The organism is Bacillus sp. B.PNR1 (assembly GCF_030386235.1).
Classification (GTDB): domain Bacteria; phylum Bacillota; class Bacilli; order Bacillales; family Bacillaceae; genus Bacillus; species Bacillus stercoris.
The window spans coordinates 344,854-402,524 of the sequence record NZ_JANYMN010000003.1 but is presented as its reverse complement, the minus strand read 5'-3'; the positions used below and the strand labels follow the sequence as shown (position 1 = coordinate 402,524).

Annotated in this window: 57 protein-coding genes, 2 pseudogenes and 1 other annotated feature (2 of these 60 only partly in view); of the genes and pseudogenes, 44 read left to right on the top strand and 15 right to left on the bottom strand. The window is 45.7% G+C overall.

Features of this window, described 5'->3' with window-relative positions:
- From NZD81_RS18695 to NZD81_RS18685, 3 genes are all read left to right on the top strand, one after another.
- A protein-coding gene (locus tag NZD81_RS18695; protein WP_282373931.1) for an amino acid permease crosses the window boundary here: on the top strand, positions 1-151 show its final stretch. It extends 1,238 nt beyond the left edge of the window; only the last 151 of its 1,389 coding nucleotides appear in the window; its start codon lies off the left edge, out of view; it ends in the stop codon at positions 149-151.
- Positions 152-262: 111 nt separating this feature from the next.
- On the top strand, positions 263-511 hold the full coding sequence (gene csgA, locus NZD81_RS18690) for a sigma-G-dependent sporulation-specific acid-soluble spore protein CsgA (RefSeq protein WP_069148869.1): 249 nt from the start codon (positions 263-265) through the stop codon (positions 509-511).
- An 18-nt stretch (positions 512-529) separates the two neighbouring features.
- Positions 530-721: a DUF5370 family protein gene (locus tag NZD81_RS18685; RefSeq protein ID WP_003234886.1), complete on the top strand. Its 192-nt coding sequence runs from the start codon at positions 530-532 to the stop codon at positions 719-721.
- 26 nt (positions 722-747) lie between these two features.
- Here the strand turns inward: NZD81_RS18685 and blaOXA are convergent, their stop codons facing one another.
- Complete coding sequence (gene blaOXA / locus NZD81_RS18680) at positions 748-1,551, bottom strand: class D beta-lactamase (RefSeq protein ID WP_069839745.1); 804 nt, start codon at positions 1,549-1,551, stop codon at positions 748-750.
- 172 nt (positions 1,552-1,723) lie between these two features.
- Between blaOXA and cypC the strand changes: the two genes are divergently transcribed.
- The gene (gene cypC, locus NZD81_RS18675; RefSeq protein WP_282373932.1) at positions 1,724-2,977 is read left to right on the top strand and encodes a CYP152 family fatty-acid peroxygenase CypC; all 1,254 of its coding nucleotides are present in this window, start codon (positions 1,724-1,726) and stop codon (positions 2,975-2,977) included.
- Between the two features lie 39 nt (positions 2,978-3,016).
- Here the strand turns inward: cypC and NZD81_RS18670 are convergent, their stop codons facing one another.
- The gene (locus NZD81_RS18670) at positions 3,017-3,277 is read right to left on the bottom strand and encodes a hypothetical protein (RefSeq protein WP_003234883.1); all 261 of its coding nucleotides are present in this window, start codon (positions 3,275-3,277) and stop codon (positions 3,017-3,019) included.
- Positions 3,278-3,543: 266 nt separating this feature from the next.
- On the opposite strand from NZD81_RS18670, the gene NZD81_RS18665 reads away from it, so the two are divergent.
- Together NZD81_RS18665 and NZD81_RS18660 are read left to right on the top strand one after the other, a co-directional pair.
- Entirely contained in the window at positions 3,544-5,163 is a 1,620-nt protein-coding gene (locus tag NZD81_RS18665; protein ID WP_040084326.1) for a glutamate/serine transporter AimA, read from the top strand.
- A 206-nt stretch (positions 5,164-5,369) separates the two neighbouring features.
- Positions 5,370-6,995, top strand: coding sequence for a Na/Pi cotransporter family protein (locus NZD81_RS18660; protein WP_172640167.1), 1,626 nt, complete (start codon positions 5,370-5,372; stop codon positions 6,993-6,995).
- A 28-nt stretch (positions 6,996-7,023) separates the two neighbouring features.
- Here NZD81_RS18660 and NZD81_RS18655 read toward each other — a convergent pair whose 3' ends face one another.
- Together NZD81_RS18655 and glpT are read right to left on the bottom strand one after the other, a co-directional pair.
- Complete coding sequence (locus NZD81_RS18655; protein WP_289861039.1) at positions 7,024-7,914, bottom strand: glycerophosphodiester phosphodiesterase; 891 nt, start codon at positions 7,912-7,914, stop codon at positions 7,024-7,026.
- Between the two features lie 98 nt (positions 7,915-8,012).
- Complete coding sequence (glpT, locus tag NZD81_RS18650) at positions 8,013-9,347, bottom strand: glycerol-3-phosphate transporter (RefSeq protein ID WP_040084398.1); 1,335 nt, start codon at positions 9,345-9,347, stop codon at positions 8,013-8,015.
- A gap of 292 nt (positions 9,348-9,639) precedes the next feature.
- Here glpT and NZD81_RS18645 point away from each other — a divergent pair, with 292 nt between their 5' ends.
- The 3 genes from NZD81_RS18645 (at position 9,640) to NZD81_RS18635 (ending at position 12,143) form a co-directional block, all read left to right on the top strand.
- Complete coding sequence (locus NZD81_RS18645; protein WP_014662601.1) at positions 9,640-9,888, top strand: YbeF family protein; 249 nt, start codon at positions 9,640-9,642, stop codon at positions 9,886-9,888.
- A 90-nt stretch (positions 9,889-9,978) separates the two neighbouring features.
- On the top strand, positions 9,979-10,896 hold the full coding sequence (locus tag NZD81_RS18640; RefSeq protein WP_282373933.1) for a bifunctional helix-turn-helix transcriptional regulator/GNAT family N-acetyltransferase: 918 nt from the start codon (positions 9,979-9,981) through the stop codon (positions 10,894-10,896).
- Complete coding sequence (locus NZD81_RS18635; protein WP_282374325.1) at positions 10,893-12,143, top strand: MFS transporter; 1,251 nt, start codon at positions 10,893-10,895, stop codon at positions 12,141-12,143. Before NZD81_RS18640 ends, NZD81_RS18635 begins: the two co-directional genes overlap by 4 nt.
- Positions 12,144-12,933: 790 nt before the next feature.
- On the opposite strand, the gene NZD81_RS18630 is transcribed toward NZD81_RS18635, so the two are convergent.
- A complete protein-coding gene (locus NZD81_RS18630; protein ID WP_014662605.1) occupies positions 12,934-13,854 on the bottom strand; it encodes a DMT family transporter in 921 nt (306 codons plus the stop codon).
- Positions 13,851-14,678 (bottom strand): AraC family ligand binding domain-containing protein, encoded by an 828-nt coding sequence (locus NZD81_RS18625; protein ID WP_014662606.1) that lies wholly within the window; start codon positions 14,676-14,678, stop codon positions 13,851-13,853. Before NZD81_RS18625 ends, NZD81_RS18630 begins: the two co-directional genes overlap by 4 nt.
- A gap of 190 nt (positions 14,679-14,868) precedes the next feature.
- Here NZD81_RS18625 and purT point away from each other — a divergent pair, with 190 nt between their 5' ends.
- From purT to trhO, 11 genes are all read left to right on the top strand, one after another.
- Positions 14,869-16,038 carry a phosphoribosylglycinamide formyltransferase 2 gene (purT, locus tag NZD81_RS18620; RefSeq protein ID WP_282374326.1) on the top strand — a complete coding sequence of 390 codons (1,170 nt, stop codon included), beginning with the start codon at positions 14,869-14,871 and terminating at the stop codon, positions 16,036-16,038.
- Between the two features lie 144 nt (positions 16,039-16,182).
- Complete coding sequence (mpr, locus tag NZD81_RS18615) at positions 16,183-17,124, top strand: extracellular metalloprotease Mpr (RefSeq protein ID WP_136654915.1); 942 nt, start codon at positions 16,183-16,185, stop codon at positions 17,122-17,124.
- Entirely contained in the window at positions 17,087-17,485 is a 399-nt protein-coding gene (locus tag NZD81_RS18610; protein WP_136654914.1) for a YbfJ family protein, read from the top strand. Before mpr ends, NZD81_RS18610 begins: the two co-directional genes overlap by 38 nt.
- A gap of 171 nt (positions 17,486-17,656) precedes the next feature.
- Positions 17,657-18,541, top strand: a complete 885-nt coding sequence (gene cesB / locus NZD81_RS18605) for an enantioselective carboxylesterase CesB (protein ID WP_289861038.1) — start codon at positions 17,657-17,659, stop codon at positions 18,539-18,541.
- 198 nt (positions 18,542-18,739) lie between these two features.
- Entirely contained in the window at positions 18,740-19,273 is a 534-nt protein-coding gene (pssA, locus tag NZD81_RS18600) for a CDP-diacylglycerol--serine O-phosphatidyltransferase (RefSeq protein ID WP_040084308.1), read from the top strand.
- Entirely contained in the window at positions 19,264-19,752 is a 489-nt protein-coding gene (locus NZD81_RS18595; protein ID WP_289861037.1) for a DedA family protein, read from the top strand. The genes pssA and NZD81_RS18595 overlap by 10 nt, the downstream gene beginning before the upstream one ends.
- Positions 19,745-20,536, top strand: coding sequence for a phosphatidylserine decarboxylase (locus NZD81_RS18590; protein ID WP_040084306.1), 792 nt, complete (start codon positions 19,745-19,747; stop codon positions 20,534-20,536). Before NZD81_RS18595 ends, NZD81_RS18590 begins: the two co-directional genes overlap by 8 nt.
- A gap of 54 nt (positions 20,537-20,590) precedes the next feature.
- Positions 20,591-20,869: a hypothetical protein gene (locus tag NZD81_RS18585; RefSeq protein WP_151256665.1), complete on the top strand. Its 279-nt coding sequence runs from the start codon at positions 20,591-20,593 to the stop codon at positions 20,867-20,869.
- A gap of 105 nt (positions 20,870-20,974) precedes the next feature.
- Positions 20,975-22,315: an erythromycin esterase family protein gene (locus NZD81_RS18580; protein ID WP_289861036.1), complete on the top strand. Its 1,341-nt coding sequence runs from the start codon at positions 20,975-20,977 to the stop codon at positions 22,313-22,315.
- Between the two features lie 108 nt (positions 22,316-22,423).
- On the top strand, positions 22,424-23,302 hold the full coding sequence (locus tag NZD81_RS18575; RefSeq protein ID WP_136654912.1) for a helix-turn-helix transcriptional regulator: 879 nt from the start codon (positions 22,424-22,426) through the stop codon (positions 23,300-23,302).
- A 208-nt stretch (positions 23,303-23,510) separates the two neighbouring features.
- The gene (gene trhO, locus NZD81_RS18570) at positions 23,511-24,479 is read left to right on the top strand and encodes an oxygen-dependent tRNA uridine(34) hydroxylase TrhO (protein WP_040084299.1); all 969 of its coding nucleotides are present in this window, start codon (positions 23,511-23,513) and stop codon (positions 24,477-24,479) included.
- Between the two features lie 34 nt (positions 24,480-24,513).
- On the opposite strand, the gene gltP is transcribed toward trhO, so the two are convergent.
- The 3 genes from gltP to nagB form a co-directional block, all read right to left on the bottom strand.
- Positions 24,514-25,758: a glutamate-aspartate/proton symporter GltP gene (gene gltP / locus NZD81_RS18565; protein ID WP_014662618.1), complete on the bottom strand. Its 1,245-nt coding sequence runs from the start codon at positions 25,756-25,758 to the stop codon at positions 24,514-24,516.
- A gap of 136 nt (positions 25,759-25,894) precedes the next feature.
- The gene (gene ptsG / locus NZD81_RS18560) at positions 25,895-27,790 is read right to left on the bottom strand and encodes a glucose-specific PTS transporter subunit IIBC (RefSeq protein WP_289861035.1); all 1,896 of its coding nucleotides are present in this window, start codon (positions 27,788-27,790) and stop codon (positions 25,895-25,897) included.
- Positions 27,791-27,810: 20 nt separating this feature from the next.
- A complete protein-coding gene (gene nagB / locus NZD81_RS18555; RefSeq protein ID WP_040084296.1) occupies positions 27,811-28,560 on the bottom strand; it encodes a glucosamine-6-phosphate deaminase in 750 nt (249 codons plus the stop codon).
- Positions 28,561-28,778: 218 nt separating this feature from the next.
- On the opposite strand from nagB, the gene gamR reads away from it, so the two are divergent.
- The 3 genes from gamR (at position 28,779) to NZD81_RS18540 (ending at position 31,075) form a co-directional block, all read left to right on the top strand.
- The gene (gamR, locus tag NZD81_RS18550; RefSeq protein ID WP_003234841.1) at positions 28,779-29,486 is read left to right on the top strand and encodes a transcriptional regulator GamR; all 708 of its coding nucleotides are present in this window, start codon (positions 28,779-28,781) and stop codon (positions 29,484-29,486) included.
- A gap of 33 nt (positions 29,487-29,519) precedes the next feature.
- The gene (locus NZD81_RS18545; RefSeq protein WP_014662622.1) at positions 29,520-29,795 is read left to right on the top strand and encodes a DUF1648 domain-containing protein; all 276 of its coding nucleotides are present in this window, start codon (positions 29,520-29,522) and stop codon (positions 29,793-29,795) included.
- A gap of 209 nt (positions 29,796-30,004) precedes the next feature.
- On the top strand, positions 30,005-31,075 hold the full coding sequence (locus tag NZD81_RS18540) for a branched-chain amino acid aminotransferase (RefSeq protein ID WP_069839762.1): 1,071 nt from the start codon (positions 30,005-30,007) through the stop codon (positions 31,073-31,075).
- Between the two features lie 35 nt (positions 31,076-31,110).
- On the opposite strand, the gene mmuP is transcribed toward NZD81_RS18540, so the two are convergent.
- The 4 genes from mmuP to NZD81_RS18520 form a co-directional block, all read right to left on the bottom strand.
- Positions 31,111-32,523: an S-methylmethionine permease gene (mmuP, locus tag NZD81_RS18535; RefSeq protein WP_172640156.1), complete on the bottom strand. Its 1,413-nt coding sequence runs from the start codon at positions 32,521-32,523 to the stop codon at positions 31,111-31,113.
- A 120-nt stretch (positions 32,524-32,643) separates the two neighbouring features.
- Positions 32,644-33,591: a homocysteine S-methyltransferase gene (gene mmuM / locus NZD81_RS18530; RefSeq protein ID WP_040084291.1), complete on the bottom strand. Its 948-nt coding sequence runs from the start codon at positions 33,589-33,591 to the stop codon at positions 32,644-32,646.
- Between the two features lie 126 nt (positions 33,592-33,717).
- Positions 33,718-35,154, bottom strand: coding sequence for an alanine/glycine:cation symporter family protein (locus NZD81_RS18525; RefSeq protein ID WP_136654908.1), 1,437 nt, complete (start codon positions 35,152-35,154; stop codon positions 33,718-33,720).
- A 21-nt stretch (positions 35,155-35,175) separates the two neighbouring features.
- Positions 35,176-36,159, bottom strand: a complete 984-nt coding sequence (locus NZD81_RS18520) for a glutaminase (RefSeq protein WP_014662628.1) — start codon at positions 36,157-36,159, stop codon at positions 35,176-35,178.
- 301 nt (positions 36,160-36,460) lie between these two features.
- Here NZD81_RS18520 and glnK point away from each other — a divergent pair, with 301 nt between their 5' ends.
- From glnK to NZD81_RS18445, 15 genes are all read left to right on the top strand, one after another.
- Entirely contained in the window at positions 36,461-37,693 is a 1,233-nt protein-coding gene (glnK, locus tag NZD81_RS18515) for a two-component system sensor histidine kinase GlnK (RefSeq protein ID WP_081483657.1), read from the top strand.
- A 10-nt stretch (positions 37,694-37,703) separates the two neighbouring features.
- On the top strand, positions 37,704-38,648 hold the full coding sequence (gene glnL, locus NZD81_RS18510; protein WP_014662630.1) for a glutamine utilization two-component system response regulator GlnL: 945 nt from the start codon (positions 37,704-37,706) through the stop codon (positions 38,646-38,648).
- Between the two features lie 224 nt (positions 38,649-38,872).
- The gene (gene kdgD / locus NZD81_RS18505) at positions 38,873-39,799 is read left to right on the top strand and encodes a 5-dehydro-4-deoxyglucarate dehydratase (protein ID WP_041521239.1); all 927 of its coding nucleotides are present in this window, start codon (positions 38,873-38,875) and stop codon (positions 39,797-39,799) included.
- Positions 39,800-39,828: 29 nt separating this feature from the next.
- On the top strand, positions 39,829-41,295 hold the full coding sequence (gene gucD, locus NZD81_RS18500) for an alpha-ketoglutaric semialdehyde dehydrogenase GucD (protein WP_014662632.1): 1,467 nt from the start codon (positions 39,829-39,831) through the stop codon (positions 41,293-41,295).
- A gap of 84 nt (positions 41,296-41,379) precedes the next feature.
- Positions 41,380-42,747 (top strand): glucarate transporter GudP, encoded by a 1,368-nt coding sequence (gudP, locus tag NZD81_RS18495; RefSeq protein ID WP_014662633.1) that lies wholly within the window; start codon positions 41,380-41,382, stop codon positions 42,745-42,747.
- Positions 42,748-42,783: 36 nt separating this feature from the next.
- Entirely contained in the window at positions 42,784-44,151 is a 1,368-nt protein-coding gene (gene gudD, locus NZD81_RS18490; RefSeq protein ID WP_040084285.1) for a glucarate dehydratase, read from the top strand.
- Positions 44,152-44,220: 69 nt separating this feature from the next.
- Positions 44,221-44,922, top strand: coding sequence for a FadR/GntR family transcriptional regulator (locus tag NZD81_RS18485; RefSeq protein WP_014662635.1), 702 nt, complete (start codon positions 44,221-44,223; stop codon positions 44,920-44,922).
- A 91-nt stretch (positions 44,923-45,013) separates the two neighbouring features.
- Positions 45,014-46,546, top strand: coding sequence for a galactarate dehydratase (garD, locus tag NZD81_RS18480; protein ID WP_014662636.1), 1,533 nt, complete (start codon positions 45,014-45,016; stop codon positions 46,544-46,546).
- Positions 46,547-46,825: 279 nt separating this feature from the next.
- Positions 46,826-47,746: a macrolide 2'-phosphotransferase MphK gene (gene mphK, locus NZD81_RS18475; RefSeq protein ID WP_282373938.1), complete on the top strand. Its 921-nt coding sequence runs from the start codon at positions 46,826-46,828 to the stop codon at positions 47,744-47,746.
- Positions 47,747-47,802: 56 nt separating this feature from the next.
- Positions 47,803-48,050: a binding site (T-box leader), on the top strand.
- Positions 48,051-48,147: 97 nt separating this feature from the next.
- Positions 48,148-48,309: an anti-TRAP regulator gene (gene rtpA / locus NZD81_RS18470; RefSeq protein WP_003234807.1), complete on the top strand. Its 162-nt coding sequence runs from the start codon at positions 48,148-48,150 to the stop codon at positions 48,307-48,309.
- A 20-nt stretch (positions 48,310-48,329) separates the two neighbouring features.
- The gene (locus tag NZD81_RS18465; RefSeq protein WP_289861034.1) at positions 48,330-49,268 is read left to right on the top strand and encodes a DMT family transporter; all 939 of its coding nucleotides are present in this window, start codon (positions 48,330-48,332) and stop codon (positions 49,266-49,268) included.
- A 96-nt stretch (positions 49,269-49,364) separates the two neighbouring features.
- A complete protein-coding gene (ycbL, locus tag NZD81_RS18460) occupies positions 49,365-50,045 on the top strand; it encodes a two-component system response regulator YcbL (RefSeq protein WP_080478300.1) in 681 nt (226 codons plus the stop codon).
- A gap of 1 nt (position 50,046) precedes the next feature.
- Complete coding sequence (locus NZD81_RS18455) at positions 50,047-50,982, top strand: HAMP domain-containing histidine kinase (RefSeq protein ID WP_071580959.1); 936 nt, start codon at positions 50,047-50,049, stop codon at positions 50,980-50,982.
- Between the two features lie 91 nt (positions 50,983-51,073).
- Positions 51,074-51,997: an ABC transporter ATP-binding protein gene (locus NZD81_RS18450; RefSeq protein WP_206869447.1), complete on the top strand. Its 924-nt coding sequence runs from the start codon at positions 51,074-51,076 to the stop codon at positions 51,995-51,997.
- 18 nt (positions 51,998-52,015) lie between these two features.
- Complete coding sequence (locus NZD81_RS18445) at positions 52,016-52,702, top strand: ABC transporter permease (RefSeq protein WP_080488027.1); 687 nt, start codon at positions 52,016-52,018, stop codon at positions 52,700-52,702.
- Here the strand turns inward: NZD81_RS18445 and NZD81_RS18440 are convergent.
- Together NZD81_RS18440 and NZD81_RS18435 are read right to left on the bottom strand one after the other, a co-directional pair.
- Positions 52,669-52,798: pseudogene (locus NZD81_RS18440) on the bottom strand (hypothetical protein); the annotation flags it as partial. The gene NZD81_RS18445 and the pseudogene NZD81_RS18440 sit on opposite strands and share 34 nt — an antisense overlap.
- Complete coding sequence (locus NZD81_RS18435; RefSeq protein WP_014662645.1) at positions 52,758-53,144, bottom strand: YndM family protein; 387 nt, start codon at positions 53,142-53,144, stop codon at positions 52,758-52,760. The gene NZD81_RS18435 and the pseudogene NZD81_RS18440, both read right to left, overlap by 41 nt.
- 366 nt (positions 53,145-53,510) lie before the next feature.
- On the opposite strand from NZD81_RS18435, the gene cwlJ reads away from it, so the two are divergent.
- The 6 genes and pseudogenes from cwlJ to tatC form a co-directional block, all read left to right on the top strand.
- Complete coding sequence (gene cwlJ, locus NZD81_RS18430) at positions 53,511-53,939, top strand: cell wall hydrolase CwlJ (RefSeq protein ID WP_014662646.1); 429 nt, start codon at positions 53,511-53,513, stop codon at positions 53,937-53,939.
- A 91-nt stretch (positions 53,940-54,030) separates the two neighbouring features.
- Positions 54,031-54,721, top strand: a pseudogene (locus NZD81_RS18425) (VWA domain-containing protein).
- 79 nt (positions 54,722-54,800) lie between these two features.
- On the top strand, positions 54,801-54,977 hold the full coding sequence (locus NZD81_RS18420) for a hypothetical protein (protein WP_014662649.1): 177 nt from the start codon (positions 54,801-54,803) through the stop codon (positions 54,975-54,977).
- A gap of 18 nt (positions 54,978-54,995) precedes the next feature.
- A complete protein-coding gene (phoD, locus tag NZD81_RS18415) occupies positions 54,996-56,747 on the top strand; it encodes an alkaline phosphatase PhoD (protein ID WP_014662650.1) in 1,752 nt (583 codons plus the stop codon).
- Positions 56,748-56,759: 12 nt separating this feature from the next.
- Positions 56,760-56,972, top strand: a complete 213-nt coding sequence (gene tatAD, locus NZD81_RS18410; RefSeq protein WP_003223835.1) for a sec-independent protein translocase protein TatAD — start codon at positions 56,760-56,762, stop codon at positions 56,970-56,972.
- A gap of 62 nt (positions 56,973-57,034) precedes the next feature.
- A protein-coding gene (gene tatC, locus NZD81_RS18405; protein ID WP_014662651.1) for a twin-arginine translocase subunit TatC crosses the window boundary here: on the top strand, positions 57,035-57,671 show its 5' portion. The gene runs 89 nt beyond the window's last position; only the first 637 of its 726 coding nucleotides appear in the window; its start codon is at positions 57,035-57,037; its stop codon lies off the right edge, out of view.

The window sequence follows — 57,671 nt, the reverse complement described above, 5'->3', positions numbered from 1 at the left end:
TCTGGTCGGCATGTGGTTTAACGATGATACTCGTATCTCTCTGATTGTAGGCGTGATTTTCTTAGCGCTTGTGGTCATTAGTTATTATGTGTTTGGGATAGGCAAACGCACACAAGCCAATTTGACCAAAAGCCAACAAGTAGCTGAATAACGATAAAAAAGAGACATTTACGGATGTCTCTTTTTTTATTTTTCGCGTATGGATTTTCCCTGTTTTAGCAAGCTATAGGGTAAAGATAGCAGAAGGAAAGGTGTTCATAAAATGGATGTTACACTCGGTTATTTGCGTGAATCACTTTCGAATCATCTTGAAAATGAAGTCTGCCAGCGGATTTGCAAGAAAATGCTGGCGAAGCGGTATGCGAATGAAGAGGAATTTGTAAAAGACTTAGATGATAATGAAATGTCTTTTTTGAACCGTGTATTAGAAAAGGAAATTAAGTATGCGCAGAATGAACAGGATCAAAAGCGGGCTAAGGAATTAAATGAGGTGTATGAATTACTGCTTTGAGAAAGGCGGGAAAAAGGAATGGGAGCAATTGAACGAAGCGGATATACTTTTCAGCCGGAGTTTAGCGTTGTCCGTCAAAACGGAGCCATCCATGTGTACCATCAAGGAGAATTTGTGGAAGAAATCGAATTTGAATTTAATGGAGAATATCCTGATCATGATTTGATTGAAGAGCTTGTGAATCATTATTGTTTTGAGCATGAGATTTAGAGCCCTGCTATGCAGGGCTCTTTCATTTATGATGTGATCAAGCCATACTTTTTCAGGATATTCACGGTGATGTTTTTGGCTTTTGTGCCGGAATCATCGACATTGGTGACAAAGACATAAGAGCCATGCTCAGTTTTGATGAATCCAACAAACCAGCCTAATCCCATATCGGTCAGGCGGGTTCCGGTTTTCCCGTAAAGCGTGTAATGATCGCCTTCCTCTTGAATCATCATGCGCTTGACGGTTTTCATCACCGGTTTGTCAAATGGAAGCTCCTCTTTAAATAACTTCTTCAAAAAGGCTTCCTGTTCCAGCGGCGAAATTGTCAGAGAGCTTTGCAGCCAAAACTGATCGATTCCCCCGCTGATATCCTCGTTGCCGTAAGATAGTGTATGAAGCCATGTTTTCATTCTTTCCTCGCCGATATCCCGTGCTAATGCTTGATAATACCAGATTGCGGATTCGCGCATGGCCGAGCCAAGCGTATGGTCGCGGTTCCATGATTCGAATTCACGCTTGACCCCGTCCCATCGTTTAACATCGTATTCATCGCGTACAGCTTTGACCTGCAAACCGATTAAGGCATTTACGACCTTAAAGGTGGACTGCGGAGTTTGTCGTTGATTTGCCCGTTCTCTGTTGTAGACAAATGTCTGATCCTTTTGCAAATCGTGGAGAATGAAGGTTCCATCCGTATCCTTGAATTCATCATCGACATTCATTCTGCTGACATTCAAGTGTTTTTCATGAGCAGATGATGCTGCGTGCACGGAAAAACCACCGATCCCTGCAATACTCAGCACAAGCACAACATATATCCATTTCTTCATTTTGTTCTCCCCTTTGTTTTGATTAACTACCTTTTCTCTCTTTCGTTTGTTCTTCCTTTAAAAAATAATCAAAAAGCGCTTAAATTTGGATTTGCAAACAAATACTGTTACTGGGTTTATATTCGGAAGATAACGTGAAAATAGAGGGTAAAAAGGAAGGCAGGGTAAGCGGATGAATGAGCAGATTCCACATGACAAAAGTCTCGATAACAGCCTGACACTGCTGAAGGAAGGGTATTTATTTATTAAAAACAGAACAGAGCGCTACAATTCAGATTTGTTTCAGGCCCGTTTGTTGGGAAAAAACTTTATTTGCATGACTGGCGCTGAGGCGGCGAAGGTGTTTTATGATACGGATCGATTCCAGCGGCAGAACGCTTTGCCGAAGCGGGTGCAGAAATCGCTGTTTGGTGTCAATGCGATTCAGGGAATGGATGGCAGCGCGCATATCCATCGGAAGATGCTTTTTCTGTCATTGATGACACCGCCGCATCAAAAACGTTTGGCTGAGTTGATGACAGAGGAGTGGAAAGCAGCAGTCACAAGATGGGAGAAGGCAGATCAGGTTGTGTTATTTGAAGAAGCCAAAGAAATCCTGTGCCGGGTAGCCTGCTATTGGGCAGGTGTTCCGTTGAAGGAAACGGAAGTCAAAGAGAGAGCGGATGACTTCATTGACATGGTCGATGCGTTCGGTGCTGTGGGACCGCGGCATTGGAAGGGAAGAAGAGCAAGGCCGCGTGCGGAAGAGTGGGTTGAAGTCATGATTGAAGATGTGCGTGCCGGCTTGCTCAAAACACCTGCCGGAACAGCGCTGCATGAAATGGCGTTTCACAAACAAGAAGATGGAAGCGAGTTGGATTCCCGGATGGCATCCATTGAGCTGATTAATGTACTGCGGCCTATTGTGGCCATTTCTTACTTTCTTGTGTTTTCAGCCTTGGCGCTTCATGAGCATCCGAAGTATAAGGAATGGCTGCGGGCTGGAAGCAGCCGGGAAAGAGAAATGTTTGTGCAGGAGGTCCGCAGATATTATCCGTTCGGCCCGTTTTTAGGTGCGCTTGTCAAAAAGGACTTTGTATGGAATAACTGTGAGTTTAAGAAGGGAACATCGGTATTACTTGATGTATATGGAACGAATCACGATCCTCGTCTATGGGATCATCCCGATGAATTCCGGCCGGAACGATTTGCGGAGAGGGAGGAAAATCCGTTTGATTTGATTCCTCAAGGCGGGGGGCACGCCGAGAAAGGCCATCGCTGTCCAGGGGAAGGCATTACAATTGAAGTCATGAAAGCGAGCCTGGATTTTCTCGTCAATCAGATTGAATACGACGTTCCGGAACAATCACTGCACTACAGTCTCGCCAGAATGCCGTCATTGCCTGAAAGCGGCTTTATCATGAGCGGAATCAGGCAGAAAAGGTAAATCAAAAGCTCTCTTCCTTATCGAAGAGAGCTTTTTTGATTACTTCTTTTTTTCATCGTAGTATTGGACGGGATACATGGAGCCTTCTGATACCATTTTGTTGTCCTCGATATCTTGCGGGTCCGGGTGGCCGGCTTTATCGACTGGGAACGTTTCCATGTCTGGCTGTTTTGTTATTTTCATCTTCATGCTGTGAATGAATTCTCTTGCTTTTTGGCGATTTGACGGGTCTTTTAATAGATAAGAAGTGATGCCGACAGTTGAAACAGCGAGACCTGAAAGTAACAGTTTTTGTTTCATGGTGATACTCCTTTCTATTTTAAGAGTAGTGTTTCCTGTATCATTCCCGTTTTGGTTATAGCTAAACCTATTAAGTTTTTATCATTCGCATTTTCAGTAAATTCCATTTTTGAAAAACTAGTGACTTCATTCCTGTATTGGAAGGTAATATACATTGATTTATTATTATTTTAGTCAAAATTCGATAAATATTGACAAGGTCAAGTAATCAGAATAATAATATAACTAGCAAGAGAATGCCATCATACATGAAAGGTGTTTACGATATGAATCAATTGCATCGAAGAATGGGAACGTTTTCCCTCATGATGGTCGGGCTCGGGTCGATGATTGGCTCAGGCTGGCTGTTCGGGGCGTGGCGTGCGGCCCAAATAGCAGGACCAGCTGCTATTATTTCATGGATTATTGGAATGGTCGTCATTTTATTTATTGCTCTTTCTTATAGTGAATTAGGATCTATGTTCCCTGAAGCCGGGGGAATGGTAAAATATACGCAATATTCACACGGTTCGTTTATCGGTTTTATCGCAGGCTGGGCCAACTGGATTGCGATTGTGTCAGTTATTCCGGTTGAAGCTGTTGCCTCTGTTCAATATATGAGCTCTTGGCCTTGGGAATGGGCAAAATGGACAAGCGGTTTGGTGAAGAATGGAACACTGACTGGGGAGGGACTGGCATTTGCCTCTGTATTGCTTCTCATTTATTTCCTGCTGAACTACTGGACAGTCAATCTATTTTCTAAAGCGAATTCATTCATTACAATTTTTAAAATTATTATTCCGGGCCTGACGATTGGAGCTTTGCTGTTTGTCGGATTCCACGGAGAAAACTTTACTGACGGTCAAAGCGTTGCGCCGAATGGCTGGGCGAGTGTGCTGACAGCGGTGGCCACTTCCGGTATCGTTTTTGCGTTTAATGGTTTCCAAAGCCCGATTAATATGGCGGGGGAAGCAAAAAATCCGGGAAAATCAATTCCGATTGCAGTTGTCGGCTCTCTTTTCGTAGCAACAGTCATTTATGTCCTGCTGCAGATCGCCTTTATCGGAGCGGTGAATCCTTCTGATATTGCTCACGGCTGGAGCCACCTGAACTTTAATTCTCCTTTTGCTGATTTGGCGATCGCGCTAAATATTAACTGGCTTGTGATCGTGTTATATGCGGATGCATTTGTATCACCTTCTGGAACTGGGATTACGTATACGGCGACAACGTCCCGAATGATTTACGGAATGGAAAAAAACAAATATATGCCGAGTATATTCGGGAAGCTTCACCCGATTTACGGTGTGCCGAGACAAGCCATGTTCTTTAACTTGATTGTTTCGTTCATCTTTTTATTCCTGTTCAGAGGGTGGGGCGTGTTAGCGGAAATTATTTCTGTTGCTACGTTAATTTCTTATATCACCGGCCCGGTTACAGTGATGACATTGAGACGGACGGGGAAAGACCTGTACAGGCCTCTTCGTTTAAAAGGCTTAAACGTGATTGCGCCGCTTGGATTTATCTTTGCGTCGCTGGTGCTGTATTGGGCCCGCTGGCCGTTAACAGGACAGGTGCTGTTTATTATCCTGATCGGTCTGCCGATTTACTTCTATTATCAGGCGAAGGCGAAATGGAAAGGTTTTGGCCGAAACTTTAAAGCAGGCGTCTGGATGGTGTTTTATCTGCTGGCCATGATGGTCATTTCTTATTTGGGCAGTGATAAATTCGGCGGCCTGAATGTCATTCATTATGGCTGGGATATGGTTCTGATTGCGATGGTATCACTTGTATTCTATGTGTGGGCGCTGAAGAGCGGCTACCAGACAGAATACTTAAAGGATGCGAAAGAGATAAATTCTCAGCTGCTTAATGGACAGTCAGAAGCTGCTGCAGGAAAAGAATAAATGAAAAACCTTGCGCGGAGGGCGCAAGGTTTTTTTGTTGATTTGGTCCATATCGAAATGTTACACCATTGTAAATTCAATTTGGGTTTTAAAGGCCCATTGTTAAGTTAGTGTAAATTTGTTAGAAGATTCATTTACATTCATATGAACTTGAAACATAATCATAGGGAGTTTTGCTGATATATGTCGAGACAGAGGTGAAAGCGTTGACGATTGATATCCAAACATTACTGTTCGAATTCTTTGGGGGTCTCGGTATTTTCCTAATTGGAATTAAGTTCATGGGAGAGGGACTTCAGAAATCGGCTGGGGATAGATTGAGAAATATATTAGACCGTTTTACAAGCAATCCGCTGATGGGCGTATTGGCGGGCATCATTGTGACGGTTTTGATTCAAAGCAGCTCGGGAACGACGGTAATTACCGTCGGGCTTGTCAGTGCGGGCTTTATGACGCTTCGTCAGGCCATTGGCGTTATTATGGGAGCCAATATTGGAACAACGGTTACCGCGTTTATTATCGGGATTGACATAGGGGCTTATGCATTGCCGATTATTGCTGTCGGCGGATTTTTACTGTTTTTCTTTAAGCATAAACATGTGCAAAATGCCGGCCAGATTGTGTTTGGGTTTGGGGCTCTGTTTTATGGGCTGGAGTTAATGAGCGGCGGCATGAAACCGCTCCGTTCACTTGAGGCATTTCATGATTTAACTGTCAGTATGAGCTCTAATCCGTTACTAGGTGCTGTCATTGGGACTTTGTTTACGGTTCTTGTGCAAAGCTCCAGCGCCACGATCGGCATCTTGCAAGGTTTATTCTCAGATGGGCTGATTGATATTAACGGTGCGCTGCCAGTGTTATTCGGTGATAATATCGGGACGACGATCACCGCGGTTCTTGCATCTTTAGGTGCATCTGTTGCGGCGAGACGTGCTGCTGCTACTCATGTGCTGTTTAACCTAATCGGGACAGCAATTTTCCTGATTTTTCTTAAGCCGTTTACAGCATTGATTTTGTCACTTCAGGCTTCGATGGGGCTTGATCCGAAAATGACAATTGCATTCGCACATGGAATCTTTAATACGACCAATACGATTATACAGCTTCCTTTTGTCGGGATATTGGCTTTGATCGTAACAAAACTGATTCCGGGCAAGGATTCAATGGTCGAATACAAGTCGCATCTTGATCCGATTTTTATTGAACAATCACCATCTATTGCTCTCGGACAGGCAAAAGAAGAAGTGATCCAAATGGGGAATTTTGCGGTGCAGGGGCTGGAAGTCACAAAGCAGTTTTTGGTAGCAAAACAGCCAAAATATGCGGCCAATGCTTATCAGATAGAGGATGCGGTTAACAATCTCGACCGGAAAATTACCGATTATTTGATCGAACTTTCTTCAAGTTCTCTCTCAGAGCACGAGTCTGAGGAGCATCATATGTTGATGGATACGGTCAGAGACATTGAAAGAATCGGAGATCACTTCGAAAATGTGATTGAATTGATAGAATACCAGCAGGCGCATCGTGTGGTTATAACTGAATCTGCCATGACGGATTTAACTGAAATGATGGATTTGACGATTTCTACTGTGAAGGCGTCCATTGAAGCTTTGCACCACAATGATGCAAAGATAGCTGAACAAGTCATTGAAAAAGAAGATGACATTGACAAAATGGAACGGAAGCTTCGCAAAAAGCATATTATCCGTTTGAATGAAGGGCTGTGTACTGGACAAGCGGGCATCGTCTTTGTTGATATGATCAGCAACCTAGAGCGTATCGGCGATCATGCGGTCAATATTGCTGAAGCTGTTATTGGTGAAAATTGATAAGGAAAAAGCATAGAATCCTAGGATTCTATGCTTTTTTGTAGTCTTTTTTCACCTTCTGGAAGACATCAGCGTAATTTGTGAACACCCCTGTCACGCCCCAATCAAGCAGGCGGCGCATATCTGCTTCTGTATTGACTGTGTAAGGGTGCAGCAGGAGGCCGTGGCTGCGGATCATACGGACGTTTTCTTGATTCAAAGCTTTATAATCCGGGCCTGCACCAACAGCGTATGATTTGATTTCTTCCAGTTCAGCATCTGTCATTGTCGCCATTTGTTTGGCTTCCAGCAATTGAACGGTCGGCAGTTTTGGCTGTAATTGATGGACTTTTAACAGGCTTTCTTTGCTGAACGATTGAATGATCACCTGGCCGGGCTTAGAATGTTTGCCTAGTAATTTATGTTTCTGTAAGGAAGCGATCAGTTTTTCTTCCATACCAGGGTAGGTGTCAGGCGATTTTGTTTCAATGTAGTAGTTCGCGTGCTTTCCGAAACGGTCTAATACTTCTTCTAATGTAGGAACTTTAAGGCCGGCGTACTGCGGCTTCGCTTTTTCCGGATAAGCTTCATTAAACCAAGAACCGGCGTCCAGCTTCTTAATGTCTGCGAGCGTATGGTCTTTCACCCAGCCCGTTCCGTTTGTGGTACGGTCCAGTTTTTCGTCGTGCATGACAATCAATTTCCCGTCTTTTGTCATTTGCAGATCCAATTCAATATAATCTGCTTTCATTTTTTGAGCGGTTTCGTAAGACAGAATCGTGTGCTCAGGCACATATCCAGAAGCCCCTCTATGCGCAACAGTCAGGATACGGTCAGGCGACAGCAGGTTTCCTTTTGACGCTGCCGACACTGGTGTTACCATAAATGAGAGTAAGCCTAGCGACAGAACAACCAAGGCAAGTATTCTATTTTTTCTCATGATTTCTCCTCCTTATTGATAAAGACTACCTGTCTTTCATATTAAAAAACGGATGTAAACGGCGTGTTGGAAAATGATTAATCTTTTATGTGGCTTTTTTAAACGTGCTCTGCCCGTTTGCCTGTATTCCATGTCAAAGCTAAGAAGACGATAGCAAGAATGCAGGAAGAGATCAGCATGATAAAGCCGCCGTTCCAATCAAACCGGTCAACGACAAAGCCCATAATGGCGTTTGCGAAAGCAGATCCGCCGATGTATCCGAAAAATCCGGTCAAACCGGCTGCAGTTCCGGCTGCTTTTTTCGGTGCTAGGTCAATCGCTTGCAGGCCGATCAGCATAACAGGTCCGTAGATTAAGAAGCCAATGCTGATCAAGGCGATATTGTCTACGAGCGGGTTGCCGGCCGGATTCAGCCAGTACACCAATACGGCAATGAAAACACCCGCCATAAACAAAACGCCTGCCGGTGCCCGGCGGCTTTTGAAGAATCGGTCACTGATCCAGCCGCACAAAATGGTTCCCGGTATGCCGGCATATTCGTAAAGAAAATAGGACCAGCGCGAGTCTTCAGGAGAAAAGCCTTTGGCTTCTGTTAAGTAAGTAGGCGCCCAGTCAACCACGCCGTATCGCACGAAATAGACAAATACATTGGCAAACGCGATATACCAAAGAAATTTGTTATTCAGCACATATTGAAAAAGGATTTCTTTTGTTGTTAATTCCTTTTCCTGATTTTTAAAAGCGTGTTTTGGATAGTCATTCCGATACTCTTCAATTGGCGGGAGTCCGCAAGATTGAGGCGTATCACGAACCAATAAAACAATTAAAAATGAAATGATAATGGCAATGATGGCAGGGAAGAAAAACACGCTTTTCCAAGTGACGAACATCGCGATGCCAAGAGTGACAAGCGGAGCAAGAATACCGCCGCCTATGTTATGTGCGACATTCCAGATCGACATTTTTGTGCCGCGTTCACTTATAGAAAACCAATGGGCCATTGTCCTGCCGCATGGCGGCCAGCCCATTCCTTGAAACCATCCGTTGATAAACATAAAAATAAACATGATGGTGACGCTCGAAGTCACCCACGGCATTGAAACGAATAGAATATTGACGATTGCTGATAAAAATAGGCCTGTTGCGAGAAAATATCGCGGATTACAGCGGTCAGACACCATTCCCATGATGAATTTGCTGAAGCCGTACGCAATGGACACAGCGGCCAGCACCAAACCTAGTTCTGTTTTGGAAAATCCCTGTTCCTGCAGATAAGGAATGGCAAAGGCAAAGTTTTTCCGCAGCAGGTAGTAGCCTGCGTAGCCAATGAAAATACCAATGAATACTTGCAGCCTGAGCCGTTTATAAGCCGCATCCATCTTTGAATCATCCAGTCTCTCAATGTGAGGAGCCGGTTTAAATATATGAAGCATCAAAAATTATCCCCCTTTGCTGTTTGTGCTGGATGTATGCGTGCCTCCTTTCTGAAAAACAAAAAGAGCCAGAAAACACCCCTTGTCAAAAGGGGTTGGATTCCTGGCTCTCCTCATCTCCATCCAAGCTATTAACTTATTATGATAGCGCTTTCTTAAGTTATCATAGTCTAGAGTGAATGTAAACGGGTAATTTCAAATTGGGTATTGAGAAAGTAAATATAATCCTTTTACTAAATGGAGTTATGTTTTTTTACTGGCAGCATAAAAATCTTGAGGGAGGCTGTTGCAGGTGGATGAATTAGATATCGCATTCGGTATTTTACCGTTAGGAATTATGCTGTTGTCGATTGTCGGGACTTGTATTTGTAAAAACGCGTATCTGATGCCAATGCTTAGTTTGGTGATTTCTCTAGTGCTCACCTTTACCATTTTTAATGAATCATTTTTGGGGTGGGTTGTAGTCTATAGCTTGATTTCCCTGGCTTTATCCTATATCACATTGATTGTGATAAGGAAAAAGAAAGAATCAGGAAAATAAAAATCCTCACTTTCTAACAGATTGTTGACTAAGGCAACTATATGTGATTATAATTGGCTTAGTCAACGATATTAGAAAGTGGGGATTGATTTGAAAACAAGTGAATCATCTATCGGATTAAAATTCAGAAAGTTCAATCGATTTTACACAAACGTCCTTGGTTTCCTTAATGAGCACATTTACGACAGCCCGTTTTCCTTAACGGAAACACGGATATTATTTGAAGTTTATAATACGCCCAATTGTACGGCAAAAGCCCTTCAGGATAAGCTGGGGCTTGACCGGGGATATGTCAGCAGGATTGTGAAGCAGTTTGAAAAAGAAGGTTTGATCTATAAACAGAGGAGCAAAGATGACGCCCGCCACCATTATATTTTTGTCACAGAAACAGGAAAAACGATTTATAAAAAGCTGGAGGAGAAAGCCAACGAACAAGTGGAACTGATGCTGAAGGAAATCAACCAAAAGGAGCAGCACAAGCTTGCCGAGGCGATGGCAGAGATTGAAGTGATCCTTTCACAGTCGCTTTCTGCCAGAACATCAGAGATATCGATTAGAGATTATTTTCTGTCGGATGATCTTCAACTCCTTATTGAGAAACAAAGACAATTTTACGCGGAGGCTCACGGCTGGGATGACACGTTTTTAGCTTACCTTCAGGAGACATTTGACGCTGACATCGAAAACATATGGATTGCGGAAAGCGGCGGGAAATTTGCCGGCTCTGTCGGGCTGGTCAAGCATGATGATAAGACAGTCCAGCTCAGATGGTTTCTGGTTGATGCGGCTTTTCGGGGCAGGGGGCTCGGCACTCAATTGCTGGAGCATCTGGTTGCATACTGCCAAGACATGAAATTTGACCGCATTTTCCTTTGGACGGTGAGCACCATGGCTGAGGCTCGTCCGCTCTACGAAAAATTTGGATTCAGGATAAGTGAAGTGAAACAAGAAGCGCCATTATGGGGACAGCAGCTGACAGAAGAACGGTGGGATTTGGAGCTGGCATGAAAAGACTGCACTATGCTTGGATCATCGTCTCCGTCACCTTTTTGATCTTATTGGCGGTTCAGGGGGTGCGGCTGTCGTTTGGTGCATTTGTGGAGCCGTGGGAACGGCAATTTTCAATGGATAGAAGCACCATCTCGTTGATTTCGACGATGAGCTTTATTGTTTACGGCATATCACAGCCTGTGATCGGCCGGCTTGTGGACAAGTGGGGTGCTCGGGCTGTTTTGGCATGGAGTGCGTTACTGACAGGCGTCAGCATTTTCTTAACATACCTTGTGACTTCGCCTTGGCAGCTGTTTTTGCTTTATGGGCTGGGTGTCTCGCTTGGGGTTGGCGGAGCATCGAATGTGGCAGCAAGTGTATTGGTCGTCAATTGGTTCAGCAAAAAGCGGGGACTAGCCTTTGGGATCATGGAAGCAGGATTTGGCGCGGGGCAAATGCTTCTCGTCCCTGGCTCACTCATGCTGATCCATTGGTTTAGCTGGAAGCTGACGGTTGTGGTGTTGGGGCTGCTGTTAATCGTGATTGTTTTTCCGGTTGCGCTGCTGATGCTGAGGAACAATCCTTCAGAAAAGAAGACAGAGCCGATAGGCGGACTGGCTGCTTCAGAAAAAGAAACGGCACCTAAAACAACTGCTCTTTCAGTGACCGGGATGTTTCGAATGAGGCAATTCTGGTTTTTGATTTTGCCGTTTTTGATCTGCGGATTTACGACCGTGGGGCTGATGGATACCCATTTGATTCCCTTTTCTCACGATCACGGCTTTTCCACGACGGTCACGAGTGCCGCTGTCAGTCTGCTGGCAGGCTTTAATATTGCCGGCATCTTACTGTCGGGAATTGTAGCGGACCGGTGGAGCAGCCGGAAAATCCTTTGCTTTTTATATGCGGTGCGCGCGATGTCGATCGTGATTCTCATTTACAGCCACGAGCCCTACTTGCTTTTAGCCTTTGCGATTCTGTTTGGGTTAGTGGACTTTGCAACGGTAGCACCGACTCAAATGCTCGCCACCCAGTACTTTCAAAACTACTCGATCGGCCTCATGATTGGCTGGCTCTCACTCGCCCACCAGATCGGATCGGCACTTGGCGCGTACGTGCCTGGCGTCATCTATACGATAACAGGTGAGTATACACTGGCTTTTTATTTGTCGATTGGAATGCTCGTGCTGGCGAGCGTGATGAATGTGATGCTGAGGGAGCCCGCGGCGGTCACGCGTGACAGTACGGCTGTGATAGAGAAATGATAAGGGCAGAGGGGAAGCATCTCTGATTTCGGAATTATTCAGAGATGCTTTTTTTGTATTTTTGTTCTAACACGAAGTCGATCATACCGACAATGCGGGCATTTTCGGATTTTTGCTTGAAACGCTCAGAGATTTGAACTTTTCTTGAAAATAGGGAAACACCAAATACCCATATTAGGCCAATTAACACAAAAAACATTTGTACACCCATTTCTATTAAATCATTGTAATGAGAACTGAAAAAATAAATATATAAGGTTATTAGTGTCACTGTAAATACGATTTTGACAGTGTGTTTGAATGTGAGCTGTGGTTCAATTAAACACACTTTCATTTGGTTGAGTGTGAAAGAGTCTTGTTTCATTAGGTAAGAAAGTAAATCGTTATCGCTTTGACTGATAGGGTACAAATCGGTTTCTATTTTTTGGTGATTTCCTGATATTTATGTATATTGTTTTTCATACAGTATCCCCCCTTTTTTAAGAAGATCTCCATGAATCCTCTAAAAGGATCCATGGAGATCAAGACTATTAATAATGTACGGAAGAGTCCTGCAACTGCTCCTGCTTCAGGACCTATTTTAAATGTAATCCAATTCTTAAGTCCAGAAGTAGCGCTGTTACATATTGCAACGTCAAAAAGGTACAAATTAAGTATTCAATGTTTGAGTTATTGAATGACATAAAGTTCAGTCGGTAAGCTAAGACTGTTAGATAGATTTTGATAAAGTGGATTTGGAACCCAGTGAGCGCCGTTTGTGTCTGCCCATACACCCCGTGTATAGATGCCGTTAAGCATCCATTCTAGATCCGTTCTCCATCAGCTTCGCTTTCGGTTTCAGCTCTGAAATGTAGAGGCCTAAAAGTGTAAGCGCGCCTCCTAGAAGAGCGATCCATGTCATGTTTTCGTGCAGAATCAGGACAGAAGCGGCGATCGTGATAACCGGGACCATGTAAATATACGCACTGGATTTGACGGCTCCGAGCACGCCAACTGAATAATTCCAAGTGGCGAAGCACAGGGCGGAAGCGCCAATGCCTAGGAAAAGCATGTTAAGTGCATTCGAAGCGGATGAAAATCGGCTCAGGCCAAAATGGAAGTCGAACAAAAATAAGGCGGGCACCATAAACAATAAGCCGTACAAAAATACTCTCTGTGTCAGCTCGATGATGTGGTATTCGTAAGCGCTTAATTTTTTCATGAATATCGAGTAGCCTCCAAACACGAGAGCGGCCCCGGCTGCCATGATGTCTCCGAGCGGATTCAGACGCAGTACCACATTGCCGTTAAACGTAATCAATAAAAGCCCGATCAGTGCCGAGACAAATCCAATGAAAAAAGTCAGACGCAGTTTTTCGCCTTCGAGCAGAAAATGGGCCAAAACCGCAGTGATCATCGGTATAATGGACACGATCATGCCGACATTGGATGCGTATGTATAGGTGAGAGCTATATTTTCTAATAAAAAGTATAAGGTTACGCCAAATAAACCAGCCCCGGCAAACAACAGCTCCTGCCGCCAATTTCTGAACGGAATCATGTTGGGACGAACGAGGATCAGAGCGATAAAGCCCATCAAAAACCGATAAAATAATATTTCCATTGGAGAGAAGTCAGCCAGCAGAACCTTTGTCGAAATAAAGGTCGTCCCCCAAATCAGAATGGTCACAATGGCTGCGATATGCCCGGAAGTTTCTCTTTGTATGTTCATCTGTGAAGCTCCTTTTCAAAAATCTTCATGTATTGCTTCGGTGTCAGCCCCACCTGCCGTTTAAAAAACTTCGTCATATGGCTCTGATCACTGAACCCTGTCTGAAATGCGGCATCAATTGGTCTTACCCCTTGTTCAAGAAGTTTTTTCGCTTGATTAATCCGGATTGTTTCCATATAGCTATTAGGCGTAATTCCTTTTTGTTTTGTAAACGAACGCAATAAATGATACTTGCTCCATCCTGTTAATTCACTCAAATCATTGAGCGTGACGTTTTCGGCATAATGCTCTTCTAAAAATTCGCAAACCAATTTGACTTCGTCGGATGGTTCGGGAACGCTATTAAGGAACGTAACATCCGAATAGTGGCGAATCAGCTCTTCCAGCAGATGAAGAAACAGCTCCTCCTTACGCAAAGCTTGTTTTTCGTCTGATATCAAAATATGCAATTCCTGCAGGCTGGCTGTCAGCTCATGGCGGAATAACACATGCTGGGAGAAATAAGGGAGATGCCCGGCGCCGGTAATTTCCTTCACTGCCTTCTCCATGACATCCGGCATGACATTGATACACCGATAATCAAGCGTCCGGCCGTCAATCTGTTCACAGCTATGCGTGTCACGGGGGTTAAAGAGGAGAAGATCACCTGGATTGATGATATATTCTTGATCCTGACAGGCCAGATACCGTTGCCCTTTTTCAATAAATCCAATCACATAATAATCGTGAAAGTGGTTCGGGAACTTTTGCATAATCCCCTTGAAGCGGTAGGCTTCTATATGAAGATGTGGGTCAAGCTGCAGTGTGCGGGTTTCGTTTTGCATGGGATGCCTCCTGTCGGTATGGTGGTCTTGGATTAAGTGTAGCATGGTTTTGGGGGATTTCTTGTATGATGTTGCTGTTTAAAAAAGCTAACCTTTATTGGCTGCTTTCGTTTAGGAATCAAATAATAATATTTTCTATTTTAATAAAAATTTATTTTTCAAATATTTCAGTTATAATGGTTTGGAACAGATAGGAGGGGCAAAGATGTATCAATCAAAGAAGGTTTTATTGTTAGGTTCAGGTGAGTTAGGTAAAGAGGTAGTGATTGAAGCCCAGCGTCTTGGGGTACAGACGGTGGCAGTTGACAGTTACGAGCATGCTCCGGCGATGCAGGTGGCGCATAACAGCTATGTCGTTGATATGCTTGACCCCGAGCAGATCAGAGCCATCATTGAGAAAGAAAAGCCGGATTTGATTGTGCCTGAGGTTGAGGCGATTGCGACGGATGAATTGCTGAAGCTTGAAGAAGAAGGATTTCACGTTATCCCGAATGCCCGTGCGGCCAAGCTGACGATGGATCGAGAAGGCATCAGACGGCTTGCGGCGGAAACGCTTGGACTTGCGACGGCTGGCTATGAATTTGCGAATACATATGATGAATTTATACAAGCGGCAGCTCAGATCGGTTTTCCTTGTGTCGTTAAGCCATTGATGAGTTCTTCTGGAAAGGGCCAAAGTGTGTGCCGCTCTGAAGCGGATTTAGAGAGCTGCTGGGAGACGGCGATGGAAGGCGGACGGGTGAAAAACGGCCGCGTGATCGTTGAGGAGTTTATCCCTTTCGAATCAGAAATCACACTCTTAACCGTACGTGCGGTTAACGGTACGGCATTTTGTGAGCCGATCGGTCATGTGCAAAAGGACGGGGATTATACCGAATCGTGGCAGCCGCATGATATGACAGAGCAGCAAATAGAAGAAGCGAAGCATATTGCAAAAGCAATCACGGATGAGCTTGGCGGATACGGCTTGTTTGGTGTTGAACTGTTCCTTGCGAAAGATAAGGTATATTTCAGTGAGGTATCTCCCCGTCCGCATGATACAGGCCTTGTCACGCTGGTAACGCAAAATTTGTCAGAATTCGCGCTGCATGTCCGGGCGATTCTCGGCTTTCCGATTACAGAAATCACACAGCTTTCTCCTGGCGCCAGCAGGCCCCTCAAAGCACCAGAAGAATTAGCGGATTACACTGTTGAAGGACTGGAACACGCACTGGCAGTCCCACAGACACAAGTGCGCGTCTTTGGAAAGCCAATAACGAAAGCCGGACGGCGTATGGCAGTTGCGCTTTCTGCTGCTGATACAGTCGAAACGGCGAGAGAGAATGCTAAGAAAGCATTGGATCAGCTAACGATAAAATAGAGTTTGAGCAGGCTTTGTTATCGCGCAAGGCCTGTTTTTTTTCTTTCTCCATAAAAGTTTTATCATAAGAATCCGAAACCTGATTATAATGTAAAAGTCTTCCATCAATGCGGGTGGTTGACACTAAAGGAGGGAGATGACAAAATGAAATTAGTTCCAAGATTCAGAAAACAATGGTTCGCTTACTTAACGGTTTTGTGTTTGGCTTTGGCGGCAGCGGTATCTTTCGGTGTACCGGCAAAAGCAGCAGAGAATCCGCAAACTTCTGTATCGAATACCGGTAAAGAAGCTGATGCCACGAAAAACCAAACGTCAAAAGCAGAACAGGTTTCCGCACCTTATGAGGGAACTGGGAAAACAAGCAAATCATTATACGGCGGCCAAACGCAACTGGAAAAAAACATTCAAACCTTACAGCCTTCGAGCATTATCGGAACTGATGAACGCACCAGAATCTCCAGCACGACTTCTTTTCCATATAGAGCAACCGTTCAGCTATCAATCAAGTATCCCAACACTTCAAGCACTTATGGATGTACCGGATTTTTAGTCAATCCAAATACAGTCGTCACGGCTGGACATTGTGTGTACAGCCAGGATCATGGATGGGCTTCGACGATAACCGCCGCGCCGGGACGCAATGATTCGTCATATCCATACGGAACTTATTCCGGCACGATGTTTTATTCAGTCAAAGGATGGACGGAAAGCAAAGACACCAATTATGATTACGGAGCTATTAAATTAAACGGTTCTCCTGGAAACACGGTTGGCTGGTACGGCTATCGGACTACAAACAGCAGCAGTCCCGTGGGCCTTTCCTCGTCAGTGACAGGATACCCGTGTGACAAGGTATTTGGCACGATGTGGTCTGATACAAAGCCGATTCGCTCAGCTGAAACGTATAAGCTGACCTATACAACCGATACGTACGGCTGCCAAAGCGGATCGCCTGTATATCGAAACTACAGTGATACAGGGCAGACAGCTATTGCCATTCACACGAACGGGGGATCGTCATATAACTTGGGAACAAGGGTGACGAACGATGTATTCAACAATATTCAATATTGGGCAAATCAATAAATACAGCAAACTAGCCATATTCATATCTATTTTGTTTTTATGCGGATGCAGTTCGCAGACGCATTCTTCACAAAAAGAAATGACGATTCCTGTCACTCTTCATGTGGAGGATGCTAAGGGGTTTCCGGTCGAAGGGGTTCAAGTGACAATTGTCAAAGCGCCTGCGTCAGATGAGGAGCCGAGTACAGAGATCGGCGAGATACTCGGTAAAACAGACAAAAACGGAGACATCAAATGGGATACCGGTAAAAAAGGCGATTATTCAGTCGCGTTAACGAAGGGTGAAACATCAGTAACCCATCAAATTTCATTAACAGAGGATAAAAAAGATCACGCCATTCCATTGGTCTTCAAAGAATAGCAGTTTCCCTGATTTTAAGGGAAACTGCCTTTTTTATTGATCACAGGAAGCCAAACTATATACTGGAAATTTATAATATGAGATAATAAGAAATAGGTATTTTTTCTTACGAGACAAAAGGGGCGCTATCCTTTCATTTATATCAATCAAACCCGGAGGAAAAAGAAGAAGATGACACAAGATTCGATGCAGCTTGCCGCGGTAGAAAGCGGTCTTCGCTTTTACAAGGCGTATAATCAAAGCCTTTCTTTGTGGCCGATTGAGTCGGAAGCATTCTATGTTTCTACTCGTTTTGGAAAAACACATATCATTGCAAGTGGGCCAAAGGGCGCACCTTCGCTCATTTTGCTTCACGGAGGCCTTTTTAGCTCTGCGATGTGGTATCCGAATATTGCGGCGTGGAGCAGTCAATTTCGTACATATGCGGTCGATATAATAGGAGACAAAAATAAAAGTATACCATCAGCAGCGATGGAAACAAGAGCTGATTTTGCAGAATGGATGAAAGATGTCTTTGATTCTCTTGGACTTGAGACAGCACACCTGGCCGGTCTTTCGCTTGGCGGCTCCCATATCGTGAATTTTTTGCTTCAAGCGCCTGAAAGAGTAGAGCGGGCGGTTGTTATGAGTCCCGCTGAAGCGTTTATTTCATTTCATCCGGATGTCTATAAATACGCTGCGGCGCTTACAGGGGCAAGAGGAGCCGAAGCATATATCAAGTGGATCACAGATAACAGATATGACCTGCATCCTTTACTGCAAAGCCAAATTATGGAGGGTGCGGCGTGGCAGGATGAACAAAGGAGCCTGAAGCCGACAGAAAATGGCTTTCCGTACGTGTTCACAGACCAGGAATTGAAATCAATACAAGTCCCGGTACTGCTGATGTTCGGTGAGCACGAGGTTATGTACCATCAGCAAATGGCTTATGAGCGGGCGTCGGTGCTGGTGCCGGGAATTCAGGCTGAAATCGTAAAGGACGCCGGGCACCTGTTATCTCTGGAGCAGCCAGAGTACGTCAATCAACGCGTTTTGTCCTTTTTGGGCGGAGAATAAATGAGTAAAAGGCATGAAAAGATTGGCATTCATTTTTCAAATGGTAACAAATGTTGTATAATAATAGAATTTGAATGCTGCTTTTTTGGGGGCATTTTATGTTATCATGCTTATTGAAGAAATTTTTTCCTGAAACGCTATTCGATTACTATCGTCGAATAATATAGATGGTTTTACAATTGGAGGTTTGGTTACACTGTGAATTACATCCCCTGTATGATTACGATAGGAAACTTCATTTGCGGATTGCTGGCGATTCATTCCTTGCTCTATCACAACATTCATTCAGCAGTGCTATTCATTTTTACCGGCATGTTCCTTGATTTCTTTGACGGAATGGCTGCACGTAAGCTGAATGCCGTTTCTGATATGGGAAAAGAATTGGATTCGTTTGCCGACTTGGTTACGTTTGGGGTGGCTCCCTCTATGCTTGCTTACAGTGTCGCGTTGTATACCCTGCCATTTATAGGGATCTTATGCGCATTGACGTACAGCATTTGCGGAATGCTTCGTCTCTCTAAATTTAACATTGAACAAAGCAAACTCCCGACATTTATTGGTATGCCGATTCCATTTGCGGGCATGTGCCTTGTTATTCTAAGCTTCACCTATAACCCGATCCTTCTGGCAATCGGCGCTTGCGGACTTTCATATTTAATGGTGAGTAAAATAAAATTCCCTCATTTTAAAAAACATGCGGCAGAAAACCTGGAGTCCGGGAGATGGAATTAGTTCAGCTGCTCATAGCGGATTACGGTTATCTCGCTATTTTTTTGATGCTCGTATTAGGGATTGTAGGATTGCCGATTCCAGATGAAGTGATGATGACCGTTGTTGGCTATTTCACGCATACCGATGTATTGAATTATGAGCTTTCGATATTGATCAGTTTTGTCGGGGCTTTGTTAGGTATGCTGATCAGCTACATGATTGGCAGAAAAGCCGGACGCCCGTTTATCGATAAGTACGGCAAGTGGGTCGGCTTAAAAGAAAAAAGAATGATGAAAGTGGAAAAATGGATGAAGAAATACGGTCCATATTCTCTTATTTTAGGTTATTTTATTCCCGGCGTCCGACATGTGACATGCTACTTTTCGGGGATCGGCAAAATGGATTTGAAAACGTATATTGCGTTTGCGGCAATCGGCGCCTTTTTGTGGTGCTTTGTTTTTATTACAATCGGAAGGGTAATAGGGATTATTCATGTTTAATACGGCTGTAAAGATTCTGTATCGATCATTGATAGAGCTGACGAATCATCGTCTGTCATCCTATCTGATTAAAGGATTTTGCGAGTCGAAAATCAGCAAACCGGTCATTCCGCTGTTCTCAAAACATTTTCGGCTGAATTGGGATGATGTGGACGGGACGGCTGCTGATTACGGATCGCTGTCCGAATTGTTCATTCGACAAATTAATCTGGAGCGGCGCCCTGTTTCAAAAGAGGCGCATGCGGTGGTTAGCCCTGTTGACGGTGTGGTTCAGACGGTAGGAATCATCAACCCGAATCAAACCTTTACGGTGAAGGGAAAAGATTACTCATTCGCTGAGCTGACTGGCTGTAAAAGCGCAGACCATCAATACAACGGCGGATACTTCGTTGTGCTGTATCTAAGCCCGCGTCATTATCACCGTTTCCATTCTCCGATCAGCTGCAGGTATCAAAAGCTGGCCGAGCTCGGAAATCGCTCATATCCGGTCAATCAATTAGGGTTGAAATACGGAAAAGATGTGCTGTCGAAAAATTATCGGTTTGTGTACGAACTGAATGGCGGCAGCCGAAATGTCCTGATGATTCCTGTCGGCGCGATGAATATTAATTCTATCGTGCAGACAAATACCCGTGCTGAATTGGAGATCGGCGAGGAGCTGGGATACTTTTCATTTGGATCAACCGTCATTTTGATTTTTGAAAAAGACGCGTTCCAGCCGTCCGCCAATTTAACAGAAGGCCAAGAAGTTCAAGTCGGAGAACTGATAGGTTACGAAGAGTAAAAAGAGGAGCTTGCATAGACGCAGCGCCTCTTTTTTTGAAGAAAGGTGAGACCCATGGAGAAACAAATCATCAGCTGGATTACAGATTATCAAAACACCGCAGATGAAGCCGTCCTGAGGCTAGTGCGGGAATCGTGCTGGCCGATCATTGAAGCGGTTTTGCAAGAGACGGCAATAGATGAAGAGCAAGCGAACAATTTGCGCGAAAAAGGAATCGAGCGGTTTCCCTTTATCATCAGCAAATACCAAGCGGATGTGCAGCTTCCGGTTGAGACATTTTTACGAAATACATATCGGTTTTACTTTCATCAGGTGATGAGAGAATCCAGCTAAAGCTTCTTTCAACAGAGAAGCTTTTTTTGTTGGCGGAAAAAAGGAAACTTTTTCAATATCTATCTCGTAACGACTAGAGAACCTAATAGAAAAGGAGAGATAGAATTGAAACGAATCATAGTGAGAATGACCCTGCCGCTGCTGATCGTTTGTCTGGCGTTTTCTTCTTTTTTAGCCTCTGCTCGTGCTGCTTCTGAAGAAAAACATTGGGATTCCTGGATTGAACGACATGCACAGCCACTGGATGCTTCCCATGCTTCAAACAAAGACTTTCGATTTCTGAAGAAGGTGCTGAAAGGAAAACGAATTGTTCAGTTAGGAGAAACGACACATGGCGCTGGCGAAATGAATGCCACAAAGGTCAGAATGATCAAATACCTCCACGAAGAGCTGGGATACGATGTATTGGCATTTGAGTCTGGCTTTCCTGATACAAATGCATCCTACCTTAATATGGACCAATTAACTCCTAAAAGCACGATGAAAAACTCCATTTACGCTGTATGGCACACAGAAGATGTCGTTGAATTGTTTGATTACATGAAAGAGCAAAAAGAGAAAGGGGATCCGCTGATCCTTACCGGTTTTGATATTCAAAGCATGAAGAATTCATTCAATGATGCTGCGACTCAATGGGTAAAAGCGGTGGACCCTGAGAAAGCAGAGTTGCTCTCCCAATCAGAAAATGATTTTTCAACATTAGTGACAGACAGCAATACGTTTGATGAATTTTCGCAAAAGAAGGAAAAGCTTGTGAAAAACTATCAAGAGCTGATCCAATTCGCTGAAACACGTGCCTCAGAGATAAGAGCTAACCTTCCGAAAGAGCCGAAAGCTTATGAGATGTTTATGCATTCCCTTCAGCTGAGAATTGATGTCATGGAAACGTATATGCTGGAAGAAATGAAAGAAAAACTAGAGGACTATCCCAAGAATATTGAGGATTTTTCATTCTTTATGAGAGACCGCATGATGGCTGAACAATTTCAGTGGGTAGCCGAAACCCTTTATCCGAAAAAGAAAATCATTTTCTGGGGCCACAATTACCATCTTCGCAAACAGAATACGAAAATGATAAAGGACTGGGTACAGCTAAACGGCCCTAACATGGGTGATTATTTGCCGGAGCGGCTGAAGAAACAAACATATACGATTGGCATTTATGCTTACTCTGGTGCAAGTCTGAATAGTTCCGATAATAAGACGGTTATGCCGGTTACAAGCCCGCCGCCGTCTGGAAGTCTTGAAGCTTTGCTAAAAGCTGCGGACCATCCTGCTCTCTTTGTTGATTTTCTCCATACAAAAAACAAGAAAGGCACTTCGTGGATGTATACCCCGCGGACTGCGCTCTATTGGGGGAACATGGAAGAGCAGATGATCCTGAAGGAACAATATGACGGTGTCATTTGGCTGGAGCATATCACGCCGTCAGTCATTATCAAGTGACCAGTGTCCCCTGTGCTCTAACAGGGGATTTTTACATATCGCAAAAATAATCAAAACATATAATCAGTGATCCATTATTCTAAAACAGAAAGGAGATTAGAGCGTGCAATGTATTATGAAAAGGCTGTCCAGAAAACAATCAATTGGATTGAATCACATTTACATGAGCAAATATCAAACGAGGATATTGTAAACGTTTCAAGCTTTTCAAAATTCCATTTTCATCGGATTTTTCAAAAAGAAGTCGGTATGTCGGTTGCTTCTTATATTCGCTTAAGACGTCTTGCGAATGCGGCAGCGGCTTTGCTTTATACAGATCTTCGTATTATCGATATTGCTTTGTATTTTCAGTTTGAATCTCAAGAAGCATTTACGAGGACGTTCAAAAAGATGTATCACATGCCGCCAGGTGCATACCGAACATTTATGAAACGCTTTACTTCAAAAAAGGAGGAATCTTACATGGAGAAAAAAATGAAGGGCTGGGTATTGAGCGGGAGCCATCCGTTCCAATTCGAAATGGGGATTGACCGGGAAAATGTACATCAGGGAAAAGCTTCAGGGTATTTAAAGTCAACAATGGTGCAGGATATCGGTGAATTTGCGACGATGATGCAGCAATTCAAAGCAGGCCGCTATCTTGGAAAAAGGCTTCGTCTATCAAGTTTTATCAAAACAAAAGGAGTGCAGCATTTTGCCTCGCTTTGGATGAGGGTTGACAGTGCCGCTGATGATGTTCTCCAATTTGATAATATGAGCAACAGACCTATTACTGGAACAACCAATTGGAATCATTATGCTATCGTTTTAGATGTTCCAGAAAATAGCGCAGTGATATCCTTTGGCGTTCAATTATCTGGACCGGGGCAGGTGTGGATGGATCATGTTGTTTTTGAAGAGGTAGATAAGAGCGTACCTTCAACAAATCTTGAAATGCCGGGAGAGCTTTTAGATGAACCGGTAAATTTATCTTTTGAAGAGGAATGATAATAATAGTTTTCAGACAACTATATTTATTAGTAAGTTAATGGAAAATACTATCCGTCATTCAGGAACCCTTGAGCCACGCAGGTTTGTAAGAGTTTGGATATTTTTATCAGTCTGGGCGGATCTGTTCATCTTTGCGGCATTTTCCTGTATGATATAGTAAGAGTGTGCATAGCAACTAACTATAATTGAACAGGGTGTTTATAACATGGAAAAACAATACAGAGTATTACTTTACTATAAATATGTTCCGATTGAAGAACCAGAGGCGTTTAGAGAGCAGCATCTGGCTTTTTGTAAGGAGCTTGGTTTGTTAGGCCGTATCCTTGTTTCTTCTGAAGGAATTAACGGTACGGTATCAGGAACGGTTGAACAGACTGAAAAATATATGGAAACAATGAAAGCTGATCCTCGTTTTGCGGACATGGTATTTAAAATTGATGAAGTAGAAGGCCATGCCTTCAAAAAAATCTTCGTGCGCCATAAAAAAGAGCTTGTCACGCTTCGTCTTGAAGATGATGTCGATCCGAATGAAACAACAGGTCAACATTTGAAGCCAGCAGAATTTTATGAGAAGATGCAGGACCCAAACACAATTGTAATCGACGCGCGTAATGATTACGAGTACGACCTTGGCCATTTCAGAGGTGCAGTCCGTCCTGACATCGAAGCCTTCCGCGAATTACCGGAATGGATCGAAGAACACAAAGATATGCTTGAAGGCAAAAAGATTTTAACGTACTGTACAGGCGGCGTACGCTGTGAAAAGTTTTCAGGATGGCTGGTGAAGCAAGGCTTTGAAGATGTAGCCCAGCTTGACGGCGGCATCGTGACATACGGAAAAGATCCTGAGGTGCAAGGCAAGCTTTGGGACGGCCAGTGCTACGTATTTGATGAAAGAATCAGCGTGCCTGTCAACCGTGTCGAGCATGTGATTGTCGGAAAAGACTACTTTACAGGAGAACCGTGTGAGCGTTATGTGAACTGCGCGAATCCATCTTGCAATAAAAAAATGATATGCACACCGGAAAATGAGTATAAATATATGCGCAGCTGCAGCCACGAGTGCCGCACGAATCCAAGAAACCTGTATGTGAAAGAGCATAATATGACAGAAGAAGAAGTAAATGCAAGACTGGCAGCGATTGAAACAGAAGAACATGCTTCTGTTGAATAATGGAAAGAACACCTCGGAATGAGGTGTTCTTTTTTTATAAGCTTTCGGTTTGGCTGTTTGCGGAAACCCATTCTTTTTGGCGGAAGGCTTTTTCCCATTTTGACACCACGATGCAGGCGATCGCATGTCCCGGAACGTTCACGCCTGTTCGCGCCATGTCCATGACACGGTCAACACCCGCGATAATGGCAACGCCTTCAGCCGGCAGTCCTACAGCATTGGCAGTCGCCAGCAGCACAACAAGCGAGCCAGAGGGAACAGCTGCAATGCCTTTACTGGTCATCACAAGCACAAGCATCATGAGGAGCTGCTGGGACAATGTCATGTCTACATGAAAGGCCTGCGCCAGAAAGATACAAGAAATCGATAAATATAAGCTCGAGCCGTCACAGTTCAATGACAAGCCGGAGGGAATGACGAATGATACCACTCGTTTGGGACAGCCGTATTTCTCCATTCTATCCATCAGCTGAGGGAGAATGGTTTCAGTGCTGGTGGTGGAAAATGCAATTAAAAACAGATCCCATATCATTTTCAATACTTCGAAATACTTAATCTGAAAGATGAGACCGACAAGCGGAAAGAGGACAAAGAGGATTAGGAACAGGCCAAGGAATACTGTGCCAACCAGCTTAAACATAGGAAGGAGGAGTTCAATGCCATATTGGCCTACAGAAGCTGCCATCAGGGCTAACACGCCGATAGGAGCAGTGACCATAACGATTTGCGTGAGTTTGAACATAATTTGAGCGGCGGATTCAAAGAAATTCATCACGGGTTCAGAGGCTTTGCCAATACCGGCAGCGGCGACACCGAATAAAATCGCAAAGAAAATTACGGCAAGCAAATCATTTCTGGCCATGACATCAATAATGTTTGTAGGGATAATATCGAGGATCATTTGTTTGAAATCAACAACTTTTTCAGTGTAGCCTGACAGTTCATTGATATCTTTTTTCGCCAAATGGGAAAGATTAAGCCCGACACCTGGTTTTAAGACATTTGCTAATAAAAGACCGAGCGCCAATACAAGCGTGGTAATCACTTCGAACCAAATGATTGTCTTGATACCGAGGCTGCCCATTTTTTTCATGCTCCCGCTTCCTGCGGCTCCGATGACAATGGTAGAAAACACAATCGGCACAACAATCATTTTAATCAAGCGGATAAATCCATCTCCGACAGGCCTGAGTGCCATCCCGAAATCAGGAAAAAAGTGGCCGATCATCGCTCCGGCAGCCAAAGCGATTAAAATTTGAAACGCGATTAATTTTTTCAAATGAATCCCCCTTTAGAATGAAGGCATATTCATATCATTCGTGATTCTAATGCAAACCCCTTTTTTCAAGTTATTTTATTTTGGTAACGCTTTCATTATGTTGGCGAAAAAGTCCCCCGCAGCAGGGGGGACTTTTTTACTTCATTTGAATGTGCTTCATATTATCTTCAGAGATATTTGTAAAAATAACCGGTGTTACGGCTGAAGCGGCATGCTGCTTGATGTAATCAAGATCAAATGTGAGAAGCAGTTCACCTTGTTTGACGGCTTGTCCGCTCGTGACATGTGCTTCAAAGCCTTCCCCATTCAATTTGACAGTATCAATGCCGACATGAATCAGGATTTCGGTGCCTCCGGCGCTCATAAAGCCGATGGCGTGTTTTGTTGGAAAGATCGAGACGATCTCGCCGTCCGCAGGTGCAACGACTTTTCCTTCTGTTGGATTAATCGCGAACCCCTCGCCCATCATTCTTTCTGAAAAGACTTGATCAGGCACGTCCCCCAGAGAGACTGTTTCTCCTTTGAGCGGATAAATAAAGGCCTCGCCGGAAACAGGATTTTGCTGCTTGTCCGTTTCCGTGTCCAGCGCGGCGGCGGTGTCAGGGACGCCTCCGGCCATGATCGTTTTGATGTCGTCTTTTAAGGCATCGGATTTTGTTCCGAATATCGCCTGAAAGTTGTTGTTGATTTCGAGCACACCTACTGCGCCAAGCCGTTTTAATTCATCTTTGCTGACTTTGCTTGGCTGATGAACGGTCACGCGAAGCCTTGTGATACACGCATCCAGATTAGCGATATTTTGCTGTCCGCCCAAGGCCTGCAGCACGTGAAAGGCAAGCTGGTCTTTTGCGACTGGAGCTTTCTCCTCATTCTGACCGTCTTCATCTGTGTCACGGCCGGGCGTTTTCAAATTCCATTTCAGAATCGCAAATCGGAACAAATAATAATAAATGAAAGCAAACACGATCCCGACAGGAATGACAACCCAGCCGTTTGTTGACAGTCCGTAGTTTAAGACGTAGTCAATTCCGCCGCCTGAGAACGTATAGCCGTGGCGGACATGGAATAAATCACAAACGACAAAGATGACGCCGGCAAGAATAGAGTTAATAAAATAGAGCACGGGTGCAACGAATAAGAAAGAAAACTCAACCGGTTCTGTAATTCCGGTCAGCATAGATGTGAGCGCCGCAGAAATCATAACGCCGGAGATCATTTTTTTCTTTTCCGGACGCGCGGTATGGATAATGGCAAGAGCAACTGCCGGCAGACAGAAAATCATGTAAGGGAAATCCCCCATCATAAAGCGCCCTGCTGTCGGGTCTCCCGCGAAAAACCTTGTCAGGTCGCCGGTTACGGTGTTGCCTGTTGACGGGTCTGTGTATTCTCCCATCATAAAATAGAAAGGTGTATAAAAAATATGATGCAGGCCGAAAGGAATCAGCAAACGATAGATCGTTGCATAAAAGAACAGGCCGACTGTTGAATCGGCAATTAAACTGCTGGCTGCGTTAATTCCATTTTGGATCAGCGGCCAAACGAATGAGAAAATGACACCGATCACTAATGAACTGACGGACGTAATAATCGGGACAAAGCGTTTTCCAGAGAAAAATCCAAGGACCGGATGCAGCTCGATTGATGAAAACCGCTTATATAAATAGGCGGCGAGAAGCCCGATGATGATTCCTCCGAAAACTCCCATATCAATCAGGTGCTCGGCTCCTTCATACGGAGGCTGAAGGCCGAGTAATTTTCCCATATTGTCGAGGGTAACGGTTAAAATTAAGTATCCAATGACAGCGGCAAGTCCGGCTACACCTTCGCCGCCGGCTAATCCGATCGCGACCCCGACGGCGAAAATCAGCGGAAGATTATCGAATACAACGCCGCCCGCATCCTTTATAATAGGGATGTTCAGTAAGTCTTTGTCTCCGAAACGGAGCAAAAGGCCCGCTGCCGGCAGGACGGCAACCGGAGTCATCAACGCGCGGCCAAGCTGCTGCAGAATTTGAAATGCCTTTTTAAACATGACAGTCTCCTTTTATTGTGTTATGAGTATGGTGCACTCTTTAATTTTTGAGCTGCTTTATTATCGACGATAACGGTTACATGATTGTGTTTTTGAAGAATGGAGGCCGGTACATCTGTCGTGACAGGACCTTCAGCCATCTTTTGAATGGCGTCTGCTTTTTCCTCGCCGCTTGCTAAAAGCACAATATGTTTGCTGAATTCCATGATGGTTTTAATGCCCATTGAAATCGCGAGTCTCGGCACCAGCACCGGATCACCGCCGAAGAATCTGGCATTTGCCTGTATCGTGCTTTCTGAAAGCTTCACAACACGTGTCCGGTCCTCAAAATCAGATCCCGGTTCATTGAAACCGATATGGCCATTGGCGCCGATGCCGAGAATCTGGACATCAATGCCTCCCGCCTGGCGGATGAGATCTTCGTATACCTTGCATTGAGCCTCAAGCTGCGGATTGTCTCCTTGCGGGATATGAATATGATCAGGCTGCATATTGATATGCTGAAAAAGATGCTCATACATAAATTTGTTATAGCTTTGAGGATGAAATGGAGAGAGACCAGCGTACTCATCCAAATTAAATGTAGTAACCTTTGAAAAATCAATTTCACCTGCCTGATAGTCTGAAATCAGCTGCTTGTACAAGCCGACCGGCGTGCTTCCGGTTGCCAGGCCGAGAACGGCATCTTTCTTAGCTTGTATTTGCTCTTTAATAATGGTAGCGCTTAACTTACAGAGTTCATCGTAGTGATTAGCGATCAGAATCTTCATGTGACACCCCCTCAAAGAGATAGACAAGCACCATATTTGTTATGACCAATTTTCGATACTTGTCATTACGAATTTAGCACCAGCGTTATCAAACTGTCAATATAAATTTCTGAAAATTTGTTATAAAGGAAGGATACAAATCTTTCATATTGGGATGGCAAATGGTATTATGGTCTCAATGAAAAAGAACGGATTGCATACAGAATGGGGAGAATGAAATGACAGCTTTATATTCTGTTATCAAGTTTAAAATCATTGAATTAATTAAGTCGGGCAAATATCAGGCGAATGATCAGCTGCCGACGGAGAGTGAGTTTTGCGAACAATATGATGTCAGCAGAACAACTGTGAGACTGGCCCTGCAGCAGCTAGAGCTTGAAGGATATATTAAGAGAATTCAGGGGAAAGGGACGTTTGTATCGGCGGCAAAAATACAAACGCCGATTCCGCATAAGATTACGAGCTTTGCAGAACAAATGAGAGGCCTGCGTTCCGAATCAAAAGTGCTTGAGCTTGTGGTGATACCCGCTGATCACTCCATTGCCGAGCTTTTGAAAATGAAAGAGAATGAACCTGTCAACAAGCTTGTCAGAGTCAGATACGCCGAGGGGGAGCCTTTGCAGTATCATACCTCGTATATTCCCTGGAAGGCGGCACCGGGGCTGGCGCAGGAGGAATGCACCGGATCGCTGTTTGAATTGTTAAGGACAAAATACAATATTGAAATCAGCAGGGGAACGGAATCGATCGAACCGATTTTAACGGATGAAACGATCAGCGGCCACTTATTAACCAATGTCGGAGCGCCTGCGTTTTTATCAGAATCCCTTACCTATGATAAAAATGAAGAAGTGGTGGAATATGCACAAATTATTACGCGGGGAGACCGAACGAAATTCACCGTAGAACAGTCATATCATTCATAAAGCAATACGTGATAAGAAGGGAATGGTCGTTCTATGTTTCTATTGACGAATGAAAAAGTGCTGTGGGGAGCTGTAATTGTTGCATTCATCCTTTCAATCGTGTTTTACCCTTTTCTGCCGGCGCAGATGCCGATTCATTATGATGTAGCGAACAGCCCGGATCTGACAGTGAACAAGCTGGCGGGGACTGTGCTGCTGCCTGTTTTGATGGTGGTGTTTGCATGGGCGCGGAAGATCAATTGGCAATTAGTGTTCGCAGTGTATATTTTGCTGATTTGCCACGTTGTCGTCCTTTGTTTAGCGGTCTAAATCAAACAGCCAGAATAAAACTGGCTGTTTTTCTTTAATTTCAGCTTCATCTGACAATGAATGTGGTGTATAATAGCTGATGATCCTAAAGAATATTCTGAAATTTATCGGTGTGGAGCGGCGTATCATGAAAGGAAGGGCTGTATATTTTTTGCAGCTTTAAAAAGACTGAATATTTAAACAATTGTATGAAAGGTGTGCTGATCAGATTGAATAAGCTTATTGAACGAGAAAAAACTGGATATTATAAGGAAAAGCCCGACCCGTCTTCCTTGGGGTTTGGACAATATTTTACAGATTATATGTTTGTGATGGACTACGAAGAGGGAATTGGATGGCATCATCCCAGAATTGCACCGTACGCACCGCTTACGCTCGATCCGTCTTCATCTGTTTTTCATTACGGCCAGGCTGTTTTTGAAGGATTAAAAGCATACAGAACAGAGGATGGCAGGGTGCTGCTGTTCCGTCCGGATCAAAATATCAAACGGCTGAACAGATCGTGTGAGCGAATGAGCATGCCCCCTTTAGACGAAGAGCTTGTGCTTGAGGCATTGACGCAATTAGTTGAGCTGGAGAAAGATTGGGTTCCAAAGGAAAAAGGAACGTCACTTTATATTCGTCCTTTTGTCATTGCCACAGAACCGAGTCTCGGTGTGAAGGCATCCAGGAGCTATACATTTATGATCGTGCTTTCGCCTGTCGGCTCCTATTATGGCGACGATCAGCTGAAGCCGGTTAGGATCTATGTCGAAGATGAGTATGTGCGGGCGGTCAACGGCGGAGTCGGATTTGCAAAAACGGCTGGGAACTACGCGGCCAGTCTTCAGGCACAGCGAAAAGCGAATGAGCTGGGCTATGACCAGGTACTGTGGCTGGACGCCATTGAAAAGAAATATGTGGAAGAAGTAGGGAGCATGAACATCTTTTTCGTCATAAACGGGGAAGCTGTCACACCTGCTTTAAGCGGAAGCATTTTAAGCGGGGTGACACGCGCGTCTGCAATTGAACTGATTCGAAGCTGGGGCATTCCGGTTCGTGAAGAGAGAATATCAATTGATGAGGTGTATGCAGCCTCTGCACGCGGAGAATTGACAGAGGTCTTCGGCACAGGCACGGCAGCCGTCGTTACGCCTGTCGGTGAACTCAACATTCATGGAAAAACGGTGATTGTAGGCGACGGGCAAATCGGGGACCTCTCGAAAAAGCTGTATGAAACGATAACAGATATTCAGCTTGGCAAGGTAAAAGGCCCGTTCAACTGGACAGTGGAAGTGTAAAAATTGAAAAAGAACCTGCCTGAAGGCAGGTTCTTTTATTTTGAATGGGTCATATCAGCAGCCGGCAGGCTTTTGCGGTTTTTCACATAATACATTGCATAGCAAATGGCCATAAACGGAACGCCGCAATACAGTGCGATTCTTTGATTCGGATCAAAGGCAATGCCAATGACGGAAGCCAGGCATAACAGAAACGCTGCAATCGGCACGATCGGATACAAAGGCGTTCTGTATTTCAAATCAGTAACTTTGTTTCCCGCTTCGATATAACGTTTTCTGAACATGAATTGAGATGCAGCGATTCCCATCCACACGACAACGACAGCAAAACCGGAAATCGACACGAGCACAACGTATACAGTGTCTGGTGCAAATACACTGGACAGCAGCGACAGAATGCCGCCGATCATGCTGAACACCAGCGCGTTAAACGGGGTTCCTTTTGACGTCAGCTTTGCAAATGTCGGATGAAGCGTTTTTTCTTTTGATAAAGACCACAGCATCCGGGAAGAAGCGTAGAGTCCGGAATTAGCCGCTGACAGGATCGCTGTCAGGATAACAAAGTTCATGAGATCGGCCGCGTATGGTACACCGACTCTATCAAAGACAGCGACAAACGGGCTTTTGATGACACCTGCATCTTGAATCGGAATCAGCCCTGACAGCACAAAAATTGTTCCGACAAAGAAGAGTGAGAGGCGCCAGACCGTTGTTTTAATCGCTTTTGGTATCGTCTTGTCCGGATCAACACTTTCACCCGCTGCGATTCCGATCAGTTCCGTTCCCGAAAAGGCGAAATTGACGGACAGCATCGTCATCAATATCGGAACAAATCCATTGGGAAAGAGCCCGCCTTCCGCCGTGAAGTTAGACAGCATCGGAGCGGCTTCTCCGCCTTTGATGGGGATGAGGCCGAACATGGCAGAACCGCCTAAAAGAATAAATAATATGATGGCTAATACTTTGATGCTGGAAAACCAAAATTCTGATTCAGCGAAAAACCTGACCGAAAATGCGTTAAGCAAGAAAATGAACAGCGCAAAGACGGCACTCCACATCCAAACCGATGTATGGGGGAACCAGCGCTGCATTAACAGGCCGGCTGCTGTGAATTCTGATCCCAATGCCACGGTCCATGTCAGCCAGTACAGCCAAGCGACCGTAAAGCCGGTGCCGGGCCCTATGTATTTGGCCGCATAGGTGTGAAAGGCGCCGGTCACAGGCATGGCGACTGACAGCTCACCGAGGCATAGCATGACCAGATAGACAATTCCGGCCCCGACTAAGTAGGCAAGTATCGTTCCTGCCGGTCCTGCCTGCTGAATGGTATAGCCAGAGCTTAAAAACAGTCCTGTTCCGATGACACCTCCTAAGGAAAGCATAAAGAGGTGCCGGCTTTTCATACTTCTCTGAAAGTTTGTCTCATTCTTGTTGTGAGCAGAGTTCATCTTTTTCCAACTTTCTATCGGCGATTTATTTCCTTCCTAATAAAAAATCTCATGTCAGGAAGTGACACGAGACTCCGGCGAACCGGCTTTAAGTTAGAATATACAAACAATTCCGATAAGTCAAGTTGTTTTTAAAGAGCGGACCCAAGCCGCGATTTCTTGAATATCTTCGGGTTTTGTCCGGCAGCAGCCGCCGATCAGCTTCGCACCTTTTTCATGCCAGATGCGGGCGCTTGCCCCGTAAGATTCTGCGCATGCTGCGCCGTTCCACGTTTTAGTTTCCGGATCATATTGCTCACCTGAATTCGGGTAGACGATGATCGGCTTTGACGTGTTCTTTTTTAACTCCTCTATCAAGGAAGAAATATGCTGAAGCGGCGTACAATTGATGCCGAGCGCTGCAATTTGGCGATGTTCATCAAGCCAAGCCGCGCAGTCAGCGGCCGGTGTTCCGTCACTGATATGCAGGCCGTCTTTGGCACTGAAGCTGATCCACGCATACGTTTCGGGAAATTCCTTCAACAGCCGCACAATCGCTTTTGCTTCAGTCAGACACGGGATCGTTTCGCATGCCAAAACATCAGCTCCGGCTTCAATCAGCGCTTTCATCCGGGGACGATGAAATTCAATCAGTTCATCTTCTGATATTGCATAGTTGCCGCGATACTCAGAACCATCTGCAAGATAAGCGCCATAAGGGCCTACAGAAGCCGCAATGATCGGTTTTGGCCGATTCAAACGGTTCTCTTCAAACGACCAAAATTCATCACGTGCTTCAGCTGCGATGCTGACGGACAACTCGATGAGCCGGCGTGCTTCCGCTTCGCTCAGCCCGCGTGCGGCAAAGCCTTCAAATGTGGACTGATAGCTGGCGGTGATCGCACAATCGGCACCTGCTGCGAAATAATCAGTATGAACTTGTTTAATCAGGTCCGGCTCTTCCATCAGGATTTTTGCCGACCACAGACTGTCGTTCAAGTCACAGCCCTTGCGTTCAAGCTCGGTCGCCATGGCGCCGTCTAGCACAATAAGCGGGAATGTATCTAGTATGTGTTGGATAGGATTCATAGAATGTACCGATGCCTTCTTTCTGATTTTTTAAAAAGATATGAAAATCGTAATAGAGGCTTACGTGTTTGTCAATAAACGCAAATAGAGAAAGGTGTTCAGCCCATATGTCTGAACACCTCTTTTTTATGATATTTGTTTGTTGTGTGAGTCTGACGTTGTATCAGAAAGCGGCCAGCATTCAATGCCGTTGTGGTTCTTGAGCACATCTTTATAGAAGACCGGATCTTTGCCAGCTTTTTTCTGGCGTGTATAGTCTTTCAGCGCTGTAAAAACGACCTTTGATAATAAGAAAATTGCAATTAAATTCACGACGACCATCAAGCCCATGAACAAATCAGCAAGATCCCAGACGAGCTGGACTTTGGCGACACAGCCAAACACAATCATCGCCAGCACGCCGATACGGTAAACGAATATTAGTTTTTTGCTTTTGTTCAAAAAGCCAATATTGGTTTCGCCATAATAATAGTTTCCGATTAAAGCACAGAATCCGAATAACAAAATCAGAATGGCGAGAAAGCCTGATGCCCATGATCCGACATGGGAGCTTAGAGAGGCTTGTGTCAAGGCGATTCCGCTCAGACCCGGAGTATGATAGGCATCCGAAAACAGAATGATAAAGGCGGTGCTTGTACAAATGACCAGTGTATCAGTAAGCACACCAAAAGCTTGGATCAGCCCCTGTTTGACGGGATGGCTTGTTGTGGCGGTGGCAGCGGCATTCGGTGCGCTCCCCATTCCCGCTTCGTTTGAAAAGATTCCCCGTCTGACGCCTTGCATGAGTGCCGCGCCCAAAGCCCCGCCGGCGGCCTGGTCAAAACCAAACGCATTTTTCACGATTAGCGCAAGCACATCTGGCAGCTGCGTAATGTTGGTGAAAATGACGAAAAACGCAACTCCGATATACAGAACAGCCAATACGACGACAATGGATTCAGCCAATTTTGCAATGCGCTTGACTCCGCCGAAAATGATCGTGCCGAATACAGCAATTAAAATGAGTCCCAATGTCAGGCGGTTTGTGCCGAACGCGTTTTCAAAGGCAAGGCTGACTGTATTGGATTGAACCGAGTTGAAGACGATACCGAACGATAGGGTGATTAACACAGCGAACAGCGCGCCCATCCACCTTTTGTTCAGCCCTTTTTCCATGTAATACGCCGGCCCGCCGCGGAAGCCGTTTACATCTTTCACTTTATAAATCTGAGCCAGTGTGCTTTCCACAAAGCTGGATGCTGATCCGATAATGGCGATAATCCACATCCAGAAGATTGCACCGGGCCCGCCGAGTGCAATGGCGATGGCAATGCCCGTAATATTTCCCGTTCCGACACGGGCTGCCATGCTGATGCAAAAGGCTTGAAACGGAGAAATGGTGTTTTTCGACCGGGAAGCAGCACCTTCTCTTAACACTCTCACCATTTCTTTCAACATGCGAACCTGTAAAAACTTAAGCCTGAACGTAAAATAGATTCCAAGAGAAAGAAGCAATACAATTAATAGCTTTGACCACAAAAGATCATTTGCGATACCGACGATATGTTCCAGGATTTGCTGCATACAATCACCTCTTTTTTATGTTTAAAAAATACTGAGTTCCCACTCCTGTGCCATATGCTTCAGCAGCATACCCCCGGTGAGGCTGTTGCCGTATTCGTCAATGGCAGGCCCGTAAATGCCGATACCGCATCCGGATTGAAAAGGCTGTTCTCTTCTGGCGCTTGGAGGAACCAGCGCCATGATGCCGCCGGAGACGCCGCTTTTGGCCGGCACGCCGACAAACGCCGCATATTTGCCTGAAGCATTGTACATGCCGCACGTCAGCATTAACGCCTTGGCCAATTTTGCCACATCTTTTGGAATCACCTGCTCGCGTCGAATCGGATGATACCCGTCATGGGCAAGGATCAGGCCGATCAACGCGATGTCTTCTGTGGTGCTCTCCATGGCGCATTGCTTCAAGTACACCTCAAGTGTTTCTTCTACGTCAGCTTCTAAAAAGTTTGTTTCTTTTAAATAGTAGGCCAGCGCCCTGTTGCGGTGGGCGGTTTCCCATTCAGAACGGAACACTTCCTCATTAATTCTCGGACGTTTTCCTATTAAGGTTTCCATCACCGAGTATAGAAACTCGAGCTTTTTGTATGCCGATTCACCGGGAAGAATCGAGGCGATGGTAAGGGCACCCGCGTTGATCATGGGATTAAACGGCTTTCCCGGCTTGTTGATTTCGAGCCGAATGATTGAATTAAAGGCGTCGCCTGTCGGTTCGACATCTACGCGGTCCAGCACATAGGGAATGCCGCGGCTCATGCAGGCGGCGATAAAGCTGATCACTTTGGAAATGCTTTGCAGGGTAAAAGGGACGTTCCAATCTCCGGCATGTATCATCGTTCCGTCAGGCTCCAATATACAAATGCCGAGCTGTGAGTCATTGACTTTTCCTAAAGCGGGGATATAGTTTGCACTTTGTCCATTGGCGGCAAAGGGGCGATAATGCTCAACCCAATGATGCAGCTGTGACGCCGGGTTTATTTCTTTCAGAGTCTCTTTTATCAATTCTTTCATCGAATTCCTCCTCACTGATTTTCTTCTTTAAGGACTGAGGTTTATCAAAGCGAAGGCTGAAGGGGCGTTAAACGCTTTCATAAAAGCGGATGGTATATTTACTGTATAATGGCGACTACAGAATCATACAAAATACGACAAAAACATTTTGAAAATAAGCAGTAAGATTTATAAAAACCTGATTTTCTGGGTCAAAAGCAATTTGCAGGTTTTCTCCCGTTTCTCCAAAATAAAAAGCGAGGATGTGATCATCATAAAACTGGAACGTTTTATCGAAAAAGACGGATATATACTGGCTCTCATGCTGATTACGGTGCCGCTGGCCGGTGAACTGAAATTTTATCCCCTCAATGAAGAATTCCGGGTCAGCTTTGGCGCACCGGTTTTTTTCTTCTTTTTATCGTTGTTGCGGCATGTGCCCGCTGTGCTGCCGGGTTTTCTGACTGGAGCGGCTGTTTTTATCTTTCGCGTCTTTCTGGAATTATGGGGCGGAGGGCACAACGGATTGACTCCGATTCTGTATGACCAAGCGTCTAGCTTTTTCTTTTATATGACTTACGCCTGCCTGTTTTACATACTAAAGGCCAATCGTTTCCGTGAACGGCCGATTATGCTCGGTTTCATTGGGTTTATGATTGAAGTTGTGTCAGATTGTGTCGAGCTGGCTGTGCAATTTCTCATTTTTCATACGGTTGTCACGCCTGAGGAAATTACTGACATTGCGGTGATTGCGATTTCTCACACATTTATCGTGATGAGCTTTTATAGTGTGCTGAAGCTGTATGAAACACAATCGAGAGAAAAACAGACAAGGCAGCAGCATGAGCACATGCTGATGATCGTTTCTAATTTATATGAAGAAACGGTGCACCTAAAAAAGACTTTGAAAACGACAGAGAAAGTGACAAACGATTCGTATCAGCTCTATCGGGAAATGAAGGGCAAGGATCATCAGCTCAGCGGCAGAATCCTGAGACTGGCCGGGGAGATTCATGAAGTGAAAAAGGACAACCAGCGGATATTCGCTGGGCTTTCAAAACTGATTTCGAATGAGAGTTTGAGAGATTATATGAGGGCCTCTGATTTGCTGCAGCTCGTGATTCGAATGAATGAAAAGTACGCTGAAGCACTGGGAAAGCAGATTGATTTTTACTGCTCCATAGAGGGAGAGCATGACGAATATCACGTATTTATTGTGCTTTCGATCATTAATAATCTAACGGCAAATGCGGTAGAGGCTATGGATGAAGAGGGAATGATCAGCCTGAGGCTCCATAAGTTAAATGAGAGTATGGTAGAATTTCAGGTGGAAGACAATGGTCCCGGTATATCTGAAAAAATAGGGGAGATTGTGTTCGACCCGGGCTTTACTTCAAAATATGACGAATTCGGCACGCCTTCTACGGGAATAGGACTTTCCTATGTGAAGGAAATCGTGACTGAACTAGATGGGGATATTACGTTTAATAATCAGCAGCGGGGAGTGGTGTTTGCCATCAGGCTGCCTGTCCGGCATTTGATTCAGAAAGGGTGAACCGAAAGCTATGCGTTTTTTTATCGCTGATGATGACCGTGCGGTACGGTCGATTTTAAGGCAGATCATTGAGGACGAGGATCTTGGGGAGGCTGCTGGTGAAGCAGACGACGGAAGCCAAGTGGAAGGGCATATGCTGCAGTTCAAACAGATTGATATTTTATTAATCGATCTGTTAATGCCCGGAAGAGACGGCATTGAGACCATTCGTGAGATCCAGCATACGTACTCCGGCAAAATCGTCATGATCTCTCAAGTGGAGGCAAAGGAAATGGTCGGAGAAGCGTACTCGCTTGGCATCGAATATTTTATCCATAAGCCGATTAACCGCATTGAAATTGTTACGGTTCTCCAAAAGGTGAAGGAGCGGATTGAGCTTGAACACTCGATTGGAGCCATTCAGCATTCACTAAGCCGGCTTGTCAATCGGACTGATCGGAAAGCGCGTCCCCAGCAGAAGAGTGACAGCGGTTTAAAAGAGGCGGGAGCATTTCTGCTGTCCGAGCTGGGCATGATGGGAGAAGGCGGCGCGCAGGATCTCATGGCGGTCCTGCAGTATTTAGCAGAATACGAGCAATCCGAGCCGCACGAAAAACAAAGCCCTTCGCTAAAACAAATATTCACCCAAGTAGCCGAACGGAAGCTGGGGACAGGGGCCTCTCAGACGGAGGTCAATCGGGAAATGAAAGCCTCAGAGCAGCGTATCCGCAGAGCGATTATTCATTCGCTGCACCATTTTGCATCACTGGGGACAACTGATTTTTCGAATCCAAAATTTGAAACCTATGCGTCGAAGTTCTTTGATTTTCCGGTAGTCAGCCAGAAAATGAAAGAACTCCAATCCAAGGATGCAAAACCTCTCGCCCCTGCTAGAATAAATATGAAAAAATTCATCCACGTGTTTTTTTTGGAAGCGAAGCTTTTGCACGAGACGATGAAACAAAGAAGGATATAAACCAAACAGCCGGCTGATCCGGCTGTTTTTTTGCTGCGCAGAATCCCGGCGGGACAGCGGTTTACTGTTTTTTATAAAATATCAGAAAATAAAGATATTGACTTATTGTTTATTTGTCTTACAATTAAACAAAAGGATATATGGGAAGGAGCGGATGTGAAAGAAAGATTTATAAAGCGCTTTCAGTTAGGGGCTGTATACACAAATAACAGGAGGTTATGTTGATGAGCCGTATCAGAAAAGCACCCGCTGGCATTTTAGGTTTTCCGGTTGCTCCTTTTAACACACAAGGAAAGCTGGAGGAAGAAGCTCTTTTTCAAAACATTGAGTTTTTGCTGAAAGAGGGCTTAGAAGCGATATTTATCGCTTGCGGGTCTGGTGAATTTCAATCTCTCAGCCAGAAGGAATATGAGCAAATGGTGGAAGTCGCAGTCTCTGCAGCCGGGGGAAAGGTGCCGGTTTACACTGGGGTGGGTGGCAACCTCAGCACAGCGCTTGAATGGGCGCAGCTGTCGGAGAAAAAGGGCGCCGACGGCTACTTGATCCTGCCCCCGTATTTGGTGCATGGCGAACAGGAGGGACTGTATCAGTATGCGAAAACGATTATTGAAAGCACTGACTTGAATGCGATTCTCTATCAGCGTGATAACGCCATTCTCGCTGTAGAACAGATCAAACGCTTGACCGAATGTGAACAGCTTGTCGGTGTCAAAGACGGGGTAGGGAATATGGATTTAAATATCAACCTCGTCTATACGATCGGCGACCGCTTGGGATGGCTCAATGGAATGCCGATGGCTGAAGTGACGATGCCGGCTTACCTGCCGATCGGATTCCACTCTTACTCTTCAGCGATTTCAAATTATATCCCGCATATTTCGCGAATGTTCTATGATGCATTGAAAAACGGAGATGCCGAGCTGGTGAAGGAAATCTATCAGCATGTGATTCTCCCAATCAACGACATTCGCAAACAACGAAAAGGCTACGCCGTATCCTTGATTAAAGCGGGGATGGAGATCATGGGGCTGAATGTAAGAAATACAGCCAGACCGCCTGTCGGCCCGGTTGAAAAGGATCATTATCAGCAATTGGAAGCGATTTTGAAGCAGGCGGCTGACCGTTTTCCGAAAAAAGCCGCAACGGTTTGACCAGAAAAAACACGAAAGGGGTAATGGACATGTCTGTGATCACGGAACAAAACACGTATCTCAACTTTATTAACGGAGAGTGGGTTCAGTCTCAATCAGGCGATATGGTTAAGGTCGAAAACCCTGCCGATGTGAATGATATTGTCGGTTATGTACAGAACTCAACAGCTGAGGATGTGGAACGTGCCGTCGCCGCCGCCAATAAAGCCAAAACGGCTTGGAGAAAGCTGACGGGTGCCGAGCGAGGCCAATACTTATACAAAACAGCGGATATCATGGAGCGGCGCTTGGAGGAAATCGCCGCCTGTGCAACGCGTGAAATGGGCAAAACACTGCCGGAAGCTAAGGGAGAAACAGCCCGGGGGATTGCCATTCTGCGCTATTACGCCGGAGAGGGCATGCGCAAAACGGGTGACGTCATTCCGTCTACTGACAAAGACGCCCTCATGTTTACCACCCGTGTCCCGCTCGGTGTGGTCGGCGTGATTTCTCCGTGGAATTTCCCTGTGGCGATACCGATTTGGAAAATGGCGCCGGCACTGGTATATGGCAATACAGTTGTCATCAAACCGGCGACAGAAACAGCTGTGACATGCGCAAAGATCATTGCCTGCTTTGAGGAAGCGGGGCTGCCGGCAGGGGTCATCAATTTGGTGACAGGCCCAGGCTCTGTTGTCGGGCAGGGACTTGCTGAGCATGACAGTGTAAACGCCGTTACGTTTACCGGTTCAAATCAAGTCGGAAAAATCATCGGGCAAGCCGCTTTAGCGAGGGGAGCTAAATATCAGCTTGAAATGGGCGGCAAAAACCCTGTCATCGTAGCTGATGACGCTGACCTTGAAGCTGCGGCTGAAGCTGTCATTACGGGGGCCTTTCGTTCAACCGGCCAGAAATGCACCGCGACAAGCCGTGTCATCGTACAAAGCGGCATTTATGAGCGCTTTAAAGAAAAACTGCTCCAGCGCACAAAGGATATTACAATCGGAGACAGCTTAAAAGAGGATGTCTGGATGGGACCGATCGCCAGCAAGAATCAGCTTGATAACTGCCTGTCATACATTGAGAAAGGCAAGCGGGAGGGCGCTTCCCTTTTAATGGGAGGAGAAAAGCTGGAGAACGAAAAGTATCAAAACGGCTATTATGTTCAGCCTGCCATCTTTGACAATGTGACATCTGAGATGACGATTGCCCAGGAGGAAATCTTCGGTCCGGTGATTGCTTTGATCAAGGTTGATTCGATGGAGGAGGCGCTGGACATCGCCAATGATGTGAAGTTCGGTTTAAGTGCATCCATCTTCACGGAAAACATCGGCAAAATGCTTTCTTTCATTGATGAAATTGATGCCGGGCTGGTTCGGGTGAATGCAGAAAGCGCAGGCGTTGAGCTGCAGGCGCCTTTTGGCGGCATGAAGCAGTCGAGCTCCCACTCCCGCGAACAGGGCGAGGCAGCGAAGGACTTTTTCACAGCGATCAAAACCGTTTTTGTGAAGCCGTAATGGTGCTGGAAAGAGGCGTATGTCTCTTTCCCAGCTTTATCACAGCCAGCATATGATTCTCTACTTTGAAAAGGAGAAGATACTATGAAAAAAGACTATGCGAGTGTTACACCGGCGGGCAAAAAAACGTCTGTGCGCTGGTTCATCGTGTTTATGCTGTTTCTTGTGACCTCTATTAACTACGCGGATCGAGCGACGCTTTCCATCACCGGAGATTCCGTCCAGCATGATTTGGGGTTGGATTCGGTCGCCATGGGATATGTCTTTTCTGCCTTTGGCTGGGCCTATGTCATCGGACAGCTTCCGGGCGGCTGGCTGCTGGACCGTTTTGGTTCAAAGACTATCATTGCGTTAAGCATCTTTTTCTGGTCGTTTTTTACGCTGCTGCAAGGGGCGATTGGCTTTTTCTCAGCCGGCACAGCGATTATCCTGCTATTTGCACTGCGTTTTCTGGTAGGCTTATCAGAAGCGCCTTCATTTCCCGGAAACGGCAGAGTTGTTGCCTCATGGTTTCCAAGTTCCGAGCGCGGGACAGCTTCAGCCTTTTTTAATTCAGCACAATACTTCGCAATCGTCATATTTTCTCCTTTAATGGGCTGGCTCACCCACTCTTTCGGCTGGCATTCCGTCTTCGTTGTCATGGGGGCTGCGGGGATTCTTCTGGCTGTCATCTGGCTAAAAACGGTGTATGAACCGAAAAAACACCCAAAGATTAACGAAGCTGAGCTTGCGTACATCGAACAGGGCGGCGGGCTGATTTCCATGGATGACAGTAAAAGCAAACAAGAAACAGAATCGAAATGGCCGTATATCAAACAGCTGTTAACGAACCGCATGCTGATTGGCGTGTACATCGCGCAATATTGCATTACGACTCTCACCTATTTCTTTCTCACATGGTTTCCGGTATATTTGGTTCAGGCCCGCGGCATGTCTATTCTAGAAGCTGGGTTTGTCGCCTCCCTGCCGGCGCTGTGCGGATTTGCCGGCGGCGTGCTTGGAGGTATTGTGTCCGACATCTTACTCAAAAAAGGCCGTTCACTGACCTTTGCTAGAAAAGTGCCAATCATTGCCGGCATGCTGCTGTCTTGCAGTATGATCGTCTGCAACTATACAGCTTCAGCGTGGCTCGTCGTTGTTATTATGTCGCTCGCGTTTTTTGGAAAAGGCTTCGGCGCACTGGGCTGGGCTGTCGTGTCGGACACGTCTCCGAAAGAGTGTGCAGGACTGAGCGGCGGTTTGTTCAACACTTTCGGAAATATTGCCTCGATTACAACACCGATTATTATCGGTTACATCGTCAATGCCACAGGATCATTTAATGGCGCGCTCGTGTTTGTCGGCGCTAATGCGATTGTTGCGATCCTCAGCTATTTGCTGCTGGTCGGCCCGATTAAACGGGTCGTGTTAAAGAAACAAGAACAAGACCCCGATCAATCATTGCCTGTCTAATATTTATGAAAGCGCTTTATAAAAGGAGGAGAAAGCATGGGTTCATCGATACAAGAGCAGGTTCAAAAAGAAAAGAGATCGAATATTCCCTCAATTTCAGAAATGAAGGTGATTCCGGTTGCGGGACATGACAGCATGCTGCTGAATCTAAGCGGAGCGCACAGCCCGTTTTTCACCCGGAATATCGTAATCTTAACAGACAGCAGCGGAAATCAGGGAGTCGGTGAGGTGCCAGGCGGAGAGCGTATTCGCCGCACACTGGAGCTGGCAGAGCCGCTTGTTGTCGGAAAATCTATTGGTGCGTACCAGGCGATATTGCAAAGGGTCAGAAAGCAGTTTGGCGATCAGGACAGGGGAGGACGCGGAATCCAGACTTTTGATTTGCGCACCACTGTGCACGCCGTCACCGCATTGGAAGCGGCTTTGTTAGATTTACTTGGAAAATTTCTTCAGGAACCTGTCGCAGCTTTGCTTGGCGAAGGGAAGCAGCGCGATGAAGTGAAAATGCTTGGTTATCTTTTTTACATCGGTGACCGAAAGCGGACGACCTTGCCGTATCAAAGCGATGAGCAGTCAGATTGTGCGTGGTTCCGTCTGCGCCATGAGGAAGCGCTGACGCCGGAGGGCATTGTGCGTCTTGCCGAATCCGCACAGGAGCGCTATGGCTTTCAGGATTTCAAGCTCAAAGGCGGGGTGCTGCGGGGAGAAGAAGAAATCGCAGCTGTTACCGCCTTATCGAAACGTTTTCCGGAGGCAAGAATCACCCTTGATCCGAACGGGGCATGGTCATTAGAGGAGGCTATCGCATTATGCAAAGGAAAGCAAGATGTACTCGCGTACGCTGAAGATCCATGCGGGGATGAGAACGGCTACTCCGCTCGCGAAGTGATGGCTGAATTCCGCCGCGCGACAGGGCTTCCGACTGCGACAAATATGATTGCGACAGACTGGCGGGAAATGGGTCACGCGATTCAGCTTCATGCGGTGGATATACCGCTGGCTGATCCGCACTTTTGGACGATGCAAGGGTCGGTGCGGGTTGCGCAAATGTGCCATGATTGGGGTTTGACATGGGGCTCACACTCCAACAACCACTTTGATATTTCCCTTGCGATGTTTACCCATGTGGCAGCAGCGGCTCCGGGGCGCATCACGGCGATTGATACCCATTGGATCTGGCAGGACGGCCAGCGATTAACGAAACAGCCTTTTGAGATTACCGCTGGCTGTGTCAAAGTCCCGGATAAACCTGGGCTAGGCGTCGACATTGATATGGAACAAGTGGAAAAAGCGCATGAGATATACCGGAAAATGAATGTAGGCGCCCGAAATGACGCGATTTCTATGCAGTTCCTGATCCGCAACTGGGAATTTGACCGGAAGCGCCCGTGTCTTGTACGATAAGTTTTATTGTAAATATTGTCATATCGGCTATTTTGTCTTACAATTGAACAACTGAAGGGAGAGTTGTTCGTGTACGAAGGTTTAGAGGATTTGAAAGTCGATACAGTCAATCGGAAAACATTAGCCAAACAGGTCATCGAACGGATTGTCCATTTATTATCGAGCGGCCAGTTGAGGGCCGGAGACAAATTGCCGACAGAAATGGAACTGATGGACATTTTGCATGTCAGCAGGCCGGTGCTTCGGGAGGCGCTCAGTTCACTTGAAACGCTGGGCGTCATTACGAGAAAAACACGCGGGGGCACATATTTCAACGATAAAATCGGCATGCAGCCATTTTCCGTCATGCTTGCCTTGGCGACTGATAATCTTCCGGCAATCATTGAAGCGCGGATGGCGTTAGAACTAGGACTCGTGACGATTGCCGCAGAAAAAATCAACGAGGATGAGCTTCAGCGTTTGCAGAAGACGATCGACGATATTGCCAACAGCACTGACAATCTTTATGGTGAAGCGGATAAAGAGTTCCATCGAATTATAGCGTTAAGTGCCAATAATCCCGTTGTAGAGGGGATGATTCAATCCCTCTTAATCACCCATGCGAAAATTGACAGCCAAATTCCGTACAGGGAGAGAGATATAACGGTCGAATATCACAAAAAAATCTACGACGCCCTTGCCAACAGAGATCCTTACAAAGCGCATTACCACATGTATGAGCATCTGAAATTTGTCCGTGACAAAATTTTAAAAGGGCTGGATGAAAAATAATCGTGAGACAACCGCAGTTGAAACGTAAGAGCTGCGGTTTTTTAAAACCAATTTAGAAAACGCTTACTAAGATATGAGGAGTGATTTTCATATGGCGATGAACCTCAGGCAAAACCAAGCGCCTCTCTACATCAAAGTGAATGACACAGATAACACGGCGATTATTGTAAATGATGGAGGACTGCCAAAGGGCACTGTTTTCTCATGCGGGCTCGTCCTTGAAGAGAATGTTCCTCAAGGCCATAAAGTGGCCTTAACCGATCTCAATCAAGGGGATGAGATCGTGCGTTACGGAGAGGTGATCGGGTTTGCTGATGAGACGATCAAGCGCGGAAGCTGGATACGGGAATCCCTTGTGAGAATGCCTGATCCCCCGGCGTTAGGCGATCTTCCTCTCGCAAACAGAGTGCAGAAGCCGCTGCCCCCTCTTGAAGGATATACATTTGAAGGCTACCGGAATGCGGACGGCAGTGCGGGGACAAAAAATATTCTCGGCATCACCACAAGTGTTCAATGTGTCGTTGGCGTATTAAATTATGCGGTCAAACGGATCAAAGAAGAGCTGCTGCCGAAATACCCAAATGTCGATGACGTTGTGCCGCTGCATCATCAATACGGATGCGGCGTGGCGATCAATGCGCCCGACGCCGTCATTCCGATCCGCACGATTCAAAATCTCGCGAAGCATCCGAACTTCGGCGGAGAAGTAATGGTAATCGGATTGGGGTGTGAAAAGCTCCTTCCGGCAAGAATTGCCTCTGGGAATGATGATGACATTCTATCGCTCCAGGATCATCAAGGTTTTGCGGCGATGATCCAATCCATTTTGGAAATGGCGGAGGAGCGGTTAATCAGGCTGAACAGCAGAACCCGTGTGACATGCCCTGTTTCAGATCTGGTTATCGGTCTGCAATGCGGCGGCAGTGATGCGTTTTCCGGCGTGACGGCGAACCCTGCCGTGGGGTATGCGGCTGATTTATTGGTTCGCGCAGGTGCGACGGTTTTGTTTTCTGAAGTGACAGAGGTACGTGATGCCATTCATTTATTAACGCCGCGGGCTGTCAGTGAAGAGGTCGGACAATCGCTGATCAAAGAGATGAAGTGGTATGACAGCTATCTCCGGCGGGGAGACGCAGATCGAAGCGCAAACCCGTCACCAGGCAATAAAAAAGGCGGATTATCCAATGTTGTGGAAAAAGCGTTAGGCTCGGTGGCGAAATCAGGCACTAGCCCTATCTCCGGCGTGCTCGGCCCAGGTGAAAGGGCAAAGCAAAAAGGCCTGCTGTTCGCGGCGACACCGGCAAGCGATTTTGTGTGCGGCACCCTGCAGCTGGCTGCGGGCATGAATCTGCAGGTGTTTACGACAGGGAGGGGAACACCGTACGGCCTGGCGGCTGCACCGGTGCTGAAAGTATCGACGCGGCATTCATTATCAGAGCATTGGGCGGATTTAATCGATATCAATGCCGGCCGAATCGCGACAGGAGAGGCCAGTATCGAAGATGTAGGCTGGGAAATCTTCAGAACGATTTTGGATGTGGCAAGCGGCCGCAAACAAACGTGGGCTGACCGTTGGGGCCTTCATAATGATTTGTGCTTGTTCAATCCTGCTCCAGTGACTTGATTCATTTTTTATAGCGAAGAGATGGAATATGCTGTAAAATGCAATTAACGTCTAGGAAACGGAGGGGTTACAGCATGGCATTCATTAGATTCCGAGTGACACGAATTCAATAGTGAACAAATCTCGCCTGAATGCGGGAGAATCGGGATGAATCCGCCTATGTATGAGCCCTTATATGGTTATCAAAAAAGAGGGTGGCGATACCTGCCTTCTTTTTTTGTGCCTTCAAACATCCCTTCTCTCTACAGCAGGCAGGAGCATGAGAAAGGGGAAATGGGGATGACAAACCTTACCGAAAAACAGCTAATTACAGAGATTGTCGGGCTTGCACGCAGCCAAGGTTTGACGGTTCATTCTAAGAACGCGCAATTGAATGAAACCGGAATGGACTTTCAAGTTGTATTTGCCGAGGACGATACAGGTATGCAATGGGTGCTGCGAAAGCCGCGTCGCAGTGATGTTGTGGAAAGAGCATCTGCGGAAGGCAAAACGCTTGCCTTTCTCCGGGCGAATCTTACAGCTGATGTGCCGGATTGGAGAATTCACACACCGGAATTGATCGCTTACCCAATGTTAAAAGGAACGCCGGCGGCTGAAATTGATTTGGAACAGAAACAATATGTATGGAACATGAATCATCAGCCGCCATCAGACGATTTTGTTCATACACTTGCCGGCATACTGGCAGAATTACATGACACAAATCAAACAGCTGCCGGACAATCGGGAATAGAAGTGATAAAGCCAGAAGATTTCAGGCAAATGACAGCAGACTCTATGGTTGATGTGAAAAATAAGCTTGGTGTATCTAGTCAGCTTTGGGAAAGATGGCAAACGTGGATAAATGATGATGCATACTGGCCTGGTTTTTCTGCACTGATACACGGCGATCTCCACCCGCCGCATATTCTTATCGACCAAAATGAACGTGTCACAGGGCTTCTGGATTGGACAGAAGCGAAGGTTGCCGATCCAGCCAAGGATTTTGTTCTTTATCAAACCATTTTCGGGGAAAAAGAAACTGCCCGTTTACTTGAACACTATGATCGAGCAGGCGGCCGGATATGGGCAAAAATGCAGGAGCACATTTCAGAGATGCAGGCGGCGTATCCGCTGGAAATCGCCAAGCTCGCTCTGCAAACACAGCAGGAGGAGCACGTTCATATGGCGCTGGAAGCGCTCGGTGTAACATCGGATTAAGAATTGACTTCATTTCATGAACCAAGTATTATAAACTTTACAAATAATAGAACGGAACAACAATCGTGAGGAAGAGTAAGTACGCATCAGAATGGAGGTTCAGAGAGTCGGTGGCAGGTGTGAACCGATCCTCCCCTGATGCTGAATGGGCTTCTGAATTGCTTTGCTGAACGGATAGTAGGCGATGCCGGGTTTCTCTCCCCGTTACCAAGAGAGGAGTATTGAAACATAGGTTTTCTGTACTTAGAGTGAACGGCTGTATAGCTGTTAATAAAGGTGGTACCGCGAGACCCTCGTCCTTTGCATAGGATGGGGGTTTTTTTGTGTTTCTTAAAGGAGGTGACGGCCAATGGACGATGGCTGGTGGTGCATAGCAGATGAATAGGAAAGGAGGATGTCAAATGGTCATTGCAACTGATGATCTTGAGGTCGCATGTCCTAAATGTGAAAGAGCGGGAGAAATTGAAGGAACACCATGCCCGGCCTGCAGCGGGAAAGGTGTTATTCTGACTGCCCAAGGATATACGCTTCTCGATTTTATCCAAAAGCATTTGAATAAGTAAAGGAGAATAGCTGAGCTGAGATGAGAAAAGAAGAGAAGAGGAAGTTTCGCGAGGCCGCTTCAGGTACAATTTTTTTGCTGATCGGAACGGTTTGTTTTGCGTCTAAGTCAATTTGGATTAAATGGGCCTATCAAATGGGTGCTGAGCCAGACGCGGTGTTGTTATACAGACAGCTGTTTGCTGTTCCGCTGTTTTGGCTGATTTTCTTGTTTTACCGTCCTTCAATGCCAGACGGCAATAAAAAAGGAGACCTAGTGAAGGCCTGTGTCGCGGGCGTGTTTTGTTTTTTTCTGTCTCCCTTGCTTGATTTTATCGGGCTGAACCATGTATCCGCAATGGTTGAGCGTATTTTGCTTATGAGCTGTCCGATATTTGTAATCCTATTTACAGCGTGTCGTGATCGGAATATGGTTACAGTTCAGGACCTTTTCACAGTGCTGGCGGTCATGTTTGGCCTTTTCTTTGCGCTTGGCGGATGGGATACTGAGCTCTTTCAGGCAAATATGATTGGATCTGCATTCATTTTGTTATCCTCGGCCGTCTATGCTGGTTATCTTGTTCTTTCCGGGCGGCTCGTCCATCAAATCGGAGGCATCCGTCTTAATGCATACGGGATGACAGCAGCCGGAGCGGCCATGATGCTTTACACAGGGATCAAATCGGCGGCTGGCATGAATACGCCAATAGCAGCATACCCGCTTGCTATGTACGGTGTTTTTGCGGTCATTGCAGTCGCTACCACTGTGGTTCCATTTGTGCTAATGCTTGAGGGGATTAAACGAATCGGGGCGCAGCGGGCCGCCGTCATTTCAATGGCAGGGCCTGTCCTGACGATTTTCTTTGGGGCTTTATTTCTTGATGAACGGCTTCGGCTTATTCAAGCCATCGGATGTGGTGCCGTATTCTTTGTCATTACGGTGATGGAATACAGGAAGCTGAAAACAGGAAAAAATGAATAATTTTTATAAAACACACACGTTTTTCAATTACAATAAGTGTAATTACGTGTGTGTTTTTTGATTTTGTAAAGGTTAGGTGAGAAGATGCAGAGCATATTGCTTGTGGAAGACGACCACTCAATCAGTGAAATGGTGGATCATTATTTAACAAAAGAAGGCTTTCGGATTGTACATGCTTTCGACGGAGAAGAGGGCATCCGGCTGTTTCAGCAGAGTTCATACGATTTGATCCTCCTCGATATCATGCTCCCGAAGCTGAACGGCATGGATTTTCTGAAAATCATCCGGGAAAGAAGCAATATACCGGTCTTAATGATTTCGGCAAAAGACGGAGAGGTTGACAAGGCATTGGGATTGGGTTTTGGGGCGGATGATTATATCGCCAAACCGTTTTCGATGATTGAGCTGACAGCAAGAGTAAAAGCCGCGATACGAAGGGCGACGCAATATTCAGCAGAGGAACCGGCTGAGAATAAGGTGATCCGGATTCACCAGCTTGCGATCGATATAGACAATGTCTCAGTTATGAAAAATGGAGAACCGCTTCAGCTGACATCAACAGAATGGCAGCTGCTGTGCCTATTTGCGGCAAATCCTAAAAAAGTGTTTACGAAAGAACAAATCTACCGTTCTGTCTGGAATGAAGAGTATTTTGGCGATCAAAACATTATTAACGTACATATGCGGCGGCTTAGAGAAAAGATTGAAGATGACCCCTCCTCCCCTCAATATATTAAAACGCTATGGGGCATCGGTTATAAATTAGGAGAGTTTTAGAATGACAGTGCTATGGGTGGCCGCCGTCATCGTTCTGGCGTGCCTGAATGTGATTCAATTCATAATGAAAAAGAAGCGAGACGGGAATTTGGCATATATGGCAGAACAGCTTGGCTCCATGCTCAGGCAGGATTCGGCGGGGCGAATTTTGCTTCCTACAGACGATCAAGCGCTCAAAGACTTGCTTGTTAACATCAATCTTTTCCTTGAGAATCGTCAGCAGATCAGTGCCCGGTTTGCGAAAACAGAGCATTCCATGAAGCGAATGCTGACCAATATGTCGCACGACCTGAAAACGCCGTTAACGGTCATTCTCGGTTATATCGAAACCATCCAAAGTGATCCGAACATGCCAGACGAAGAGCGGGAAAGATTGCTGGGGAAGCTCCGCCAGAAAACAAATGAACTCATTCAGATGATCAATTCCTTTTTTGATTTAGCGAAATTAGAATCTGAAGATAAAGACATCCCAATCACTAAAGTACATATGAACGACATATGCAAACGCAATATCCTGCATTATTATGACGCAGTTCAGTCTAAAGGCTTTCGTGCAGCCATTGATATCCCGGATACGCCGGTGTATGCGCAGGCGAATGAAGAGGCTCTGGACAGAATCCTGCAAAACCTATTGTCAAATGCGATTCAGTATGGCGCGGCCGGCAAGTTAATCGGACTGACGCTGTCATATGATGAGACGAACATTGCCATCACCATATGGGATCGCGGAAAAGGCATAAGTGAAACCGATCAGCAGCGGGTGTTTGAAAGGCTGTACACACTTGAAGAATCCAGAAATAAAGCATTTCAAGGAAGCGGTCTCGGTTTAACCATCACAAAGCGGCTTACAGAAAAAATGGGGGGCGCTATATCTGTCAAAAGCAAGCCGTACGAACGGACTGCATTTACGATCACATTGAAACGCATGACATTTTAAACGTAAGAATTTCGTAAGGTTTGAGAAATAAAAATGACAGGGCTCGCCGCTACAATAGAAAACAGGAAAAGAGAGGGAAGGAGAAACAAAGTTGACTTATATCGTACAAACAAACGGACTGACCAAAACGTATCAGGGCAAAGAGGTTGTATCCGATGTCAGCATGCATATTAAAAAAGGTGAAATCTATGGCTTTCTCGGCCCGAACGGCGCGGGGAAAACAACTATTATGAAAATGCTGACTAGCCTTGTTAAACCGACAAGCGGTGAAATCAGCATCCTTGGGAATAAGCTCACCCACACGTCATATGAGGTGCTGGGGAACATCGGCAGCATGATTGAATATCCGATTTTTTATGAAAACCTGACAGCTGAAGAAAATTTAGAGCTGCATTGTGAATACATGGGATACCACAATAAAAAAGCCATTCAAGAAGTGCTGGATATGGTGAATTTAAAACAAATCGACAAGAAGCCAGTCAAAACATTTTCGCTCGGTATGAAGCAGCGCCTTGGAATTGCGCGTGCCATTCTCACAAAGCCGGAACTGCTTATTTTGGATGAGCCGGTGAATGGGCTTGACCCTCTCGGCATTAAAAAAATCAGGCAATTGTTTCAAGTGCTGAGCAAAGAGTATGGGATGACACTGTTGATTTCAAGCCACTTGCTGAGTGAAATCGAACAAATTGCGGACACGATTGGCGTCATTCGGGACGGCAGACTGATTGAAGAGGTATCAATGGAGGATGTCAGAGGCCAGAACACTGAATACATTGAGCTTGTTACATCGAATCAGACAAAGGCCTGCTTTGTGCTTGAGAAAGAGCTGCATTTAACGAACTTTAAAATCTTAAATGAGAAAACGATTCGAATTTACGAGGCTGAAGCCTCTCAGTCTGACATATCCAAAGCGTTGATTTTGAATGATGTAGACATTGAATCAATGAACAAAAAGTATACGTCGCTGGAGGATTATTTTATCAACTTGATCAACGGCAATAGCATCAGTGCGTAAAGGAGGAGAGACACGTTGATGAATTTGATCAGAATCGAATTAAGAAAAATAAAAATAGGCTGGTATGTCAGAGGCGCTCTCATTGCCAACCTGATTATTATGGGATTTTTATGGCTGATCAGTTATTCCGAAAAAGCTGATGGCGGGGTTTCGTTCCAAAGCATGGAGGAAGCGTTTCTCATCATCGGCACCTTTGTCAGATCAGTATTTATCATTTTTGGCGCAGTGCTGATCGCAAAATTGGTGATTTCGGAATATAAAAACAAAACCATTCTTGTGATGTTCACGTACCCGATCAGCCGTAAAAAACTGCTTACAGCTAAGCTCATGATCGCGGCCGGACTGACGTTTATCACGATTTTACTTTCGAATATACTCATAGCCGCAGTTTTCTTTGGGTTGAACTCGATATACCATTTTACACCAGGTGAGTTAACTTCTGAAATCATTTCTCAGCAGGCGGTAAAAATGGCGGTTTTCACTTTTGGCGCCGCTGGAACGAGTTTAGTTCCCATCTTTTTTGGGATGCGTAAACACTCCGTTCCAGCAACCATCATTTCGTCTATAGTGATTGTAACACTCACTAGTCAAACAAGTCCGGGCTTCTCAATTTCATCTGTTGTGTATATCCCATTATTTCTAGCAGCCCTCGGTTTCATTTTTTCCTGTTTGGCGATCAGGAATGTAGACAAACAGGATGCTTGAAATAACGCGCCCGCAAAATCACAAAAGGCCGATGCTGTCAGCGCCGGCCTTTCTATTATGAGTCTGTTCTTGTTTCAAGATAATGCTTCTTGCCAATCTCTTTGCTCATCATATAGAAATGGAAGCAATATTCACCGATTGCCATGGCGATCGCGCCGAATAAAGCCGCCAACGCAACTTCACCGCCAGTCATCCCCAGGGAGAGCGGCATGCCCATCAGCCAGATCACGAGAAAGGCCAAGCCAAAATCAGCCAAAGTTGCAATCATATTATTCCATCTCGGCAATACATACAGATCCCCAAGCAAATAAGAAATAACCCCTAACACTATCGTCATTAACAGCGTATCTCCAAACGTGAAACCAAAGCCCAGACCAAGCACCAGATACAACACAATAATCGTCATAATACCTTTAATCGCGAGCGCTTTCACATGTGTCATTGCATTTCCTCCTTTTGTCAGTTGATTTGTTATGTATAATTCCTCAAATGTAAAAACTTAAACCTTATTTCGTACTTTTTCGGATCCATATATAGGAGGAGATCACAGTGATGCTGATGTTTATGCTTTTCGGAGGCGGGTGCAAAAATTGCTGGGAGAGGGGGGCCAGCGCCCATACGTCAGCGGAAATTGCGGCGGCCGTCTCGCACCAGACGCTGCCTTGACGGCCAACCGCCCATTTTTCTTTGCAGCAAACAAAATGTTTGGTGTTTTTAGATGAATTAATTTAAAAACTTCTCCTGTCCCTCCGTCATCACTTCTGAAGTAATGAAATATGATGAAAAGAGATCAAGGGGAGGTGACGTGATGGCGGTCGTGAGAGCAACGAGTGCGGATGTCGATTTGATGGCAAGGCTGCTCAGAGCGGAAGCGGAAGGCGAAGGCAAGCAGGGGATGCTGCTTGTCGGCAATGTTGGAATTAATCGGCTGCGGGCGAATTGCTCAGATTTTAAAGGCCTCCGCACCATCAGGCAGATGATTTATCAGCCACACGCGTTTGAGGCTGTGACTCATGGATATTTTTATCAAAGGGCGCGAGATAGCGAGCGTGCCCTTGCACGCCGGTCGATTAATGGTGAAAGGCGCTGGCCTGCAAAATTTAGTTTATGGTACTTCAGGCCGGAGGGAAACTGTCCCGCCCAGTGGTATAACCAGCCGTTTGTGGCCAGGTTTAAGTCACACTGCTTTTATCAGCCGACGGCGGAGACGTGTGAAAATGTATATAACACATTTTAGAGACAGGACACCGTTCAAATTGAACGGTGTTTTTCTTTGAAGAAATGCAATGGAAAATATTCCTGTGAAAAGAACTGACGGAGATGACAGAATGGTAACAATCGACCTGCAAAAGAAAAGTGTAATGATCGTACTGGAAAAAAGCAAATAACGAAGGTGATGGCTCGTGTCGGACTGGTTCTTGATATAACGGGACGGTTCAACATGTGGTGGAGCGGAATTTGGCAGTGGCTGATCAGTTTGATGAGTTGCTGGATGTATGTGTGTATGATAATGAATATTCCCGATAAAAGCCAGTTTCAGAAAAGGATTTTTCGGGCTATGTCGAGCGTGGAATTTAAAATAATGACCGCTTGCATAAATTCGGCAGAAATGATGAGCCGCCGGTCATGAAGGACATGTTGCGCAAATATGTTGCGGAGGAACCGAGCTCGTATCCCGCTTTCATTGTTTTTATCAATGACGGAGGCTGTAAAAAGTCAATCAAACCAATTATTGAAGCCTCCTTTGATAAAACGGTGTTCTGGCAGTTTGGCGGCATTGGAAAATTGATTTTCTCAATAAACTCCATACGCTAGAAGGGCGTGTCGTTGGTAACACGAACTTCCTGTATATCGAAGAAATTGACCGCATTTCTGATGATGAGCCTTTATGAAGCTCTGCTTGCTGAATTTCCATTTTGGCTGAAAGAAGCGAAGGAAAAAGGAATTGTAAGAGATCAAGAGCCCCCTGCTGAAAACCCGAAAAAGAAGGGCTTTTTCAGCAGATTGTTTTCGAAATAACTGATAAGGCACTGAGCCATTCTGCGAAATGGCTCAGTGTTTTTGTTTTTTTAAGTTCATGTGAAGAAAAATAGGCCGAATGGGCGGCTTGCAAACGACAGGATATGCAGGAAACGCGCAATTCAGCCAGCTTTCGGCATGTTTCAGCGGCAGGCTTGTGAGGGAAGACCTGTTTTTGATGTTCAGCGCTTACAATCGGTTCACACTTCTTCACAGTCGTTTAACAATGATTTCCTATAATGGAGACGATCAATGAGGAGAGAGGGGATCTTGAATGGCATACGACAGTCGTTTTGATGAATGGGTACAGAAACTGAAAGAGGAAAGCTTTCAAAACAATACGTTTGACCGCCGCAAATTTATTCAAGGAGCGGGGAAGATTGCAGGACTTTCTCTTGGATTAACGATTGCCCAGTCGGTTGGAGCCTTTGAAGTAAATGCTGCGCCTAAATTCTCAAGCTATCCGTTTACATTAGGGGTAGCGTCAGGTGATCCGCTTTCTGACAGTGTCGTGCTCTGGACGCGCCTGGCACCAGATCCGCTGAATGGCGGGGGAATGCCGAAGCAAGCGGTGCCTGTCAAATGGGAGGTTGCAAAGGATGAGCATTTTCGCAAAATCGTAAGAAAAGGCACTGAAATGGCTAAACCGAGTCTTGCCCATTCCGTTCATGTGGAAGCGGACGGGCTTGAGCCGAACAAAGTGTACTATTACCGTTTCAAAACCGGACATGAACTAAGCCCTGTCGGAAAAACAAAAACACTGCCTGCCCCTGGCGCCAATGTGCCGCAAATGACCTTTGCGTTTGCTTCCTGCCAGCAATATGAGCATGGATATTATACGGCCTACAAGCATATGGCGAAGGAAAAGCTTGATCTTGTCTTCCATCTCGGTGATTACATATATGAATACGGGCCAAATGAGTATGTATCAAAAACGGGCAATGTCCGCACGCACAACAGCGCGGAAATCTATACGCTGCAAGACTATCGAAACCGTCACGCCCAATACCGCTCTGATGCCAATCTTAAAGCAGCACATGCTGCGTTCCCTTGGGTTGTGACATGGGATGACCATGAAGTCGAAAACAACTATGCCAATAAAATACCGGAAAAAGGACAGTCGGTTGAAGCATTCGTGCTCCGCCGCGCGGCAGCATATCAGGCATACTATGAACATATGCCGCTCCGCATTTCATCTTTGCCGAATGGCCCGGATATGCAGCTGTACCGGCACTTTACGTACGGAAACCTGGCGTCCTTCAATGTGCTTGATACCCGCCAGTACAGGGATGACCAAGCCAATAACGACGGCAATAAGCCGCCTTCTGATGAATCACGAAATCCGAATCGAACCCTGCTTGGAAAAGAACAGGAGCAGTGGCTTTTCAACAATTTGAGCAGCTCGACCGCCCACTGGAATGTGTTGGCGCAGCAAATTTTCTTTGCGAAATGGAATTTTGGGACAAGCGCAAGCCCGATCTACAGCATGGATTCTTGGGACGGCTATCCGGCTCAGCGCGAACGGGTTATCAATTTCATTAAAAGCAAAAATCTGAATAATGTTGTCGTACTGACGGGTGATGTACACGCAAGCTGGGCATCGAATTTGCATGTCGATTTCGAGAAGACAAGTTCAAAAATATTTGGAGCCGAATTTGTCGGAACCTCGATCACATCCGGAGGAAACGGCTCAGATAAGCGGGCGGATACAGACCAAATTCTAAAAGAAAATCCGCACATCAAGTTCTTTAACGACTATCGCGGATATGTCCGATGTACAGTGACGCCTCACCAGTGGAAAGCCGACTATCGGGTGATGCCGTTTGTGACCGAGCCGGGCGCAGCCATTTCCACGCGGGCTTCATTCGTTTACCAGAAAGATCAAACCGGGCTGAGAAAGGTATCATCTACAACAATCCAAGGCGGGGTGAAGCAATCCGATGAGGTCGAAGAGGATCGTTTCTTTGCGCACAACAAAGCCCACGAGAAACAAATGATTAAGAAGCGTGCAAAAATCACGAATTAAGGAGTGAAAATTATGTTTTCAAACATTGGAATACCGGGCTTGATTCTGATCTTCGTCATCGCCCTCATTATTTTTGGCCCTTCCAAGCTGCCGGAAATCGGACGAGCCGCCGGACGGACACTGCTGGAATTTAAAAGCGCCACAAAATCACTTGTGTCTGGTGATGAAAAAGAAGAGAAATCAGCTGAGCTGACAGCGGTAAAGCAGGACAAAAACGCGGGCTGAATGCTGAGGAGGCAGACACCGGGTCTGCCTCTTTTTTTTTATGAAAGGGAGGGCTTTTTTGAATGGATAAAAAAGAAACCCATCTGATCGGGCATTTAGAAGAGCTTCGCCGCCGGATGATCATAACCCTCGCGGCATTTCTTCTATTTCTCATCACAGCTTTTTTATTTGTACAGGACATTTATGACTGGCTGATCAGGGATTTGGACGGAAAGCTGGCTGTGCTTGGTCCGAGTGAAATTCTTTGGGTGTATATGATGCTTGCCGGCATTTGTGCCATTGCAGCCTCCATCCCTGTTGCCGCGTACCAGCTGTGGCGTTTCGTTGCCCCGGCGCTGACGAAAACGGAGCGGAAGGTGACGCTCATGTACATACCAGGTTTATTTACGTTGTTTTTGGCGGGCATCTCCTTCGGTTACTTTGTCTTGTTTCCAATCGTGCTCAGCTTTTTGACTCATTTATCCTCGGGCCATTTTGAAACGATGTTTACGGCTGATCGCTACTTCAGGTTTATGGTGAATTTGAGCCTGCCGTTCGGCTTGTTGTTTGAGATGCCCTTGGTGGTGATGTTTTTAACAAGGCTGGGCATCTTAAATCCCTACAGGCTGGCCAAAGCGAGAAAGCTGTCCTATTTTCTGCTGATCGTTGTGTCTATATTGATTACACCGCCGGATTTCATTTCTGATTTTCTCGTGATGA

Excerpts from the sequence above, each read along its gene's own strand:
- NZD81_RS18625 (WP_014662606.1), bottom strand. The coding sequence starts at position 14,678 with ATGCAAAACGAAACCCGCACACTGCAGCTTGACCCACATCTTCATATA.
- ptsG (WP_289861035.1), bottom strand. The coding sequence starts at position 27,790 with ATGTTTAAAAAGGCATTTCAAATTCTGCAGCAGCTTGGCCGCGCGTTG.
- cypC (WP_282373932.1), top strand. The coding sequence starts at position 1,724 with ATGAATGAGCAGATTCCACATGACAAAAGTCTCGATAACAGCCTGACA.
- NZD81_RS18595 (WP_289861037.1), top strand. The coding sequence starts at position 19,264 with ATGGAATTAGTTCAGCTGCTCATAGCGGATTACGGTTATCTCGCTATT.
- cwlJ (WP_014662646.1), top strand. The coding sequence starts at position 53,511 with ATGGCGGTCGTGAGAGCAACGAGTGCGGATGTCGATTTGATGGCAAGG.
- gucD (WP_014662632.1), top strand. The coding sequence starts at position 39,829 with ATGTCTGTGATCACGGAACAAAACACGTATCTCAACTTTATTAACGGA.
- NZD81_RS18635 (WP_282374325.1), top strand. The coding sequence starts at position 10,893 with ATGAAAAGACTGCACTATGCTTGGATCATCGTCTCCGTCACCTTTTTG.
- NZD81_RS18585 (WP_151256665.1), top strand. The coding sequence starts at position 20,591 with ATGGAGAAACAAATCATCAGCTGGATTACAGATTATCAAAACACCGCA.
- mmuP (WP_172640156.1), bottom strand. The coding sequence starts at position 32,523 with ATGAACTCTGCTCACAACAAGAATGAGACAAACTTTCAGAGAAGTATG.
- NZD81_RS18445 (WP_080488027.1), top strand. The coding sequence starts at position 52,016 with ATGAATTTGATCAGAATCGAATTAAGAAAAATAAAAATAGGCTGGTAT.
- NZD81_RS18575 (WP_136654912.1), top strand. The coding sequence starts at position 22,424 with ATGTATTATGAAAAGGCTGTCCAGAAAACAATCAATTGGATTGAATCA.
- glpT (WP_040084398.1), bottom strand. The coding sequence starts at position 9,347 with ATGCTTCATATATTTAAACCGGCTCCTCACATTGAGAGACTGGATGAT.
- garD (WP_014662636.1), top strand. The coding sequence starts at position 45,014 with ATGGCGATGAACCTCAGGCAAAACCAAGCGCCTCTCTACATCAAAGTG.
- gudP (WP_014662633.1), top strand. The coding sequence starts at position 41,380 with ATGAAAAAAGACTATGCGAGTGTTACACCGGCGGGCAAAAAAACGTCT.
- gudD (WP_040084285.1), top strand. The coding sequence starts at position 42,784 with ATGGGTTCATCGATACAAGAGCAGGTTCAAAAAGAAAAGAGATCGAAT.
- NZD81_RS18630 (WP_014662605.1), bottom strand. The coding sequence starts at position 13,854 with ATGAACATACAAAGAGAAACTTCCGGGCATATCGCAGCCATTGTGACC.
- mphK (WP_282373938.1), top strand. The coding sequence starts at position 46,826 with ATGACAAACCTTACCGAAAAACAGCTAATTACAGAGATTGTCGGGCTT.
- nagB (WP_040084296.1), bottom strand. The coding sequence starts at position 28,560 with ATGAAGATTCTGATCGCTAATCACTACGATGAACTCTGTAAGTTAAGC.
- NZD81_RS18455 (WP_071580959.1), top strand. The coding sequence starts at position 50,047 with ATGACAGTGCTATGGGTGGCCGCCGTCATCGTTCTGGCGTGCCTGAAT.
- glnL (WP_014662630.1), top strand. The coding sequence starts at position 37,704 with ATGCGTTTTTTTATCGCTGATGATGACCGTGCGGTACGGTCGATTTTA.
- tatAD (WP_003223835.1), top strand. The coding sequence starts at position 56,760 with ATGTTTTCAAACATTGGAATACCGGGCTTGATTCTGATCTTCGTCATC.
- gamR (WP_003234841.1), top strand. The coding sequence starts at position 28,779 with ATGACAGCTTTATATTCTGTTATCAAGTTTAAAATCATTGAATTAATT.
- blaOXA (WP_069839745.1), bottom strand. The coding sequence starts at position 1,551 with ATGAAGAAATGGATATATGTTGTGCTTGTGCTGAGTATTGCAGGGATC.
- mpr (WP_136654915.1), top strand. The coding sequence starts at position 16,183 with ATGAAATTAGTTCCAAGATTCAGAAAACAATGGTTCGCTTACTTAACG.
- rtpA (WP_003234807.1), top strand. The coding sequence starts at position 48,148 with ATGGTCATTGCAACTGATGATCTTGAGGTCGCATGTCCTAAATGTGAA.
- NZD81_RS18685 (WP_003234886.1), top strand. The coding sequence starts at position 530 with ATGGGAGCAATTGAACGAAGCGGATATACTTTTCAGCCGGAGTTTAGC.
- NZD81_RS18590 (WP_040084306.1), top strand. The coding sequence starts at position 19,745 with ATGTTTAATACGGCTGTAAAGATTCTGTATCGATCATTGATAGAGCTG.
- NZD81_RS18665 (WP_040084326.1), top strand. The coding sequence starts at position 3,544 with ATGAATCAATTGCATCGAAGAATGGGAACGTTTTCCCTCATGATGGTC.
- NZD81_RS18435 (WP_014662645.1), bottom strand. The coding sequence starts at position 53,144 with ATGACACATGTGAAAGCGCTCGCGATTAAAGGTATTATGACGATTATT.
- NZD81_RS18655 (WP_289861039.1), bottom strand. The coding sequence starts at position 7,914 with ATGAGAAAAAATAGAATACTTGCCTTGGTTGTTCTGTCGCTAGGCTTA.
- kdgD (WP_041521239.1), top strand. The coding sequence starts at position 38,873 with ATGAGCCGTATCAGAAAAGCACCCGCTGGCATTTTAGGTTTTCCGGTT.
- NZD81_RS18465 (WP_289861034.1), top strand. The coding sequence starts at position 48,330 with ATGAGAAAAGAAGAGAAGAGGAAGTTTCGCGAGGCCGCTTCAGGTACA.
- cesB (WP_289861038.1), top strand. The coding sequence starts at position 17,657 with ATGACACAAGATTCGATGCAGCTTGCCGCGGTAGAAAGCGGTCTTCGC.
- glnK (WP_081483657.1), top strand. The coding sequence starts at position 36,461 with ATGCTGATTACGGTGCCGCTGGCCGGTGAACTGAAATTTTATCCCCTC.
- NZD81_RS18670 (WP_003234883.1), bottom strand. The coding sequence starts at position 3,277 with ATGAAACAAAAACTGTTACTTTCAGGTCTCGCTGTTTCAACTGTCGGC.
- NZD81_RS18520 (WP_014662628.1), bottom strand. The coding sequence starts at position 36,159 with ATGAAAGAATTGATAAAAGAGACTCTGAAAGAAATAAACCCGGCGTCA.
- csgA (WP_069148869.1), top strand. The coding sequence starts at position 263 with ATGGATGTTACACTCGGTTATTTGCGTGAATCACTTTCGAATCATCTT.
- mmuM (WP_040084291.1), bottom strand. The coding sequence starts at position 33,591 with ATGAATCCTATCCAACACATACTAGATACATTCCCGCTTATTGTGCTA.
- NZD81_RS18610 (WP_136654914.1), top strand. The coding sequence starts at position 17,087 with ATGTATTCAACAATATTCAATATTGGGCAAATCAATAAATACAGCAAA.
- NZD81_RS18525 (WP_136654908.1), bottom strand. The coding sequence starts at position 35,154 with ATGCAGCAAATCCTGGAACATATCGTCGGTATCGCAAATGATCTTTTG.
- phoD (WP_014662650.1), top strand. The coding sequence starts at position 54,996 with ATGGCATACGACAGTCGTTTTGATGAATGGGTACAGAAACTGAAAGAG.
- trhO (WP_040084299.1), top strand. The coding sequence starts at position 23,511 with ATGGAAAAACAATACAGAGTATTACTTTACTATAAATATGTTCCGATT.
- NZD81_RS18420 (WP_014662649.1), top strand. The coding sequence starts at position 54,801 with ATGGGCGGCTTGCAAACGACAGGATATGCAGGAAACGCGCAATTCAGC.
- NZD81_RS18545 (WP_014662622.1), top strand. The coding sequence starts at position 29,520 with ATGTTTCTATTGACGAATGAAAAAGTGCTGTGGGGAGCTGTAATTGTT.